45 protein-coding genes and 1 pseudogene (1 of these 46 only partly in view) are annotated in these 57,671 nt (G+C 37.7%); 30 read left to right on the top strand and 16 right to left on the bottom strand.

The genetic code is table 11. The features are described from left to right. The 7 genes and pseudogenes from ABD005_RS12860 to ABD005_RS12830 all read left to right on the top strand — a co-directional run. Nucleotides 1-498, top strand: partial view of a DUF1415 domain-containing protein gene (locus ABD005_RS12860; protein ID WP_343817882.1) — the 3' portion only. It extends 72 nt beyond the left edge of the window; only the last 498 of its 570 coding nucleotides appear in the window; its start codon lies off the left edge, out of view; the stop codon is at nucleotides 496-498. 116 nt (nucleotides 499-614) lie between these two features. Further along, nucleotides 615-857, top strand: a pseudogene (locus tag ABD005_RS12855) (hypothetical protein). Nucleotides 858-879: 22 nt separating this feature from the next. Then, nucleotides 880-1,896: an IS110 family RNA-guided transposase gene (locus tag ABD005_RS12850; protein WP_343817880.1), complete on the top strand. Its 1,017-nt coding sequence runs from the start codon at nucleotides 880-882 to the stop codon at nucleotides 1,894-1,896. Between the two features lie 301 nt (nucleotides 1,897-2,197). Then, nucleotides 2,198-2,350, top strand: a complete 153-nt coding sequence (locus ABD005_RS12845; RefSeq protein WP_343817878.1) for a hypothetical protein — start codon at nucleotides 2,198-2,200, stop codon at nucleotides 2,348-2,350. A 137-nt stretch (nucleotides 2,351-2,487) separates the two neighbouring features. Then, the gene (locus ABD005_RS12840) at nucleotides 2,488-3,150 is read left to right on the top strand and encodes a LysE family translocator (protein ID WP_343817877.1); all 663 of its coding nucleotides are present in this window, start codon (nucleotides 2,488-2,490) and stop codon (nucleotides 3,148-3,150) included. Between the two features lie 162 nt (nucleotides 3,151-3,312). Then, a complete protein-coding gene (locus tag ABD005_RS12835; protein WP_215979590.1) occupies nucleotides 3,313-4,167 on the top strand; it encodes a hypothetical protein in 855 nt (284 codons plus the stop codon). Nucleotides 4,168-4,188: 21 nt separating this feature from the next. Beyond that, nucleotides 4,189-5,094 (top strand): glucosaminidase domain-containing protein, encoded by a 906-nt coding sequence (locus tag ABD005_RS12830; RefSeq protein WP_252738841.1) that lies wholly within the window; start codon nucleotides 4,189-4,191, stop codon nucleotides 5,092-5,094. A 64-nt stretch (nucleotides 5,095-5,158) separates the two neighbouring features. On the opposite strand, the gene ttcA is transcribed toward ABD005_RS12830, so the two are convergent. The 13 genes from ttcA to gloB form a co-directional block, all read right to left on the bottom strand. Next, nucleotides 5,159-6,085, bottom strand: a complete 927-nt coding sequence (gene ttcA, locus ABD005_RS12825) for a tRNA 2-thiocytidine(32) synthetase TtcA (RefSeq protein ID WP_343817875.1) — start codon at nucleotides 6,083-6,085, stop codon at nucleotides 5,159-5,161. A gap of 343 nt (nucleotides 6,086-6,428) precedes the next feature. Then, nucleotides 6,429-7,373, bottom strand: a complete 945-nt coding sequence (uspE, locus tag ABD005_RS12820; RefSeq protein ID WP_343817874.1) for a universal stress protein UspE — start codon at nucleotides 7,371-7,373, stop codon at nucleotides 6,429-6,431. Nucleotides 7,374-7,526: 153 nt separating this feature from the next. Beyond that, the gene (fnr, locus tag ABD005_RS12815; protein WP_215979586.1) at nucleotides 7,527-8,246 is read right to left on the bottom strand and encodes a fumarate/nitrate reduction transcriptional regulator Fnr; all 720 of its coding nucleotides are present in this window, start codon (nucleotides 8,244-8,246) and stop codon (nucleotides 7,527-7,529) included. A gap of 56 nt (nucleotides 8,247-8,302) precedes the next feature. Next, complete coding sequence (locus ABD005_RS12810; RefSeq protein ID WP_343817873.1) at nucleotides 8,303-9,022, bottom strand: sulfite exporter TauE/SafE family protein; 720 nt, start codon at nucleotides 9,020-9,022, stop codon at nucleotides 8,303-8,305. Then, complete coding sequence (gene ccoS / locus ABD005_RS12805) at nucleotides 9,022-9,270, bottom strand: cbb3-type cytochrome oxidase assembly protein CcoS (RefSeq protein WP_343817871.1); 249 nt, start codon at nucleotides 9,268-9,270, stop codon at nucleotides 9,022-9,024. The genes ABD005_RS12810 and ccoS overlap by 1 nt, the downstream gene beginning before the upstream one ends. A 33-nt stretch (nucleotides 9,271-9,303) precedes the next feature. Further along, entirely contained in the window at nucleotides 9,304-11,733 is a 2,430-nt protein-coding gene (locus ABD005_RS12800; RefSeq protein WP_343817869.1) for a heavy metal translocating P-type ATPase, read from the bottom strand. A gap of 58 nt (nucleotides 11,734-11,791) precedes the next feature. Beyond that, nucleotides 11,792-12,286 carry a FixH family protein gene (locus ABD005_RS12795; RefSeq protein WP_343817868.1) on the bottom strand — a complete coding sequence of 165 codons (495 nt, stop codon included), beginning with the start codon at nucleotides 12,284-12,286 and terminating at the stop codon, nucleotides 11,792-11,794. 170 nt (nucleotides 12,287-12,456) lie between these two features. Beyond that, nucleotides 12,457-13,497, bottom strand: coding sequence for a c-type cytochrome (locus tag ABD005_RS12790; protein WP_215979581.1), 1,041 nt, complete (start codon nucleotides 13,495-13,497; stop codon nucleotides 12,457-12,459). Further along, nucleotides 13,490-13,696 carry a cbb3-type cytochrome oxidase subunit 3 gene (locus ABD005_RS12785; RefSeq protein ID WP_343817865.1) on the bottom strand — a complete coding sequence of 69 codons (207 nt, stop codon included), beginning with the start codon at nucleotides 13,694-13,696 and terminating at the stop codon, nucleotides 13,490-13,492. The genes ABD005_RS12790 and ABD005_RS12785 overlap by 8 nt, the downstream gene beginning before the upstream one ends. A gap of 33 nt (nucleotides 13,697-13,729) precedes the next feature. Beyond that, the gene (gene ccoO / locus ABD005_RS12780; protein WP_215979579.1) at nucleotides 13,730-14,374 is read right to left on the bottom strand and encodes a cytochrome-c oxidase, cbb3-type subunit II; all 645 of its coding nucleotides are present in this window, start codon (nucleotides 14,372-14,374) and stop codon (nucleotides 13,730-13,732) included. Nucleotides 14,375-14,383: 9 nt separating this feature from the next. Then, on the bottom strand, nucleotides 14,384-15,808 hold the full coding sequence (ccoN, locus tag ABD005_RS12775; RefSeq protein ID WP_215979578.1) for a cytochrome-c oxidase, cbb3-type subunit I: 1,425 nt from the start codon (nucleotides 15,806-15,808) through the stop codon (nucleotides 14,384-14,386). Nucleotides 15,809-16,317: 509 nt separating this feature from the next. Further along, nucleotides 16,318-17,946: a lytic transglycosylase gene (locus tag ABD005_RS12770; protein ID WP_343817863.1), complete on the bottom strand. Its 1,629-nt coding sequence runs from the start codon at nucleotides 17,944-17,946 to the stop codon at nucleotides 16,318-16,320. A 101-nt stretch (nucleotides 17,947-18,047) separates the two neighbouring features. Further along, nucleotides 18,048-18,845, bottom strand: a complete 798-nt coding sequence (gene gloB, locus ABD005_RS12765) for a hydroxyacylglutathione hydrolase (RefSeq protein WP_343817916.1) — start codon at nucleotides 18,843-18,845, stop codon at nucleotides 18,048-18,050. A gap of 148 nt (nucleotides 18,846-18,993) precedes the next feature. Between gloB and ABD005_RS12760 the strand changes: the two genes are divergently transcribed. Both ABD005_RS12760 and ABD005_RS12755 read left to right on the top strand, forming a co-directional pair. Beyond that, nucleotides 18,994-19,764: a class I SAM-dependent methyltransferase gene (locus ABD005_RS12760; protein ID WP_215979576.1), complete on the top strand. Its 771-nt coding sequence runs from the start codon at nucleotides 18,994-18,996 to the stop codon at nucleotides 19,762-19,764. 152 nt (nucleotides 19,765-19,916) lie between these two features. Next, nucleotides 19,917-20,678: a Nif3-like dinuclear metal center hexameric protein gene (locus ABD005_RS12755; protein WP_343817861.1), complete on the top strand. Its 762-nt coding sequence runs from the start codon at nucleotides 19,917-19,919 to the stop codon at nucleotides 20,676-20,678. Nucleotides 20,679-20,815: 137 nt separating this feature from the next. Here ABD005_RS12755 and ABD005_RS12750 read toward each other — a convergent pair whose 3' ends face one another. Continuing rightward, on the bottom strand, nucleotides 20,816-21,577 hold the full coding sequence (locus ABD005_RS12750; RefSeq protein ID WP_343817859.1) for an ElyC/SanA/YdcF family protein: 762 nt from the start codon (nucleotides 21,575-21,577) through the stop codon (nucleotides 20,816-20,818). Between the two features lie 470 nt (nucleotides 21,578-22,047). On the opposite strand from ABD005_RS12750, the gene ABD005_RS12745 reads away from it, so the two are divergent. The 18 genes from ABD005_RS12745 to ABD005_RS12660 all read left to right on the top strand — a co-directional run bounded on the left by ABD005_RS12745 (nucleotide 22,048) and on the right by ABD005_RS12660 (nucleotide 46,715). After that, complete coding sequence (locus ABD005_RS12745; RefSeq protein ID WP_343817858.1) at nucleotides 22,048-22,746, top strand: GntR family transcriptional regulator; 699 nt, start codon at nucleotides 22,048-22,050, stop codon at nucleotides 22,744-22,746. A gap of 45 nt (nucleotides 22,747-22,791) precedes the next feature. After that, a complete protein-coding gene (prpB, locus tag ABD005_RS12740; protein WP_343817856.1) occupies nucleotides 22,792-23,688 on the top strand; it encodes a methylisocitrate lyase in 897 nt (298 codons plus the stop codon). 176 nt (nucleotides 23,689-23,864) lie between these two features. After that, entirely contained in the window at nucleotides 23,865-25,010 is a 1,146-nt protein-coding gene (prpC, locus tag ABD005_RS12735; protein ID WP_343817854.1) for a bifunctional 2-methylcitrate synthase/citrate synthase, read from the top strand. Nucleotides 25,011-25,128: 118 nt separating this feature from the next. Continuing rightward, nucleotides 25,129-27,792: a Fe/S-dependent 2-methylisocitrate dehydratase AcnD gene (gene acnD, locus ABD005_RS12730; RefSeq protein ID WP_343817852.1), complete on the top strand. Its 2,664-nt coding sequence runs from the start codon at nucleotides 25,129-25,131 to the stop codon at nucleotides 27,790-27,792. 66 nt (nucleotides 27,793-27,858) lie between these two features. Beyond that, the gene (gene prpF, locus ABD005_RS12725; protein ID WP_343817850.1) at nucleotides 27,859-29,103 is read left to right on the top strand and encodes a 2-methylaconitate cis-trans isomerase PrpF; all 1,245 of its coding nucleotides are present in this window, start codon (nucleotides 27,859-27,861) and stop codon (nucleotides 29,101-29,103) included. Nucleotides 29,104-29,320: 217 nt separating this feature from the next. Beyond that, a complete protein-coding gene (locus tag ABD005_RS12720; protein ID WP_343817849.1) occupies nucleotides 29,321-29,992 on the top strand; it encodes a DUF2057 family protein in 672 nt (223 codons plus the stop codon). 25 nt (nucleotides 29,993-30,017) lie between these two features. Beyond that, nucleotides 30,018-30,794 (top strand): SIMPL domain-containing protein, encoded by a 777-nt coding sequence (locus ABD005_RS12715; RefSeq protein WP_343817848.1) that lies wholly within the window; start codon nucleotides 30,018-30,020, stop codon nucleotides 30,792-30,794. A 127-nt stretch (nucleotides 30,795-30,921) separates the two neighbouring features. Further along, nucleotides 30,922-31,389: a GAF domain-containing protein gene (locus ABD005_RS12710; RefSeq protein WP_215980727.1), complete on the top strand. Its 468-nt coding sequence runs from the start codon at nucleotides 30,922-30,924 to the stop codon at nucleotides 31,387-31,389. 49 nt (nucleotides 31,390-31,438) lie between these two features. After that, nucleotides 31,439-31,726, top strand: coding sequence for a hypothetical protein (locus ABD005_RS12705; protein WP_215980728.1), 288 nt, complete (start codon nucleotides 31,439-31,441; stop codon nucleotides 31,724-31,726). Nucleotides 31,727-31,795: 69 nt separating this feature from the next. Next, nucleotides 31,796-32,443 (top strand): RNA chaperone ProQ, encoded by a 648-nt coding sequence (proQ, locus tag ABD005_RS12700; RefSeq protein ID WP_215980729.1) that lies wholly within the window; start codon nucleotides 31,796-31,798, stop codon nucleotides 32,441-32,443. Nucleotides 32,444-32,556: 113 nt separating this feature from the next. Further along, nucleotides 32,557-34,608: a carboxy terminal-processing peptidase gene (prc, locus tag ABD005_RS12695; RefSeq protein ID WP_215980730.1), complete on the top strand. Its 2,052-nt coding sequence runs from the start codon at nucleotides 32,557-32,559 to the stop codon at nucleotides 34,606-34,608. A gap of 156 nt (nucleotides 34,609-34,764) precedes the next feature. Next, a complete protein-coding gene (gene nhaC / locus ABD005_RS12690) occupies nucleotides 34,765-36,222 on the top strand; it encodes a Na+/H+ antiporter NhaC (protein WP_343817845.1) in 1,458 nt (485 codons plus the stop codon). Between the two features lie 168 nt (nucleotides 36,223-36,390). Next, nucleotides 36,391-38,988, top strand: coding sequence for an aminopeptidase N (pepN, locus tag ABD005_RS12685; protein WP_343817844.1), 2,598 nt, complete (start codon nucleotides 36,391-36,393; stop codon nucleotides 38,986-38,988). 68 nt (nucleotides 38,989-39,056) lie between these two features. Then, on the top strand, nucleotides 39,057-39,272 hold the full coding sequence (locus tag ABD005_RS12680; protein WP_215980733.1) for a DUF2835 domain-containing protein: 216 nt from the start codon (nucleotides 39,057-39,059) through the stop codon (nucleotides 39,270-39,272). A 366-nt stretch (nucleotides 39,273-39,638) separates the two neighbouring features. Continuing rightward, the gene (locus tag ABD005_RS12675; protein ID WP_343817842.1) at nucleotides 39,639-41,732 is read left to right on the top strand and encodes a DUF1302 domain-containing protein; all 2,094 of its coding nucleotides are present in this window, start codon (nucleotides 39,639-39,641) and stop codon (nucleotides 41,730-41,732) included. Nucleotides 41,733-41,773: 41 nt separating this feature from the next. Continuing rightward, entirely contained in the window at nucleotides 41,774-43,135 is a 1,362-nt protein-coding gene (locus ABD005_RS12670; protein WP_215980737.1) for a DUF1329 domain-containing protein, read from the top strand. 110 nt (nucleotides 43,136-43,245) lie between these two features. Next, complete coding sequence (locus ABD005_RS12665) at nucleotides 43,246-44,286, top strand: WD40/YVTN/BNR-like repeat-containing protein (RefSeq protein ID WP_343817840.1); 1,041 nt, start codon at nucleotides 43,246-43,248, stop codon at nucleotides 44,284-44,286. A gap of 113 nt (nucleotides 44,287-44,399) precedes the next feature. Next, nucleotides 44,400-46,715, top strand: coding sequence for an efflux RND transporter permease subunit (locus ABD005_RS12660; RefSeq protein WP_343817838.1), 2,316 nt, complete (start codon nucleotides 44,400-44,402; stop codon nucleotides 46,713-46,715). A gap of 357 nt (nucleotides 46,716-47,072) precedes the next feature. On the opposite strand, the gene ABD005_RS12655 is transcribed toward ABD005_RS12660, so the two are convergent. Both ABD005_RS12655 and ABD005_RS12650 read right to left on the bottom strand, forming a co-directional pair. Further along, entirely contained in the window at nucleotides 47,073-49,109 is a 2,037-nt protein-coding gene (locus tag ABD005_RS12655) for a tetratricopeptide repeat-containing diguanylate cyclase (RefSeq protein ID WP_343817836.1), read from the bottom strand. Nucleotides 49,110-49,150: 41 nt separating this feature from the next. Next, nucleotides 49,151-50,074 carry a hypothetical protein gene (locus ABD005_RS12650; RefSeq protein ID WP_343817834.1) on the bottom strand — a complete coding sequence of 308 codons (924 nt, stop codon included), beginning with the start codon at nucleotides 50,072-50,074 and terminating at the stop codon, nucleotides 49,151-49,153. Between the two features lie 493 nt (nucleotides 50,075-50,567). Between ABD005_RS12650 and ABD005_RS12645 the strand changes: the two genes are divergently transcribed. From ABD005_RS12645 to ABD005_RS12635, 3 genes are all read left to right on the top strand, one after another. Then, complete coding sequence (locus ABD005_RS12645; RefSeq protein WP_343817833.1) at nucleotides 50,568-55,433, top strand: NAD-glutamate dehydrogenase; 4,866 nt, start codon at nucleotides 50,568-50,570, stop codon at nucleotides 55,431-55,433. A 140-nt stretch (nucleotides 55,434-55,573) separates the two neighbouring features. Further along, nucleotides 55,574-56,584 carry a quinone-dependent dihydroorotate dehydrogenase gene (gene pyrD / locus ABD005_RS12640; protein ID WP_343817831.1) on the top strand — a complete coding sequence of 337 codons (1,011 nt, stop codon included), beginning with the start codon at nucleotides 55,574-55,576 and terminating at the stop codon, nucleotides 56,582-56,584. A 422-nt stretch (nucleotides 56,585-57,006) separates the two neighbouring features. Beyond that, nucleotides 57,007-57,486, top strand: coding sequence for a c-type cytochrome (locus tag ABD005_RS12635; protein ID WP_215979006.1), 480 nt, complete (start codon nucleotides 57,007-57,009; stop codon nucleotides 57,484-57,486). The last annotated feature ends 185 nt before the right edge of the window (nucleotides 57,487-57,671 follow it).

The following is a 57,671-nucleotide window of genomic DNA, read 5'->3' as shown; positions in this document are numbered from 1 at the left end:
TTAAACTTTTGTCCCTTTGCTAAAAAAGAGTTTGTTAATAACACTATTTATTACCATCAATCAGCTACATCTCAAGTGAAACCAGCATTGCATGAGTTTATTGAACAGTGTCATTATTTACAAAAGCATGATGAAATTGAAACAACACTGATTATTTATAATGATGGTTTCAGACACTTTGAACGCTACTTAGACTTAGTTGACTATGCTAATGATTTATTGATTGAATCGGGTTTTGAAGGGATATTTCAGTTAGCCACTATGCACCCCGAGTATTGCTTTGCCGGTGAAGATTTTAATGAGCCGAGTAATTTCACTAACCGTTCACCTTATCCTATGCTGCATATTATTCGAGAAGCCAGTATGGAAAAAGTATTGTCGGTTTATAAGGAACCTGAAAAAATACCTGAAAATAATATTGCTTTAGCTGAGAAAAAAGGCAGCGATTATTTTGAGCAAGTCTTGCACACGATTCATCAAAAACACCCACAAAATTAGCACGAGCCTGCATATTATCGATAACGATTTTGCACATTCAAATAACACTTTAGGGGCTGTTGATCTTTCGCGGTTAACTTTTGTTCGAGATAAAAGCGTTTTAATCGCGGCGGACAGTGTGTTGCCTAGTCATTCTAAGCAAATACTGTTCAACAAAGAGTAAAACGCTTTTAGCCGAATCCTTCGGACAGCGTTTGTTGGTCATTTTTACTGCGTTATCACCTTTTTATGTGGAATAACCACACGACAAAGGCTCTGTCTTGTATAAATACCCAACAAAAAGCTGCAAAAACAATCTCGAAAGATCAGCAGATGTATGGACTCCCACCTCCCTCGGGAGTAACGTAATAAGTGACTAAACTTTTACTAAGGAGCCCATACATGTTTAATTGTAATGTGATTGCGATTGATTTAGCAAAAAATTTATTTCAGGTTTGTAAGACAGATAAAAACGGTAAGGTTATTTATAACAAAGCAATCTCCAGAGCTAAACTCAAAGAATTACTAATTAAAGAGAAAAAATCTTTAGTTGCTATGGAATCATGTAGCGGTACACATTATTGGGCACGCTTTGCCAAGCAAGCGGGTCATTATGTAAAAAGTATCAATGCGAGACAGGTTAAAGCGTTTAGGCAAGGCCAGAAGACAGACGCTAATGATGCACTCGCTATTTCTGTTGCGGCTCGCCAGTCTCATATAAAAGAAAGTCGTTTACTTTCAGTGCAAGAGCAATGTCTACAAGGAATGGAATGCATGCGGGATTTATTAGTTAAGCAAAAAGTCAGCTTAAGTAATCAACTTCGCGCTTTATTACTTGAATTAGGACATGCCATTGCCCAGGGTGATGCTAAGTTAATACAAGCTATTCCTGAGATACTTGAAGATGCTGAAAATGAATTAACACATACTTTTCGCTTTTCAATACAGGTCATTTTTCGACGTTTTATTGATACCATAGAAGAAGTTAAGCTGATTGAAGAGAAGCTACGAGAAATCGTTAAAGAAGACCAAATCTGCACTCGTTTACAAGCATTAGAAGGTGTGGGCCCTGTCTGTGCTATTTTAATGAAAATAGCTTTAGGTAACACCACACATTTCAAAAATGGTAGGGAAGCTGCGGCCTGTTTTGGCTTAACGCCAGTACAACATAGTAGCGGTGGTAAAGAAAAAGTAGGCTCAATATCGAAAGTGGTAGGAAGCAAGAAGCTGCGTAGTGCTTTGTATAAAGGTGCATTAGCTGTTGTTTGCCAATTAGAAAAAAGAGAAAGCCGTAGCCAAAAAGATATCTGGTTAAGAGAATTAACCGTTCGTCGAGGTAAAAAAGTAGCGGCGATAGCGTTGGCTAATAAAACGGTAAGAACAGCTTTTGCATTGCTAAAGCACAATAAAGAGTATTAGCCACAATTACTTGTGGCTTAGATTTGTCAAAAAGAGCGTTTAAAATAGGTAAGACCAACCTTCAAGAGACTGTTAGGGGCTGAAGTTTATAAAACTGCTCAACAGAAAAGTCATGAAGGTGCGAAAACATCAGAGGCCAGAGGTAGCACCTCAATTTGAGCCCGTATATAAGCTAGCATCTAATTTATTTTAAATATTCTCTGTTTGACATCAACGGGGAGTCCATATAAGCCCCTAGTTAAGTATGAATTTTTATTTTTCATACAATAGTTGCTCAAATCATGTTTGTAGAGGTGTTGAGATGAAAGCAAGCTATTGTGGGAAAACCTATCAATTTGATTCATTTGATGAAACGTGGCGTTTTTATCGTCAAATACTTAACGCGTTAAAGCAAGTAAATAATCCTAAAGTTATTCATGAAGAGAGTCGTGCATCTGACCCTGTTCATTTGTGATTTATTACTATTTTTATGATGCGCAAAAAGAGTTAAATAAAATGATAAGTTGTTATTTTAAAGATTAATTACGTCTTTATTGGCTTCTCAGGTAGAATACCCTTTTATTTTTAGCCTATTTTTGAGTGACGGGGTGTATGGGGTATTTTGAACAATTTTTAGTTATTGTTGTTGTGCATTTTCTTGCTGTAGCCAGCCCAGGTCCTGACTTTGCTATTGTGCTAAAACAAAGCATTCGTTATAACCGTAAAGTTGCCATGTATACCAGTTTAGGTATTGCTGCAGGTATTATTTTACATGTGACTTATTCATTAGTCGGTATTGGGTTACTTATTGCGAGTGATGAGCGCTTATTTACGGCATTAAAGTATATCGCTGCTGCTTATTTTTGTTATATCGCTTGGCATTGTATTCGTGCTGAAAAACCAGCAGAAGTAATGCAAGAAGATAAGTTAACTCAAAAAGAGCTAACGCATCCAGCGGATGTAGAGCAACCGCCATCCGCTAAAAAGGCTTTCTTTACTGGCTTTTTAATTAACGGTTTAAATGTTAAGGCAACGTTGTTTTTTGTTAGTTTATTCTCAGTGGTTATTGCGCCTGACACACCATTAGGTATCAAATTAATTTATGGGCTTTATTTGGTGATCGCTACGGGTAGCTGGTTTTGCTTTTTGTCGTATTTATTAACACAAGATAAAGTGAGAAAGTTACTTGCTCGTAAAGGCTATTTATTCGATAGACTGATGGGGGTAGTGCTTTTTATACTTGCCATACAGTTAGTGTTAAGTGATTTAAGTTAGTACAATGTACTTAGTGTGTATGTATGATAGATATTGATATTATTGAATAAAGCTTACGCGCATATACAATATGTTGCTGGTAAAATGTGTTTTATTAATCATAGGCACGTTACTAGCGCTGTTTTTGGTTAAGCTGTTTTGGGTTAAATAAGGTTAGTTACATTGTCAGAAAAAAATAGTAAAGAGTTAGAATGCTCCCTGTTGAAAAATGCATTAACGGGTAATTATATCGTTGATGTTAATGCGATATTTAAAGAAGCATGGCAGAAAACATTACAGAGTAGAATGTCAATTAATATCGGTCTATGTTTTATTTTATTACTTGGTACGTTAGTTTCGTTAACTGCTAGTAATTTGATGGGCGGCATTGAAGCGGTATTAAAAGATCAAAACGCGATGAGTATTCTAAATATCGTAGTTACCATTGTTATTTGGCCATTTCTTGCTGGTGTTGAAATGATGGGGGTTTTGCATGCTCGCGGACAAGAAACACGCGCTATTATGGTGTTTTCTTTCTTGCAACGTGGTAGCTGGGTTGCTTTATGCGCATTGTTAACATCGATATTAGTTGGCTTAGGTTTTCAATTATATATGGTGCCCGGTATCATTTTAGCCGTGCTTTTATCATTAACGATTCCATTGGTTGTTGATAAAAAACTCTCGCCATTAGCAGCAATAAAAGTGTCTGTTTTGTCATTGCGTTTCAAGTTCTTTCAAATATTTAGATTGTATTTATTTTTGTTTATAGCATTACTTGTTTTGGCTATGCCAGTGGCATTGTTGGCTGATTCGGCGATTGGACCTGTTGCTATTATGTTATTTTTGTTTGGTATGACGTTTTTAGCACCGTTGTATTATAACGTTAAAGGTATACTCTACCGTGAGATATTTGCGGTAAAGACTAAAGATAGAGAAGATAATGTTAACTCAAGGGAGTTAAACTCTTCTACACCAGAGTCAACTAAAGCTTCTGATTCGGATGACTCAAACGGCTCAAACGGTACGTTTTCAGCTTAAAAATATTTAAAGGAGTTTATATTGATTAAGTTATTTTTGTGGTTAAGCTTTTTGGCCTTTTTGGTGGTAACACTGTTAGCACCTTTCACTTTTTTAGTGCCGGATAATGCTGAAAGTAGTTTAGCAAAAAGGCTTATAGCAGAGCAGCAAAGTCAAGACAAAGAACGACAAAAAAGTCGTGAAAATAAAAAAACAGTTAAAAAAGTGGTAGAGCAACCGTTACATAATGTCGATTTACCAGACTTTGCTGCCATTGCAGATGTCTCAACTAAAAAGGCACAATTCTTTGACTTTATTACCCCTGCGATTGTTGCTCAAAATGAGCGTATTTTAGCAACCCGCACTAAGCTAGAGTATTGGCTTGAACAAATGACCTTAGAATTAGGGTTAACAGAGCAAGAAGAGGCTGAGTTACAAATATTAGCGAAGCGTTATCGATTAAAAAAGTCACGCTCAAATTTGCAAAAAGTAAATGAGTTATTAGTACGTGTTGATATTATTCCTTTACCACTGGTTTTGGTGCAAGCGGCAAATGAGTCGGCATGGGGCACTTCTCGTTTTTCTCGAATTGGATTAAACTTTTTTGGTATTTGGTGTTACGAGCCAGATTGTGGCATGGTGCCTAATGGGCGTAACAAAGGAGCAAAGCATGAGGTTGCAGCATTTGATAGTGTAGATGATGCAGTAAGAGGATATTTTAGAAATATAAATACCCACAATGCTTATCAAGTATTTAGAACGATTAGAGCGCAGTTAAGAGCGAATAACGAGCCTATTGCACCTGAAATATTAGCGACAGGGTTGTTACCTTACTCGGAGCGAGGTGCAGACTATGTGTTAGATATTACTGACATGTTGCGTCACAATCAGCGCTTTTTTGAAGATGAAACAACTTACTTTGATAATACAACGAGTTATAGTGAATAACAGATAAAAGTATGAGCTTAACCCAATATTGATTAAATAAAGGGTTAGGCTTTTTTTATAGCTGTTATTGCACTTCAATAATAGTTAATTGCTCGGTTTTATTCGTGGGCATTTTAGTCTCTTTAGCGCTTCCATTAAAGTTCAATTCAGGCTCGTCAAAAGCAGTATCACCACCATTAATTACTCCCGAATTACTGTTAATATCACTAAAGTTAAATAGCTCATTGTCACATAAATGTGATGGTACAACGTTTTGCATTGCGGTAAACATTGACTCAATACGGCCCGGAAACTCTTGGTGCCAATCGTTAAGCATTTTCTTAATATTCTGACGCTGCATATTCGGTTGCGACCCACATAAATTACAAGGAATGATAGGGAAGTGTTTTAATGCCGCATATTGAATTAGCTCACTTTCTTTACAAAAGGCTAATGGTCTAATAACAACATGCTCACCATTATCAGACACTAATTTAGCTGGCATCGCTTTCATTTTACCGCCGTAAAACATGTTAAGCATTAAGGTTTCAATCATGTCGTCACGATGATGCCCTAATGCAACCTTAGTCGCGCCAATATTTTTCGCTACTTTATATAATATTGCGCGTCGTAAACGAGAGCAAAGACTACAGGTTGTTTTCCCTTCAGGAACTTTCTCTTTAACAATACCGTAAGTGTCTTCTTCAACAATATGGTACTCAATACCTAGCTCGTTGAGATATTGAGGTAATATATGCTCAGGAAACCCAGGTTGCTTTTGATCAAGGTTAACCGCAACAATATCAAAGTGAATAGGCGCAGATTCTTTAAGTAACATCAGAATACTTAACATTGCATAGCTGTCTTTACCCCCAGATAAACACACCATGACCTTATCACCGTCTTCAATCATATTGTATTGGGATATGGCTTGACCCACATGGCGTCGAAGCTTTTTTTCTAGCTTCATTAATTGTGTTTTTTGCAAGGCAGATAAAGGCGTATTAGACATGGGGATCAGTATTAATTCTACAAGTTGTTAATTGTCGCGCATTATACGCTTTATCGTAAAAAAGTAAAAATTGATCGTTTAGCTTTACCTTAGTTACAGTAAACTTACCGAATAGTTAATAAGGTATTTTATTATTTTTATGATTATTGATTGTGTAGGACTACAAGTTATCACTAATAATACGACTGGTGTTCGGTATAACTTATTGATTATTAAATTGTTATGATAGGTGAAAGTAGATTTGTCAGTAAATAATATGCGTATAAGTTAGATAAGTAGACTTTTGTAGCTCAAAGTGAGTACTTGATGAGCTACGTATAGTATATGTGATTGGCTGTTTACTTTAGTTAGCCAGCGGAGAAATATAACCGTCAGGTTTTAACGCTAATACATCACAGTTTAACTGATCAATCACATGTTCAGCGGTATTACCAATCAACGCTGCCGATATGCCAGTACGACCAATGGTTCCTAAAACAACTAATTCAGCATCTAGTTTTCGGGCAAACTCTTCAATAACCGTTTCTGGTAAGCCTTCACCAATATGAGTGTTTGTTAATTCAACACCAAATTGTTCAGCATGTGTGTTCATGGCTTCTTGGTGATGCTTTAGCATGACTGCATTGTATTCGGTGGCATCAAACTCAGGAACTTCAATAGCGATATTAATTGGGGTGCCAGGGTAAGAGTTGACTAAGTGTAAATTACCGTCAACCACAGCTGTTAGTTGTTTAGCTTGCTTTGTTATTTTGCTATTGAGTGAGCTATGTTCGCTCTCATCACTACCAATATTAAGAGCTGCTAGAATATTACCATTTTTTGGCCACTCGTGATCTTTGACTAATAATACCGGGCATGGACATTTTCTCAGGATATGCCAATCAGTAGGTGTAAAGACTACTGATTTAAATTTATCATGTTGATGAGTTCCTTTAATAACCAGATCAAAGTTGTGCTCAATTACTTGATTGATAATGGCTTCGTAAGGCCTGTTATGCCATACGACTTTGCTAGTTACTTGCGTATTAGGCGCTATTTCGGCGATAATTTCATCTAACCATTTTTGTTTCTCATCGATAACCATTTGACGCATAGAGTCGCGTTCGTTATGAGATAGTATTGTTGTCATCTCATAGGAAAAATCAAAAATGCTGAAAAAAGCAGTAATATTAATGGCTGTATTGTTATTTTTATGAATACGTGAGGCTAGATCTACAGCTCGCTTTAAGGCTTTTTGCTCATCAGTTGTTGGGTCGATAATAACCAGTATATTTTGATACATTTCCATGGTAAACCTCTCGTTAATAAAAGTAATTCATAATTACTTTATAGCAAAATTGAGGAGTGAATGCTTGATTTAAATTAAGATATTATGAATTGATTTCATTAAACACCGAGATAAACGGAGCTATCTCGGTGGGGGAGGAAAAGCTATAACTAATTAAATTTCTGCGACGTCAGACAAGGCGTCAATATCTACAATAGTAATTAATTTACCGTCTACTTTGATTAAGTTACTTTTATGAAAACGATTAAGTAAACGACTAATCGTTTCAACAGTTAAGCCAATATAATTACCAATATCGCTACGAGTCATGGTTAACCTAAATTCAGTTGCTGATAATCCTCGCGAATGATAGCGCTCACTTAAGGTCACTAAAAAAGTAGCTACACGTTGCTCAGCGTTTTTTCTATTAAGTAAGGTTAACATTGCCTGATCGGTTTTAATTTCATTACTCATTAGACGTAATACCTGCTTTTTCAACTTAGGCATAGTGTTAGAGAGCTGATCAAGGTTATTATAAGGGATTTCACAGACCATCGAAGTTTCAAGCGCCTGAGCAAAGCTAGGGTGACAGCTTTCTGCAATGGCATCAAAACCCAGTAAATCTCCTGCTAAATGAAAACCTGTTATTTGTTCTTCGCCTTGCTCATTAACCGTAAATGTTTTGAAAGTCCCTGAACGAATAGCAAATAAGGCGTGTAATTGTTGTCCGTCATGAAAAATTTTATCGCCTTTATGAATAGGACGTTTTCTATCGATAATGTCATCAAGGCTATTTAACTCTTGCTCATTCAGTGAAAAAGGTAAACATAATTCACTAATACTGCAGTTTTGACACTTAATGTGTTGTATACCGGGGCAATTTTTACTTGGCATAATAGATAATAACTCTTAATTTAAAGGACTGTAATATCGACCGTGCTGATAGGGTATTAGAACATTAATTGATATGCAACAGTTAAACTATAACAGCCATATAATATTAGAGAAATTGCCATTGTTTTCTTGAAGTTAGCATTAAGCAAAAGGCTTTTAAAGCTATTAATACCTAGAGACAGTGCTATGAGCGCAGGCAAAGTACCTAAACCAAAAAATAACATTATTCCTGCTCCTGTTAGGCTACTTCCGCTAGCTAATGACCAGGTGAGGGTTGAATAAACTAGCCCACAAGGTAACCAACCCCATAAAGCCCCTAAACCTAAAGCTTGTTTGGTGCTATTGACGGGAATGACATACTTAGCTAATGGTGACAAATAACGCCATAAATACTTCCCAAGCGCTTCTACTCTGTTTAACCACATTAACCATTGACCTAAATATAAGCCGAGTAGAATTAAAAATATGGCGGCAACCATGCGCAACCCCCCAAGGGGAACACCGATACTTTTTGCAGCTAATGAGCCACTAAAGCCGACAATCGCGCCAATCAAGGTGTAGCTGGCAATACGGCCAATATGATATGAAAATATTAAAGACGTGTTATTGCTTGATTTTGTCGGGTAGGTCTGCTGTTCAGTGATAGCAATATCACCTTGTTGTTTAGGTTTTTCAGTAGCCGACGTTAGCATGGTAGTAATACCCCCACACATGGCTAAACAGTGACCTGAGCCTAGTAAACCAACAATAAAAGCTGATAGTAAATCGGTTAGCATTACTTCTTTACATCAGCGCTTGAATTATTGGTGGGGTTTGTAGCTAGAGGTGCAGCGTTAGCTTTTGCTGCTATATTGCTATCACTCGGCGCTGATTTTTCTTGATCTTTTTGCTGGCTATCATCATTAAACAAGATGCTCATACCTTGTTTTTCTAAATCATCAAATTGCTCTGTTTTAACTGCCCAGAAAAAAAGATAAATCCCTAATGCGGTTAGAATCGCCGCAACTGGAATTAAAATATACATTATACTCATCACTAAACCCTCGGTGTTTACTAATTACTTTTTCAACAAGCGAAGTGAATTAGTTATGACTAAAATAGAGCTGGTTGACATACCAATGACTGCCATGTAGGGCGTGATATAACCCGCTACGGCCAATGGTAGTACAATAGCATTATATCCAAACGCCCATAAGTAGTTTTGAATAATAATTCGACGGGTTTTATGACCCACCTTTATTAGCGTATTGATGCTACTTAACTTATTATTAAGTAAAATAACATCAGCACCACTTTTAGTAATATCGGCGCCACAACCCATCGCAATAGATACATGCGCTGCGCCAAATACAGGTGAGTCGTTAACGCCATCACCGGTCATGGCAACATTAAATTTTTCATTTTGCTGAGCTTGCTGAATTTTATGCATTTTATCTTGAGCACTAAGCGAGCCTTCAACAGAGCTTAGCGGTAACACCGTTGCTAACTTATCACAGGCTTGTTGACTATCACCAGATAGCAGCATAGTGCGGCCAGTTTTATTAAGCGCTTCAATAACAGCATTCGCATCGTCACGAATTTGATCGACCAAATAAAATGAGGCGATAACTTGGTTGTTTTTAATTAATGTACAATTTGCATCTTGATGATTGCTTATCGCTTGTTGTGCATTTTCATCTAATTGTGAAATAGCCCAACCACTTTTACCAATAGTGTAATGATCAGCATCAATATCACCGCTAACCCCTTTACCTGAGTGCACAGTAATATTTTGAGCTTGAATTGAGAAGTCACGATGGGCGGTAAATGGCTTCGCAATGGGATGCTCAGAGTGTGCCTCTAATGCCGCAGCAATAGCAAGCACATTCTCTTTAGTATATTCGCCATTAACTTCCACGCGGTTTATTTGAAACTCGCCTGTGGTTAAAGTCCCTGTTTTATCAAAAGCAAAGCAATTTAATTGTGGTACGGCTTCCATTACATGCCCACCTTTGATCATAATGCCGTCTTTATTAAGACGTGTTGTTGCACAAGTTAATCCTGTAGGTGTTGCTAAGGAAAGGGCGCAAGGGCAGGTTGCCACTAATACTGATAAGGTAATCCAAAACGCTTCTTCTGGTAGATGTTGATGCCAATATAGCGCGGTACAAATAGAGGTGATTAAAATCAGCGCAACAAAAAACTGAGCTATTTTATCTGACAGTTGCGCCAGTTTAGGTTTATGCGCTTGGGATTGCTCACTTAATCGAATCAATTGGCTTAAAAACGAATGGCTGGTAGGCTGTTTGACTTGCACGGTAATATTGCCATCACCATTAATGGTGCCGGCAAAAACGTTATCAGTGACGGATTTACTAATTGGTAATTGCTCACCGGAGAGCATGGCTTCATTAAGCTGGCTTGAGCCTGAAACAATAACGCCATCAGCAGGAACCACTTCGCCTGGTTTGATTAATACATGATCATCAACGACTAATTGTTTCGCTGCAATAAGTTCTTCTTCATAGGTGTTATGACCTGCTGGTGAAGTGATAGTCGTTAGTTTTGTCGCAGTCATTGGCATTAGTTTTAATAAGTTGGCAGATACTTGCGCTGCGCGTGATCGGGCTCTAAATTCGAGAAACTTACCAATGAGCAGTAAAAAGGTAAACATACTGACAGATTCAAAGTAAACTTCACCTTGTCTGGTAATAGTCGCCCATGCGCTGGCGGTAAAGGCGAGTATTATAGCAATGGAAACGGGGACATCCATTGAGAGCCGTTTCATTTTTATGGCGTTAAACGCACCCGTATAAAATGGAAAGGCGCCATAAATTATAATTGGTGTGGTTAATATAAAGCAAACCCAGCGGAAATAGTGTTTATGATCTTCTGACATGTCAGAAAATGCACCAAAATATAAACCCGTGGCAATCATCATCACCTGCATCATTAAAATGCCACTGATGCCTAAGCGTTTAATAAAGGCTTTGCTTTGTTTTTTATTACGTAACTCGGCTTCATTCGCTTTAAAAGGGAGAGCGTGGTAACCAATGTTTTCAATAGCGGTTAAAATATCGCTTAAGTTGAGTTCTGCATGACGCCATTTAACAGTAGCACGCTGTGTAGTCGCATTCACACTAATACTGACCAAGCCTGACAATTTATCAAGTTGCATTTCAATTAACCAAGCACAAGCTGCACAGCTAATACCATCAATGGTTAAAATAGCTTCTTTGGTGTCATTATCTTGATAAATAAACTCGTTTTGTAATGCCGCTTCATCAAGTAGTTTATTTTTTTGTAATTGTTCAGGAATGAGCGATTGTCCCTTATTGGCAGGCTCAGTTCGTACTGAATAATATTGAGTTAAGCCATTATCAACAATGGTTTGCGCTACTGCTTGGCAACCAATACAACACATTGGCTGTTCGGTGTTATTAATAGTAACCAAAAGGCTTATACCCGAAGGTACAGCCTCGTTACAATGAAAACATTTTAGAGTCATGGCTTAAAATCTATTAAAATAAAACACTAGCAGGATGTATAAATAATGGTAGTAATTGTTACTGCACTTTCGTTGGATCAGGAATCAATTCAATAAAGTCACTTTGTGGTAAGCCAATAGTGTCTTGAATTTTCCATTTATTCTCAAATGAACTGAGTGTGATTTTCCACTTACCATTAATAGGCTCTTCAAAATAGTGTCTGAAATTACCATTAGCATCAGGTGTTAATGTGAGTTTGAAATCATGTGCTTCTAATGTTGGGTGAACAAAGTCAATGTTTAATAGCGGGAAAGTTTTTTCAATACCCGTTGGTTTGATAATTAAATTATTACCCTCGGTTCTTAGCGCAAAACGCATACCAAGCTTTTGCGCAAGTTTAACTTTAGATACTTGAAAGTTAATCGCTTTACCTTTTTTATAATAATCACCGACAACTACCGTATCAGGATTACTATTTGCGATAATATAAAATGTTGTTCCTGAAATTAAAGAAACAAACGGTAGGCCAAAAACTAACCACGCCCAAGGCTCACGATACCAAGAAGTTTTCATTTGATTTGCTTATTTTAAGAGTGTGTAAAGTGGCGATATTATAACTTTTTTATTGCTGAACAGCTAGGATATGATAGATAAATACATATAAAAAAAGCCCTTGTTTACAATTAGTAACAAGGGCTTTTTATGTTAATTAATTACTGATTTATAAGAAATTAATTAAACAGTTAGTCTTGAGAAAGGCTATACACATATGCACTGATCACGTGAACTTTCTCTTCGCCAAGAATATCTTTCCATGGCGGCATTATACCAGCACGACCATTGCGAATTGATTCTTCAACGGCACGTTTAGAGCCACCATATAACCAAATGTTGTCAGATAAGTTTGGTGCGCCCATTGGTGTACCCATAGCTAAGCTACCTTCACCATTAGGGCCATGACATGCTGCACACATCGCAAACTTAGCTTTACCAGCTTTGGCTAATTCAGGGTCAATTGAGCGACCACTTAAACTAATGACATAAGCAGCAACTTCTTTAACGCCTTGGTCGCCACCTAGTGCGCTTTCCCAAGCCATCATGCCTGTTGCAATACGACCTTCCATTACCGTATGTTTGATCGCTTCTGGTGTTCCACCATATAACCAGTCTTTATCCGCTAAGTTAGGGAAACCAGTGGTACCGTGAGCATCAGAGCCGTGACATTGTGCACAGTTTTGAATAAATAAACGTTGACCTACTTTAAGGGCTTCTTTTGCTTGTAACAAATCACTTTGTTCAGCCGTTAATTCACCTTTAGTGTCAAAGTCTATTTCAACATTTTTAGCACTGGCTAAATCTTCAATACTACGTTGTGCGTAAGCGGCAAAGATAGGACCATATTTAGCTTCAGCAGCTGCCATTTCACGGTCATATTGTACTAATACGCCAGAGTCTTTTTCTAAATACTCTAATGTTTTTGCTTTTGATTCAGCAATATTTAAAATACCTTGGTTAGAGCTTTTCCAACCTAAAAGGCCAGTCCAGTTACCTAAACCGTATAGTGCAATATAGCCAAATGCCCAAACAATAGTGAGTAAGAAAAACGTACTCCACCACTTAGGTAGCGGGTTGTTTAACTCTTCAATGCCATCAAAGGTATGTCCCATAGACTCACCTTCTTCAACACCTGCAAAGTTCTTTAAGCACATACGTAGTAAGAAAAAACACCCTACTAATGTGCCAAGGCTAAGAACCCAAACCCATATATTCCAGAAGCTAGACATTATTATTAGTCTCCTGTTTGCTATCTTTATCAAGATGGCTTTGTTTAGTTACTTTTGTATTTTTATCTTCTTCAAAAATAGAATTCGCTATATCGTCAAACGATTCTTTACGTTTTTTTGAATAAGACCAAACCACAATAATAATAAATAACGCCAATATAAGGAGGGCAATTAACCCTCTAAGAGTACCGTAATCCATTGTTTTTTCCTTTTCTAAAGGCTTAACTCATGGCTACTTCAATGCATGACCTAGTGATTGCAAATAAGCAACCAAGGCTTCCATTTCAGTTTTACCCTTTACTGCTTCAGCAGCGCCATCAATTTCAGCTTGGCTGTATAATGGAATAGGGTTGCCATTTTCATCTTTATGACTACGGTTGCGTGTTAACCAGTTAAATGTTTCTAATTTTTTAGCGGTTAGCTCACCATCTAAGGTGTTTTCAGCTAGCCATTTGAAACCAGGCATGTTTGATTCTGGCACAACAGAACGCGGGTCAATTAAATGGGCAATATGCCAATCGTCACTATAACGACCACCAACACGTGCTAAGTCAGGACCCGTACGTTTTGAACCCCATAAGAATGGATGTTCCCATACGTGCTCACCTGCAACACTGTAGTGACCATAGCGCTCAGTTTCTGCACGTAATGGACGAATCATTTGGCTGTGACAATTGTTACAGCCTTCACGAATATAAATATCACGACCTTCCATTTGTAATGCAGTATAAGGTTTTAAGTTATCTACTGGCGTCGTGGTTTCTTTTTGAAAGAATAATGGCGTAATTTCAACTAATCCACCGATGCTGATCGCAAAAGCTGTGAATAGGAAGAACAAGCCAACATTTTTTTCTACTTTTTCATGTGAGTTTTTCATGTTGGTCTCCTAAGCTACTTCAACAGGCTTTAGACTGTTGTCTTTTGCGCCAATTGTTTTGAACATGTTGTAAGCCATTAATATGAAACCAGCTACAACTAATACACCACCTAAGAAGCGCATGAAGTAGAACGGGTAAGATGCAGTTAAGCTTTCAACGAAGCTGTACGTTAACGTACCGTCGCTGTTTACCGCACGCCACATTAAACCTTGCATTACACCTGAAATCCACATAGCAACTATGTATAAGACAATACCCGCAGTGTGCATCCAGAAGTGAATGTTGATAAGGCGAATGCTATACATACGACCTTGATTAAATAGCACTGGAATTAAGTGGTACATTGCACCAATTGAAACCATAGCAACCCAACCTAACGCACCTGAATGTACGTGACCTACGGTCCAGTCAGTGTAGTGTGATAATGCGTTTACAGACTTGATAGCCATCATTGGGCCTTCAAATGTAGACATACCGTAGAAAGAAAGAGAAACAATTAAGAAACGTAAAATTGGGTCATGGCGAAGTTTATGCCACGCACCAGAAAGCGTCATAATACCATTGATCATACCACCCCATGAAGGAAGGAATAACACAATAGACATAACCATACCAACTGATTGAGCCCAATCAGGAAGTGCTGTGTAATGTAAGTGATGCGGACCCGCCCAAATATATAGTGATACTAGTGCCCAAAAGTGAACAATAGATAAACGGTAAGAGTAAACAGGGCGTTCAGCTTGTTTTGGTACGAAGTAATACATCATACCTAAGAAGCCAGCTGTTAATAAGAAGCCAACGGCATTATGTCCATACCACCACTGCATCATTGCATCAATTGCACCAGGGTAAATAGAGTATGCTTTCATGCCGGATACAGGGATAGCCATACTGTTACCAAGGTGTAATACCGCAACGGTAACAATGAAACCACCAAAGAACCAGTTAGCAACGTAAATGTGAGAGACCTTACGTTTAATTAAGGTACCAAAGAATACGATAGCGTACGAAACCCAAACAATAGTAATAAGAATATCAATTGGCCACTCAAGCTCTGCATATTCTTTTGAGCTTGTGTAACCTAATGGAAGCGATATGATTGCAGCAACAATAACTGCTTGCCATCCCCAAAAAGTAAATGCAGCTAACTTACCGCCAAACAATCTCGCTTGACAGGTACGTTGCACAACGTAATAAGAGGTAGCAAATAAAGCACTAGTACCAAAGGCAAAAATCACCGCATTTGTATGTAGTGGGCGAAGACGGGAGTAGGTCAACCAAGGTGTATCAAAGTTTAACGCAGGCCAAATTAATTGAGCCGCGATAAGTACACCTACAAGTGTACCAACGATTCCCCAGATTACAGTCATCACAGTAAATTGACGTACAACATCGAAGTTGTAGTCTACTGCTGACGTATTACTTTGAGTCATGTTATGGATTCCGCAGTGTTATTATTAATCAGAGATAGTTAAATTGCTATTTACTTACTTTGACACATAAGTATTGGACACAATTCATACTATTTCTATGTATTCGCTCGAGGAGCATTGATATTTTTCATACCTGTGTAACTAAATATGTCAAATTCCAAGTAATTTTACCTCTTGGCTAGCGTATAAATCAACAGGAGTTAGGGTTTATATTTGATATAGATCAATTTAAAAACAAAATTGCCCTTAATAAACATAAGGATTAGCTAATCCGTTACAACTTTATACTTTTTCAGACTTAATTAGCTATTGAATGTATAAAAATAGTCACTCGCGCCATTATTTTCAAGTTGTATGTTTTTAGTACAAATGTTGCCTGGAATGATTGAAGGGAGAGAGGAGAGTAATTAATTTAGTGGAAGCTTTATGATGAAAATATATTAATGACTTGAAAAAAGAATACCAACGACAGCATTGTGTGTTGATATTCCTTTTATCAAACTAGGGGATTAAATATTATTAGTGACATCAACCGAAAGCTTTAGTCGTTGTCCAGGTTGTAAGTATTTATTCCTGTTAAGGTTATTCCAACGTTCAATATCTCTAATACTGACATTAAACTTATCGGCAATTCGCGCAAAAGAGTCACCTTGACGCACTTTATAGGTGATATTACGCATAACCGCGTTTTGGCTGTTGTTACTGCGAAGTGAAGCGGTGTTATTTGTCTTTTTTTGCCAGATAACGAGCTTTTGTCCTAGCTTTAAGGTGTCTCTTGGCGCAAAGCCATTCCATTTGGCAATACTCTTACTATTCACTTTATATTTTCGGCCCAAATCCCAAAGATTATCACCAGAAACAACCGTGTGAATAATTTTATGACCTTGTTGTGGTTTGTTTTGCTTTTTAACAATACGTTGTTGTTGTGAAAAAACATAATTATCAAGAGACGTTGCTGCGACAGGAATTAATAAGTGCTTTCCAGCACGAATTTTACCTTGCTTAATATTATTGACTTCTTCGATTAAACTGATACTTGTATTAAACTTTTTAGAAATAGCACCTAAATTATCGCCTTGTTTAATACGATAACGTTGCCAAGCTAACCGCTCTTTTTTGGTTAATTTCCCTAGGCCTTGCTCAAACTTATTGACGGTATGTATTGGTAATAATAATTGGTGTGGACCATCAGGGTCAGTTGCCCAACGGTTAAAGCCTGGGTTAAGTCGTTGTAATTCTGCTAACGATAAGCCCGAGAGCTCTGCTGCTTTGGCTAAGTCGATCTGCGATTTGATGTCAACTTGCGTTAATACTGCTTCATTAACAATAGGGTACAATGTTAAGTTGAAGTCTTGTGGACGTTTAATTATATCAGCCAGTGCTAGTAGTTTAGGTACGTAAGCTCTGGTTTCTTTGGGCAAGTCTAACGACCAAAAGTCAGTTGGTTTATTCTTGGCTTTATTATTTTTAACTGCACGTCTTACACGACCTTCACCAGAGTTATAAGCAGCAAGAGCAAGGAGCCAATCACCATCAAAATAACCATGTAAGTATTGTAAATATTTAATCGCGCCTTGAGTTGATGCAACGACATCACGTCTGCCGTCATACCACCAATTTTGCTTCATACCAAAGCGCTTGCCAGTACCAGGTACAAATTGCCACATGCCAGAAGCTCTACCGTGAGAGTATGCGAAGGGATCAAAAGCACTTTCTACAACCGGTAATAATGCCATTTCTATTGGCATATTATTTTTTTCTAATTCTTCTACAATGTAATAAAGAAATGGCTCGGCACGCTTGGCAACTCGCTTTAAATAAGCCGGGTGTCTAACATACCAATTACGCTGTGCAATTAAGCGTTTATTTTCAGGGATTGCAAAGCTTAATTGCTGCTGAATACGCGGCCAAATATTATCATGAGTAATGGCTACGTCTTCTTTAAGTGTAAACTCTACGTCAGCGACTGGGTGAATAACATCAATACTTTCATCGGCTAATAGTGCTTGATTAATATCAACAGAATCAGCGATATACTCATTGTCGATACTTGTTTTTTCGTTAGAAGAAATAGTGCTTTGGCAACCACTTAGTATAACAAGGGCAGGTAATAGCGCAGGAATTAAGAAATTTTTCATGTACAACCGTAAGTCTTTATTTCATTTTTAGCGGATTAGATTATCATACCTCCAAAGAGGCTTCACTGACTAATTTTTCACTAGTTGTAAGTAAATGTGCGTTAAAAATTATCTTTCCAAGCTCTTATTGCTGCGAATACACTAATTTCGTCACTCATGCATTGAGGGTTATAGTGTTTAGCTGATGCTATAACTTCATTACTGTTACTGCGTAAAAAAGGGTTTATGGCTTTTTCGATGCCGATGGTTGTTGGTATAGTTGCTTGGCTTTGTTGTCGTAATGCGAGCACTTTTTCGCGATATTGTTGCAGCATAATGTTATTTGGCTCAACCGTTGCCGCAAACTCTAAATTAGCCTGAGTATATTCATGAGCACAGTAAACCAAAGTGTGTTCAGGTAACGCAGTTAGCTTAGCAAGAGAATGATGCATTTGTGCTGGCGTACCTTCAAATAATCGACCGCAGCCTCCAGAAAATAAGGTGTCACCACAAAAAACCATGTCGTCATGAATATAAGCAATATGGTCTAAAGTATGTCCAGGTAATTCCTTAATTGAAAACTGGCATTGTAACTCTGGTAAAGTCACGATATCACCTTGGTTGACTTTATGAGTTAACCCAATAATTTTGCTATTATTTGGCCCATAAACATTAACTGTACTATTTTGAGTGTATTTCACTAACGCTTCAATACCGCCAGTATGATCATGATGATGATGAGTGATTAATATATGAGTTAGGTTTAAGTTATATTTTTCGATAAAGGTAATACAAACATTCGCATCACCAGGGTCGACCAGTGTTAAACTATTATTACGTGGTGAGGTTATCGCCCAAATATAATTATCGTTAAAAGCTTTGATAGCTGTCACTGTAAGAGCTGTTGAAGTATTTGTCATCGCCATAGAGGTTATTTCTTAAAGTTAACTATAAGTATATACTTCATTATAAACATTTTTATTCTACCCAAGCCAATAAGTTAAAGGTTATGTTTATATGAGTTGGCTTGTATTGATTTAACGCTAGCAAGCAAGTGATTAATATATTATGAAACCCGCATTAGCCTTTTCATTACCAGATAGTCCAAAGTCTTGGGATGACTTACCAAATGGTGACATTGTTTTGTCGGCAATAGAGCATGAGCTTGCTCCTTGGTGGCAACGTTTTTTTGGCTATCATCTACTTAAGTTAGGAACGTTAAGCGCTAAAATAACGACCAGTAACTGTACTATTCAAAATCAATTTAGTATTACGCCTAAAGATGAACTGGGTAATATAATTGCCGATATTGATGACTTACCACTGCTTGAGCATAGTATTGATGTTTGTTTACTTAGCCATGCGTTAGAGTTTTCACTTGATCCCCACCATATTATTCGAGAAGCTAATCGCGTATTAATCCCTAACGGTTACCTCGTTATTACGGGTTTTAATCCTATGAGTTTAGCGGGGCTTAATCGTTTAACACCATATCGACGTAAACAATCACCATGGACAGGGCATTTCTTTTCGCCTTTGAGAATTAAAGATTGGTTACAATTAATGGGCTATGAAATTTTGGCAGATCAACGTTGTTTACATACGAACTTAATGGGAAACATTAGCGCTAATCGCTTAACATCTACATGGCAACAATTTGCTCAGCAATATTTAAAACCTTTTGGCTCTGTATATGTTATTGTCGCTAAAAAAAGAGTATTGCCGTTAACACCAATTAAACCTAAATGGCAATTGAGAACAGGTTTTCAGCCGGTTAAAGTAAGTACTATGCATACACCAAAAAACCAAATAAAAAGCTATCACCAAAATAAAAAATAGTGTTAATAACTTACCTCGAATCGGTTTGATAAATTTTTAAAAAATTGAAAGTTAACACTTAATTTTCATATTTAACTATAGAATTATTTGTTAAGCCGAGCTGGGTTGACTAACTTATCCACCTAATTACCATCAGTTGATAAAATAAAATTATGATACTAACCAAAGATTTAGAAGCTTACTTAACAGAGCTTTTAGCACCAGAGAAAATTAAAGACTTCACGCCAAATGGTTTACAAATTCAGGGTAGTGAAACAATAACGAAAATTGTAACGGGCGTGACTGCATCACAAGCATTAATTGAACGTGCCATTGAAGAAAAGGCACAAGCTATTTTAGTACATCATGGCTACTTTTGGAAAAATGAGTCTTATGTAATCCGAGGTATGAAGCATAAACGTATTAAGTCACTATTAATGAATGATATTAACTTATTCGCTTATCACTTACCTTTAGATATTCACCCAACACTAGGAAATAACGCGCAATTAGCCGCCATGTTTAATATTGAGCAAGTTGCTCCGTTAGAGCTTGGTAACTCGATGAGCGTGGCAATGCAAGGCAGTTTTTCAAGTGCAATCAATGGTAGTGATTTTGCTACACAATTGAGTCAGCAGCTTAACCGACAGTGCTTACATATTACTCCGCCGAGTAATAAAAAAATTACAACCATTGCTTGGTGTTCGGGTGGCGGCCAAGGTTATATTGAAATGGCTGCAGAGCAGGGAATTGATGCTTTTCTTACTGGAGAAGTATCAGAGCAAACCACGCATATTGCGCACGAAATGGATATTCATTTTTTTGCTGCAGGACATCACGCTACTGAGCGCTATGGTATTAAAGCCCTAGGCGAACATATTGCTAAAACGCATAATGTTGAAGTGATTTTTATTGATATTGATAATCCGGTATAACAGCAGACTTAGCTTGATTTTAGACTAAACAAGCAAGGTTTTTTAACACGATCCTTGTTGGTTTAGTCATTAATATTTCCTCCCAAAGAGACTGCAATTATAGATGAATATTTTTAATAAGCAGTCATGCGAAATGTTTAAAAAATAGATTTAAACCACTGCACTAACTTGCCTAAACTTTCATACCAAGCAATAGTGGTTTGCTCTAGTTTTTTACTGTTAGGTACATAATAGCCCCAGTTTTTGTCGCCATCTAAATCTTTAACCCAATAGCCAGTGGGGGCTGCAATAGGTGAAACCCCTTGTGCTTCAAAATAGCCCATCGCTCTTGGCATGTGATCCGCGTTAGTAACTAAGACCACTTCCGTTCCTTGTATTCTTGGTGAAATAAGCTGAGCTTCTTCTTCGGTATCTTTAGGGAAGTTTTCGGTAATAATTTTTTGTGCCGGTACGCCTAATAAAACAAGTGCTTGTTTAACTTTTTGTGCGTTACTCTCTTTGTTTTTACCACCAAAGCCTGACGTGATAACTCTCGCTTCAGGATGCAAATTAAATATACGTAGCGCTTCAACCATGCGTTCTAATGAACAATCTCCTAGTTGACTAGTAACTGGCAGTGCTGGGTTGCTGGTATGGCGGCAACCTAAAACAACAATATAATCAATAGGTACACTGGCTTTAGTAAACGGTGGGTAATCGTCTTCAAGTTGCGTCATTAAGCGATCTGAAATGGGGGGGAAACTGCTAAGTAATAAAATAACGGTTGCAGCAATTAAACAACGAATACTTGTTTTTGGTTTTTTCCAGTGAAAAATTACGGCAATAATGAGTAATAGCAATACGACATTAATTGGCATTATTAATACCGTGGCAATTTTTTTAAGTAGAAATAAATCCATAATGAATAATTTAATTTAGTAGCAATTAATAATATTTTAGTCACTATATCAATTATTTCCGTAAAAGTATGAATATTCTAATTTTGCCATAAGTTTACTTAGTTATTTATTCTTATTGGCAGGTGAATGCCATGATTTTTTTCAGTGCTAAGTCATCTATAAAATAACTTTTGTCGACAATAATATTGTTCAGACAAGCCTTTTCTATAGCTCTGTTCAACTAATTTCCCCTATTACCAATAGAGTAAATATCATCAGGATGATGAGACTGTATTAGTTGAGTCTATTAAATAACACTTATTTTCTTTGTTGGTGAAATTGTCGACAATTTTTGTCTTGAGGCTTGTTATTTACTTATTTTAAGTTAGTATGGAGGGTAATTGTTTTTATTGTCGACAATTTAAGTGTGTGTGAATGGTTTATCGACATGCCTAAAGATTATCGCAATGTTTATTTAACGAATACGGATTATGCTTTTACAAAACCCAACAAAACAAACGGTTGTCACCACTGCCGATAAAATCTTTGAGCAAATGCAACAAGCCATTGTAGAAGGTGATATTGCTTCAGGTAGTAAAATTAGTGAGCCTGAGTTAGCAAAACGCTACCAAGTGAGTCGCTCAACGTTACGTGAGGCGCTGAACCGTTTAGAGAAATGTCATTTAGTTGAACGCAAAGCTAATGTTGGCTCACGAGTGGTTGATTGTACTATTGAAGGATTATTAGAGCTGTATATTACCCGAGAGGCGCTTGAAGGTATGGCTTGTCGTCAAGCGGCAATGAATATGAGCGATGATGAAATTAAGCACATGCAGAATATGCTAAGCGAGCATGCTAATAAAGAGCAGCTTAAAGCGGGCGTTGCTTATTATCAAGAAGAAGGCGACTTAGACTTTCATTACAAAGTTATTTTAGGTAGCCACAATCAACAATTAATTAATCTTATTTGCGGACAGCTTTATCATTTAGTGCGTATGTATCGTTGTCAATTTGGCATGCACAGTCCTAGAGCCAGTAAAGCGTTTTCTGAGCATGCTCATATTATTCAGGCTATTAGTGATAGAGACGGCGAACTTGCTGAATTGTTAATGCGTCGACACATTGCAGCCTCTAGAAAAAACATTGAGAACAAAATAGCGCAGCAGCAATTAGAAGCTGCCAGTAATTAGACATTAATCACGAATACCATCGAGTTTATTAACGAGGGAATATTTATGAAAACAGATAGCCATTTGCACCATTCTCCAGGAAAAAAGTTTCGTCAGGCACTAGTGGCTAATCAGCCATTACAAGTTGTCGGAACGATTAATGCGTACTGTGCCATGATGGCTGAGCAATTAGGGCATCAGGCTATTTACCTTTCAGGTGGCGGTGTCGCAAATGCTTCTTATGGATTACCTGATTTAGGAATGACCTCATTAAATGATGTTATTGCTGATGTTCAGCGTATTACTTCAGCGTCGAGCTTACCTTTATTGGTTGATATTGATACGGGCTGGGGCGGAGCATTTAATATTGCGAAAACAATTCAAGATATGGAAAAAGCAGGGGCTGCTGCGGTACATATTGAAGATCAGGTAGCGCAAAAACGTTGTGGACATCGCCCAAATAAAGCGATTGTTTCAACGCAGGAAATGGTTGACCGTATTAAATCTGCTGTTGATGCACGCTTTGATGAAGACTTTTTTATTATGGCAAGAACCGATGCTTTTGCTCAAGAAGGGTTAGAAGCTGCTATTGCTCGCGCACAAGCTTATGTTGATGCGGGAGCCGATGGTATTTTTGCAGAAGCCATTCAAACGGAGCAGCACTACCGTGCTTTTACTGAGGCATTAAATGTTCCTGTATTGGCTAATATTACAGAATTTGGCCAAACTGAGTTATGGAATAAAAAACAATTGGGCGAGTGGGGCTGTGCCATGGTGCTTTACCCTTTATCGGCATTTCGTGCGATGAATAAAGCGGCGGAGTCAGTGTACAAAACCTTGCTGGATGACGGCGATCAAAAAGCTGAAATAGACAATATGCAAACGCGTATGGAGCTTTATGATTACTTAGGCTACCACGAATATGAGCAAAAACTAGACGCACTTTTTAATAAAGAAAGTTAATGAGTCCTAGCTCATCAATAGTAAAAGATAAACAAAAAGAGCATTGGTGATGAAAATAACGTTGTAAAAGAGTGATTTTAATCACCAGTAGTAACGTTAAATAGTATTAAAGAACACTATTAATACTACATTAATACAACATCGCTATTAATTATTTTAATTATGAGGAAAGTAAAATGTCAGATAATTCAGGGAACACAGCCGATAAAAAACTCTCAGGTGCAGGGCTTCGCGGTCAAAGTGCTGGTGAAACAAAATTGTGTACTGTTGGAAAGTCAGGCTCAGGCTTAACATACTGCGGTTATGATGTTGCCGATTTAGCAGAAAATGCTACTTTTGAAGAAGTAGCTTATTTACTTTTTAATGGAGAATTACCTAATAGCGCACAACTAGCGCAGTATAAAGTTGAACTCAAAGCAATGCGTGATTTACCGCAAGCATTAAAAGAGGTGCTACAACGTATTCCTAAATCAGCGCATCCAATGGATGTTATGCGCACGGGGTGTTCATTTTTAGGTAACCTTGAGCCAGAAGCTGATTTTTCGCAGCAAAATACTGCAGCTAATCGCCTATTATCGGCATTTCCTGCCATCATGTGTTACTGGTATCGCTATAGTCATGAAGGCATTGAAATAGACTGCCATTCAGAAGAAGACTCACTGGCAGGGCATTTTTTACGATTACTAAAAGGCGAAACTGCCTCTGCTCAGCATCAGCGTGTGATGGATGTTTCACTCATTTTGTATGCCGAGCATGAATTTAATGCCTCAACATTTACGGCACGGGTTTGTGCTTCAACCTTATCAGATATGTTTTCTTGTGTAACAGGTGCTATTGGTACATTGCGTGGGCCATTACACGGTGGTGCTAATGAAGCGGCTATGGATATGATTGAACAATTTAGCTCACCCAGTGATGCTAAAATACAAATGGCAGGAATGCTTGAGCGTAAAGAGAAAATTATGGGCTTTGGTCATGCGGTCTACCGTACCTCAGATCCACGTAATGTTATTATCAAACAATGGTCTGAAAAACTGGCAAAAGAAAACGGTAATACGGCCTTGTATGATATCTCTGTAGCTTGTGAAGAGTATATGTGGGATACCAAGAAACTCTTTTGTAATGCCGATTTTTTCCATGCGTCTACGTATAACTATATGGGAATTCCTACTAAATTATTTACGCCAATATTTGTTTGTTCACGCTTAACGGGTTGGGCCGCACATGTTATGGAGCAGCGCAGTAATAACCGTATTATTCGCCCAAGTGCTGATTATATCGGTAGCGCGCCTCGCGTTGTAACTCCTATCAACGAACGATAACGAAAAATCTGATCGTAGTTATTAATGGTCTTTTCATTAATAACTACGGTTTGGCTATTTATCATTCTGATCGTCTTTTGTTATTGCACCTAAGCGCAGCTACTAACCGGATAACCTTATGAATTACCAACATCGAAAACCTTTACCTGGCTTTAATGTCGACTTTTTTGATACCCAAGAAGCGGTTAACGCGATTAAAGCTGGCGCGTATGAGCAGCTTCCTTATAGCTCAAAAGTATTTGCAGAAAACTTAGTACGTCGTTGTGACCCCAAAAGCTTAACCGCATCCCTTAGCCAGTTGATTGAGCGAAAACGTGATTTAGATTTTCCTTGGTTTCCTGCTCGCGTTGTTTGTCATGACATATTAGGCCAAACCGCATTGGTTGATTTGGCTGGCTTGCGTGACGCTATTAGTAAAGCTGGGGGCGATCCGGCAAAAGTTAATCCTGTCGTGCCAACTCAACTTATTGTTGATCACTCGTTAGCAGTAGAGCACGCTGGGTTTGAGCAAGGAGCGTTTGAGAAAAACCGCGCCATTGAAGATAGACGTAATGAAGATCGATTCCATTTTATTAATTGGACGAAAAAAGCTTTCAAAAATATTGATGTTATTCAGCCAGGTAACGGCATTATGCATCAAATTAATTTAGAAAAAATGTCACCGGTGGTGCAAGTCAGAGAAGGGGTTGCTTTTCCTGATACTTTAGTGGGAACAGACAGCCATACACCCCATGTTGACGCATTGGGCGTTATTGCCTTAGGTGTTGGCGGGTTAGAAGCTGAAAGTGTGATGTTAGGTCGCGCCTCATATATGCGTTTACCTGATATTATTGGCGTTGAACTCACAGGAAAACGTCAAGAAGGCATTACTGCAACCGATATTGTCTTGGCGTTGACTGAGTTTTTACGTAACGAAAAAGTTGTTTCTGCCTTTTTAGAGTTTTATGGTGAAGGTGCACGTGCTTTAACATTAGGTGACCGAGCAACAATAGCAAATATGACTCCTGAGTTTGGCGCCTCTGCCGGTATGTTTTATATTGATGAGAAAACAATCGACTATTTAACCTTAACTGGGCGAGCAGATAACCAAGTTAAATTAGTTGAAGCTTATGCAAAAGCAACCGGGTTATGGGCTGATAGTATGATAGCTGCTAAGTATGAACGTGTTTTACGCTTTGATATTTCAGCGGTTGGCCGTAATATTGCTGGCCCTTCAAATCCACATCGCCGTGTTGCTACCGCTGATTTAGTTTTAAATGGGATTGCTCATACGCAAGATACGGCCCAGGCGTCTGTCGAATCATCCCTAGAAAAAAGTGCTGAATATGGCGCTGAAACCATGCCAGATGGTGCTTGTATTATTGCCGCCATTACTAGTTGTACTAATACCAGTAATCCACGTAATGTTATTGCCGCAGCTCTACTGGCACGTAATGCCAACGCGAAAGGACTAACACGTAAGCCTTGGGTTAAAACGTCATTAGCACCAGGTTCAAAAGCTGTGCAACTTTATTTAGAGCAAGCCAATTTATTAACTGAACTTGAACAATTAGGCTTTGGTATTGTCGGTTTTGCTTGTACCACTTGTAATGGTATGAGTGGCGCTCTTGATCCTAAGATTCAACAACAAGTTATAGACCGTGATTTATACGCAACAGCTGTTCTATCGGGCAATCGTAATTTTGATGGTCGAATTCACCCTTACGCCAAACAAGCTTTTATTGCCTCGCCCCCCTTGGTTGTTGCTTATGCTATTGCTGGAACCATTCGTTTTGATATTGAACAAGATGCATTAGGATACGATGAACAAGGGACTAAAATTTGTTTAAAAGATATTTGGCCCACAGACGCTGAAATTGATGCGGTTATTGAACAAAGCGTTAAACCAGAACAATTTCGTCAAGTATACGAACCCATGTTTCCATTAGTTACCGATGCTAATAATGCGCTTTCAAGTACTACGCCACCTTTATATGATTGGCGAGAAAAAAGTACATATATTCGTCGTCCTCCATATTGGGAAGGAGCATTAGCAGGCGAGCGTACTATGCAAGGAATGCGCGCTTTAGCAGTGCTGGGCGATAATATCACGACTGATCATTTATCTCCTTCAAATGCCATTTTACTCGATAGCGCAGCAGGCGCCTATTTAGCGAAAATGGGTTTACCAGAGGTTGACTTTAACTCCTATGCCACGCACCGAGGCGATCATTTAACGGCACAACGAGCTACATTTGCCAACCCTAAACTCTTTAATGAGATGGTAAGAGTAGACAATAAAGCTGACGGAGATGTTATTCAAGGCTCGTTAGCACGTGTTGAGCCTGAAGGTAAAGTAATGCGTATGTGGGAAGCTATTGAAACCTATATGGAACGTAAACAGCCATTAATTATTATTGCGGGCGAAGATTACGGGCAAGGTTCATCGCGTGACTGGGCAGCAAAAGGTGTGCGTTTAGCAGGTGTTGAAGTGATAGTTGCTCAAGGGTTTGAACGTATTCATCGCACTAATTTAGTTGGTATGGGGGTATTACCCGTTGAATTTAGTATTGGTGACAATCGTAAAACGTACAGCATTGATGGCACTGAAACATTTGACATTATAGGCGATATTGCACCGAGCTCAGCATTAACACTCGTTATAACACGTGCTAATGGTGAAAGGGTCAATGTAAAAGTTAAATGCAGACTCGATACCGCAGAAGAATTATCAATTTATCAGGCTGGTGGCGTATTACAACGCTTCGCACAAGATTTTTTAGCATCACAAGCAACTCATTAGTATTGGTGTGTTAATCGTTATTTTAAGTATTAGCTATCAATAGCCAATACTGTAAGGAAAAGGTTTATGACTTATTTGCCTCAATTAAAAATTCCCGCAACCTATATGCGCGGTGGCACCAGTAAAGGGGTGTTTTTTAAATTAACAGACTTACCTTTGCCTTGCCAAGTTGCTGGGCCGCAACGCGATGCTTTATTGCTACGTGTTATTGGTAGTCCAGATCCTTATGCAAAACAAACTGATGGTATGGGCGGTGCAACTTCGAGTACCAGCAAAACTGTTATCTTGTCAAAAAGTAGCCAAGTAAACCATGATGTCGACTATTTATTTGGTCAAGTCGCTATTGATAAGCCTTTCGTTGATTGGAGCGGTAATTGTGGAAATTTAACGGCGGCGGTAGGGGCGTTTGCTATTTCATCAGGACTTATTTCTGCGGATAAGTTAGTGACAGATGGTATTGCTGTCGTGCGTATTTGGCAAAAAAACATAGGGAAAACTATCGTTGCTCATGTGCCTATGTGTAATGGTGAAGTACAAGAAACCGGAGGCTTTATGCTTGATGGGGTAACGTTTCCTGCCGCAGAGGTTCCCATTGAGTTTTTGAATCCTGCCGATGGTGAAGGTGCGCTATTTCCTACGGGTAAAGTTATTGAAAAATTAAAAGTGCCTGTTGAACTCATTCCTACAGGTGAGCTAACCGCCACTATGATTAGTGCTGGCATTCCTACGGTTTTTTTAAATGCTGAAGAACTCGGTCTTTGTGGTAATGAACTCCAAGAGCAAGTTAATAATGATGAAGCACTGCTCGAAAAGCTTGAAGCTATAAGAGCTTATGCTGCCCTTAAAATGGGGTTAATTGATAAGCTCGCACAAGCTAAAGAGCGCCAGCATACCCCTAAACTTGCTTTTGTTGCTCCTGCTAGTGATTATGAAAGTGCTAGTGGTGTTTTAATAAAACAGTCACAAATAGACTTACAAGTTAGAGCAATGTCTATGGGAAAACTGCATCATGCAATGATGGGCACTGCTGCAGTGGCTATTGCTAGTGCAGCTTCAGTGTTAGGGACTGTTGTAAATATTGCAGCAAGTCATACTCATAATGATACAGATATTGAACATAATAGTAGTAGCGCAAGTAAAACAATTAACTTTGGTCACCCCTCTGGTACCTTAAAAGTTTCTGCTACAGCAAGCTGTGCTGCTAAGGTAAATGAGCAAGCAAAGCTTCAATGGCAAATTGATAAAGTAATGATGAGTCGTAGCGCACGTGTGTTAATGGAAGGATGGGTTAGAGTACCCGATATATTTTAATACTATCAAAAGCGTATAATTAAACGCCCTGAGTTAAGGTTGTTTATGGTGAATAATTACGCTTTTGCTTTTAATTCACCTTAAGGCAGTTTATAACAGGATACTAATATTTATTTATAGGGATTTTGTTTTGGTAACTCACTTCTTTTGCCGCACGATGGCAACTTTAATCACAACGTTTTTTATCATAACGTGTAGCTTAAGCGGCTCATTAGCTATGCCATTAACTGTCTCGGCAGCCACATTAACAATCAGCGATAATTTAGTGCTTAAATCAGTGAACGATAAACCTTTAGATGTTGGTTTTTTTTCAACCCAAAGCCAGGTTGAACTCACCTCAGGCGAACAAGCAATATTAGTGAAATATAAAGATGTTTTTGAAGATTTAGACTTTGCAGAAGACCGTTTGGTTGAATCTGATTATTTCATTGCTAAATTTACGTTATCGCAGCAGAAATCCTTATTGTTAAGTACGCCTAAAGTGAAAAATTTAGCGGCAGCAGAGAAATTTTCACATAATCCCGAGCTTATTTTAAGCGATGAAAATAATCAAACACTCGTACTTGAGTTACTAACATATGATGACTATAAACTAGCGCAGCAAGTTAATCAGGCAGTTAAAACACTTGCTCAAGAGCCAGTTAGCCTGCCGGTAACACCAACAGCTAATACAGTAACCACTGCACATGATACACCTGATGTCGCAGCACAAATGGCAACAGTAAGTACAACTAACAACGAACTCAACAGAACAGAAAATGAAGTAAAGCAAACATTTAATAACAAAGTTGCTAACCACATTGAAACCTTGCCTATGTTAAAGTATTGGTGGAAAAAAGCGTCGGATGATGAAAAACAAGACTTCATCCGATATATCAAAACACAGTAATTATTCTCTATAAGAGGTATTATTTATGACGCGTTATTTTAATCAATTAATTCTTTTGACAGTATTGAGTGTTTGCTCATACAGTACCTATGCTGATACCGATGACAATGAGGGCATAGACGTTGTTGGTAACGGTAGCGTAATTGCAATACCAGATCAATTTAGCTTATCACTCACAATCACTGAGCGAGGACGTATACCAAGTAAGTTACATCCCCTTGTTGATAATAAAACGAATTTAGTGATTGATGCAGCAAAACAGCTTGGTATCACCACAAAAGACATTAAATCAGCGCAAGTTAATTTACGATTAATAAAAGAAAAGCCTTCAATAACTGTACAAGGTTTAGAGTTACAACAAGGTAAACAAGGGAGTGTTTTTGTTGACGGGAAAAATGTTAATAATACCCAAACGCCAATACAGCTTTTTGAGTTGAGTCGTTATATTACAGTTAACTTCGCTAATATTAATGATTATGACCAATTCTTAGCAAAAATAGTAAAATTAAATGTTAGCCATATTTCAGCTTTATCAATGACAGTAAAGCAGCGAGATGATTATTATCAACAAGCATTGATGAAAGCGATTGACCACGCTAAACAAAAAGCGACAAAAATGATAGCGCAAACAGGTGGCTCTCTTGGTAAGTTGGTTTATTTGAAAGAGGTTTCTTCAGGACATTACCAACCTCGCTACGCACAGGCAATGATGAGTGATTCCATGTCAGTTAATCATTCTTCGTTAGTGGGCAGCCAAGAAATAAGTGCGAGTGTTTTAGTGAAATTTGCGATAAAACCTTAAATTATTGCTTATCTGTGTGAATAGTTGGTGAATTAAGTGAGAAAAGCTTTAATTATGTCGCCTTTTTAGGTATGTTAGCGCCTTTTCAATGGCGCTAACATTGCTTTAAAGGCGAATTGTAATTTATATGACAAATATAACAGACTTTTATCAAACACTATTGGCGCAAACTAAAGCGCTTATTAGTGATGAATCTGATATCATTGCGAATATGGCAAACATAAGTGCATTACTTTTTGAGCACTTAGAGGAAGTGAATTGGGCTGGCTTTTATCGTGTTATTAACGAAGAGCTTGTTTTAGGTCCATTTCAAGGCAAAGTGGCTTGTATTCGTATTCCCTTTGCTAAAGGCGTTTGTGGTACCTGTGCAGCCACAGGGCTAGTACAACGTATTAGCGATGTTCATCAATTTGATGGTCATATTGCTTGTGATGCAAGTAGTAATGCTGAGATTGTTTTACCCGTTAAAGTGGATGGTTGTATTATTGCCGTGCTAGATATTGATAGCACTGCTTTTAATCGCTTTGATGAGCACGATGAAATAGGTTTAACGGCAATTGTTGAAGCATTTGCACAACACCATAGTAATACCTAAACGCGGTTATGCCGTTCGTGAATATTGTTAACCATTAAGCGACATTTGAATGAAAGAGTTTGTAGTAATTCACGATTACCTAGTTACCCAAGAAATTGTAGGTGACTGGGATGGTCAGGAAGAAGAAGTAGCTGAACGTATTAATGAAATTTATCATACGTTATACGATTTGGCAGAAGAAGATATTGAAAGCGAAGTACTCATGCAAATACTTGAATTAGTATGGGATGCTTGGATTGGCCAAGAGTCATTACCGGAGCTCGAAACAGATGATATTTACGATTGGTGTCGACATGTCATCGAGAATCGTGAACAATATCTACAAGAGTCAAATTAGCCTGTACTAACATAAATATGATTTATGTGGGTATCAATAAAATAAATTAAAATTGTAAAAAGTGTAATTATGGAAACTGAAATTAAACGTACAAGTACTAAAGATATTATCACCTATTTAACTGAAAAATTCCCTGAGTGTTTTTCAATCAAAGGGCCGGTAAAACCACTTAAAATAGGGATCTTTCAAGATTTAGCTGAAAAGTTAAGTGAAGATGATACCGTAAGTAAAACGCGTTTACGTCAAGCGTTACGTCATTACACAAGTAGCTGGCGTTATTTGAAAGCAGTTAAAGTGGGTGTTTTTCGTGTAGATATTGACGGCAAAGAAGTTGCAGAAATTGATGAAGAGCAAGCTAATTATGCCAGCAAAACATTAAAAGAAAGCCAGGAAAAATTTGGTAACAAAAAAAATGTTGATAAAAAATCAGCAAAACCAACAAACGATACCGCGCGTCCAAAGACCGATAAACCACAATCTGACGCTAAATCAGCTAAGTTTAAATCAGTAAAAACTAAACGCCCAGTAGCAAAAAAAGAAGCGGCACCATTGAAACCTGTTGAATCAGCTACAATTAAAGTAGGTAGTCAAGTAAAAGTACAGCTTGGTAACTCGCCTATGAATGCCAGTATTACTGAAATTTCAGGTCAGGATATTAGCGTACAACTTGACTCTGGTATGATAATTAAAACGAAATTAGAAAATATCTACTCATAATTTACTAACTTTTATTTTTTTATTTAGCTAAGCTAATTATAAATGTCAGGTTAATTTTCTTCGTTTCTTATCGTTTCTTATCGTGTTTTAGAAGTTATTTTGGAGCTTAATGCATGCAAAAATTTTGTCGTATAGCAGTTGCGGTATCTATCTCGTTAAGTTTATCGGTGAGTGTCTTTGCTTTTGAAAAGACACCAGTACCCGATGAACTCCCAACTTTATCTCCTGAGAGTCAGCATGCTACTGCGAGTAAGCGTATAACGGCACAATTTACTCGAGCGCATTATAAAAAAATCGCCATTGATGAAGCCCTTTCAGCAGAAATCTTTGATCGATTTATAAAGCAACTTGACTATGCACGTAATATTTTCTTGTTAAGTGATATTAATAGCATCCAAAAATACCGCTCTAACTTCGATAATGTTTTTTCTCGCGGTAAACTTAGTGCTGCTTATGATATTTATAACTTAAACATGCAAAGACGTTTAGAACGCTATGAATATGCAATCAGTTTATTAGGTGAAGAAAGCGAAAAAAGCCCTTTTGACTTTACAAAAGATGAAGTTTATTCATTTGATAGAGAAGATGCACCATGGCCTGCTGATAAAGCTGAACTTAATGAGTTATGGCGCTTAAAGGTAAAGTCTGACGCTTTAAATTTAACATTAACCGATAAAGAGTGGCCAAAAGTTAGAGAAGTTTTAACTAAACGTTATAACTATGCGATAAAGCGATTAAAGCAAAGTGAAAGTGAAGATGCATTTCAGTTAGTCATGAATAGTTTTTCGCGCGTTGTTGAGCCACATACTTCATATTTATCGCCACGTAATGCCGAACGTTTTCAAGTTGATATGAATTTACAGCTTGAAGGTATTGGTGCAGAGTTACGCGCTGTTGAAGATTACACTGTGATCCAACGTGTTGTTACTGGCGGTCCGGCTGATAAATCTAAACAACTTAAATCAAAAGATCGTATTGTTGGCGTTGCTCAAGGCAATGATGAATTTGAAGATGTTATTGGTTGGCGTTTAGATGATGTTGTTGAGCTTATCAAAGGCTCAAAAGGTACAACAGTACGTTTACAAATTTTACCCGCTGACTCTGATGATGAAGCGAATATAAAAATCGTTTCTATTGTTCGTGATATTATTAAACTAGAAGACCGTGCGGCTAAATCAAAAGTGTATTTAGAAAACCCAAATGAGCCTGATAGTAAAAAATTAGGGGTTATTACTATTCCTAGTTTTTATAATCACTTATCACGTGATGTTAATGCAGAATTAACTAAGCTCAAAGCGCAAAATGTTGAAGGCATTATTGTCGATTTACGGGGTAACGGTGGTGGCTCCTTAACGGAAGCGACGTTATTAACAGGGTTATTTATTGATAAAGGCCCTGTGGTACAAATTAGAGATGGCGCCAATCGCATTGTAGTAAATCGTGACAGAGATGGAGTTAGCTATTTTGATGGCCCGTTAACGGTTATGGTTGATCGCTACAGTGCTTCTGCTTCAGAAATATTCTCAGCGGCAATTCAAGATTATGGTCGTGGTGTTATCGTTGGTGAGCATACCTTTGGTAAAGGCACTGTTCAACAGCACCGTGGTTTAGGTCGCGTTTATGACTTATACGAAAAACCGTTTGGCAGTATTCAATATACCATTGCCAAGTTTTATCGTATTAATGGCGGTAGTACGCAACACCGTGGCGTTCTACCTGATATCGCTTTCCCTACGGCAGTAGACCCTGAAGATTGGGGTGAGAGTAAAGAAGAAAACGCATTGCCTTGGGATCAGATTAAAAAAGCACAATACACGCCATTGCATGAATTATCGCAAGATATTGCTTATTTAACCGCTCAATACCAAGAGCGTATTAAGAGTAATCGAGAGTTTAAATATCTGCTTGATGATATTAGCGAGTACAAAGCAGAAAAAGATGATAAAACAGTTTCCTTAAATTTAGAGCAGCGAAAAACAGAGCGTGAAGAGCGTAAAGTTAAACGTTTAATACGTGTGAACGAGCAGCTAGTGAGTTTAGGTAAAGAAAAAATTGCTAAGCTTGATGATTTAGATGATGAACTAGAAGATCTAGATCCATTTTTAGATGAAACCGCTCGAATCACTTTCGATTTTATTTCTTTGGGAAAAGTTGCCAAAAAATAGTCGTATCATATTAAATAAAGCCGCCCAAGAGGCGGCTTTATTGATGCAGTAACAAAGTATATTACAACAATTAGATTGAAACTTATGCGAAGTAGTTATTGCTCCCCATAGTCAAATCTATTGTCTTAAAATTATAATAATTAGGTTATACACTTTATGTCTGAGTTAACCCCCCCTAAATCACCAAGCATGCTTGATGCTTCTATCCCTGTTATCACTATGATAGGGCTGCTGACACTCGCGGTATTTTATTTTGGTGACAATTCATCTTACGGCCCCAACCAAATAGCTCTATTAATTGCTATGGGCGTAGCGGTAGTTATTGGCATAAAAAATGGGCATACATGGGCCGCGATAGAGCAAGCCATTATCAAGGGGGTTTCATTATCTCTTGGCGCGGTTCTTATTTTACTGGCGGTTGGTGCATTAATAGGTACTTGGTTATTGTCAGGCACTGTACCCACCATGATCTATTATGGATTACAGATACTTGATCCTAGTTGGTTCTATGCCGCGGCATGTATTATTTGTGGCATAGTATCAATGAGTATAGGCAGTTCTTGGACAACCGCTGCGACTATAGGTGTAGCGTTGATCGGTATTGCACAAGGCTTAGGGCTATCACCAGAAATTACTGCGGGTGCTGTTATTTCTGGTGCTTACTTTGGTGATAAAATATCCCCTTTATCAGAAACAACTAACTTAGCCCCAGCAATAGCAGGTAGTGAGTTGTTTGCTCATATTCGTTATATGTTTTGGACTACCATCCCATCAATTGGTACCGCGATTGTTTTGTTTTTAATTCTCGGCTTAACTGAGACCTCAAGCGCAAATAACGATAGTATTGAGTTGTTAAGTAAACAACTAGCGCAACAGTTTGATATTTCATTTTTCAATTTAATTCCACTTATTGTACTTTTAACGTTAGCGATTAAAAAAATGCCTGCTTTCCCTGCTGTGTCTATTGGGGCGTTAATTGGTGGGTTATGGGCGATATTATTTCAACAAGAGTTGATTATGCGTTTAGCTGCTAACGGTAGCGATGAATTGGCGGCTAATATTGTGGTTGTTTGGAGTACCTTGTTTGATGGTGTTAGTATTGAAACAGGTAATGATGAGTTAAATAAGTTATTAAGCGGTGGTGGTATGTCTAGCATGCTTAACACTGTTTGGTTAATTATGTGTGCCTTAAGCTTTGGTGCTGTGCTTGAGCATTTAGGTATGTTGAAAAAATTCGTTGAAGCGATATTATCAGCCGCTAAATCTACCGGCAGTTTAATTGCTAGTACTGTAGCTACTTGTATTGGCACTAACTTAATTACAGCGGATCAATATATGGCAATCGTTATGCCTGGCCGTATGTATAAAGAAGAGTATAAACGTCGTGGTTTAGATCCCCTCGTACTAAGTAGAACATTAGAAGACTCTGCAACGATTACCTCACCGTTAATTCCATGGAATACCTGCGCGGTTTATATGTCAGGTGTGTTATTAGTTAACCCACTTGATTACCTCTTTTATTGTTTCTTTAACTGGCTAAACCCTATTTTAGCGGTAATTTATGGCTTTATTGGCTTTAATATTAAAAAGCTTGCGGTAAAAACTGCATCTTAAACCACAGCGTTAATGGTCAATAAGTTTTAAATACTAAACTTCCGTATTATAATTCAAACATTAATATTGCTAAGCTATTTATTGTAGCTTAGCAATAAATGGCTTATCGTACATTATTGATATACAAGCTATTATACTCTCACATTCTTCACTTATTAAGGTACTTTAATGACTGATACATCACCACGTTTTTTAGCCGATTACGCTGCGCCTGTTTTTACTATTAACACGGTTAATTTAACCGTTAACCTTGATGACACTTGTAGTCAAGTACACAGTGAGTTAGATATTGAACGCCAAGAGCAAGAACCAGCGGATCTTGCTCTTAACGGTGAACACTTAATTTTAACTGCTGTTGTAGTGAATAATCAGGCTCTTACTCGTGAGCAGTATCAGTTAACAGACACGTTATTAATTATTCCTGCCAGCTCATTACCGCAAGCTAAACACTTTACTTTGCAAATAACGACTGAAATTAATCCATTAGAAAATACTGCCTTAGAAGGGCTGTTTAAGTCGGGTAATGCTTTTTGTACTCAATGTGAAGCTGAAGGTTTTCGCCGTATTAGTTACTACTTAGATAGACCTGATGTCATGGCAACGTTTACAACAAAAGTTATTGCGGATAAAAATTTATATCCACAATTGTTATCTAACGGTAATAAGGTTGATAGCGGTGATTTAGCCGATGGTAAACACTTTGTCACTTGGCATGATCCGTACCCAAAACCGTGTTACTTATTTGCGTTAGTGGCAGGTGATTTTGATGTATTGAATGATAGCTATAAGACAATGTCAGGTCGAGATGTTGCTTTAGAGATTTTTGTTGATAAAGGCAATTTATCTAAAGCGCAACATGCAATGATATCACTAAAAAAATCAATGCAGTGGGATGAAGAAACCTTTGGTTTAGAGTATGACTTAGATATTTATATGATAGTTGCCGTTGATTTTTTCAATATGGGGGCAATGGAAAATAAAGGCTTAAATGTTTTCAACTCTAAGTTTGTACTTGCCGATCATCATTGTGCTACCGATAATGATTACTTTAATATTGAAGCGGTTATTGCCCATGAATATTTTCATAACTGGACGGGAAATCGAGTTACTTGTAGAGATTGGTTCCAATTAAGCCTGAAAGAGGGGTTGACGGTATTTCGTGATCAACAATTTAGTGCTGATATGCACTCAAGTGCTGTTACCCGTATTCAAAACGTTAGAGTTTTACGCTCACAGCAATTTGCTGAAGATGCAGGGCCAATGGCGCATCCTATTCGTCCTGAAAAAGTATTAGAGATGAATAATTTCTATACATTGACTGTGTATGAAAAAGGCTCTGAAGTTATCCGTATGTTACATACCTTACTTGGCGCCAATAACTTCAGAAAAGGAATGGACTTATACTTTGCACGTTATGATGGTATGGCGGTTACTTGTGACGATTTTATTAATGCGATGGCTGATGCTAGCGAAAAAGATTTAACACAGTTTAAGCGTTGGTACTCTCAGTCCGGCACGCCTATTGTTGGTGTTAATGAGTCGTATGATAACGTTACCAAAAAATATACATTAACGTTAACACAGAAGTCACCTACAAGCGTCAACCAACCACATCCTCAAGCATTACACATTCCAATGAAAATAGAACTAGTAAGTGATGCACCGAATGAAACACAAAGTTACTTACTCGAATTAACGCAAACAGAGCAAAGCTGGGTATTTGATAATGTAGACAGTAAACCAACATTAGCCTTATTAGCTGATTTTTCTGCGCCAGTTAAATTAGATTATAGTCAAAGTGAAAGTGATCTATTAAAACTGATTAGTCATGCGAATAATAGCTTCTGTCGCTGGGACGCAGGGCAGCGCTTATTAATGTCGTATGTTCAGCAACTAACGTTAGATAAAAGCTTTACTTTACCTAATGATTTATTAGTTGCCTTTAAAAATATTTTACATAGTGATAGTGATCATGCCTTCATTGCAGAACAATTGGTCTTGCCAAGTTTTGATGAAGCCGCTGGCTTAATTGCCGAAGTTGACCCTATTGCATTAGTTAAAGCGCTGAAAAAGTTAACTGCCTTTATTGCTCACGGCCTACAAGATGAGTTATTTGCGTGTTATCAGGCCCGTTTACTTAATAAAGAGCTGGTCGATGATGTTGCAAATCGCGCTTTAAAGAATATTTGTTTGCAATATTTAGGTACTCTAGAAAAGTATCAATATTTAGCTAAAGAGCAATATATACAAGCAACGGAAAGTATTGATAATGCTAATATGACAGACACATTAGCAGCGCTAAATTGCAGTGCTAAATATAGCTTGAATAACTTTAGCTCACAAATGAGTGACTTTGAAAGTCGCTGGCAATCAACGACTTTAGTGATGGATAAATGGTTTGCGTTAATGGCAAGTCAAGTAAGTAGCGATATATTTGAACAGCTTAATCAATTGCTTTCACACACATTATTTACGCTCAAAAACCCCAACAGAGCACGGTCTTTAATTGGTGCATTTGCGATGAATAACCCAGAAAACTTTCATTGTAAAACGGGTCGAGGCTATCAATTCTTAACTGAACAAGTTATGGCGTTAAACGCTATAAACCCACAAGTCGCATCGCGTTTAATTACACCGTTAATACAGTTTAAAAACTTTGCACCTGCGCATCAAAATATGATGAGAGATAATTTATTGAAGATTCAAGGCTTGAGTAACTTATCAAATGATCTTAAAGAAAAGCTTGATGCAGCATTATGTGAATAAGCCAGGCAATGTAGTTAACTTACTGCCTTAGCGGATTTGGACTAATCTATAGAATAGAAAATTACCTAATGAAGTATTACTTTACAATTAATATGTCGGCATATGATTTTTTACCTTACTATCAAGGACATGTTGAATCAATTGTAGCAACTACAACCACAGGCGTTAGGGTGCAGTTTCCAGCTATGCACTTACGACAACATGTAACAAGTATCGGCATTAAAGGTTATTTTTGTTTAGAAACACAAAACAATAAATTTTTAGCGTTAACGAAAATTTCTTAAGCTATTTGAAATAAACTTAGAGTAATAGCTTAAAACAGTGGTCTGACCATGGAAATGCGATGATATTGTTAATAGAGTAAGTAAATAAGTGTTATTTCATGAACTTACTCTATTATTAATTGGTACGTGAAAAAAATAATAAAACAAGAGTTTAAAACATTTGCAGGAAATTATGCTTAAATTGAACGCAATTCATTTAAATACAGCGAGTTAGTTGCTATTTTTACGCTTGCTACCATAGTTAAATGATGCAATTATTGCGTAAACCACCTTGATGGTTACCATAAATAAAAAGTTAACTAGTATTAAAACAATAACGACTTAGAGTGCTTAAGCACAAATAAATTGGGATAGGGGAGACATTACATGACACACAACCCTCGTAATAGGTTTATAAAAAAACCTTTAGCTGTTGGCATTGCTGCAGCTTTTTCTTTAACGTCACTAGCAACAGTAAGTACCGTAAATGCTGCATTATTTGAGGTCGGTGATGTAGAAATTAGTTTCGACTCTACTTTTAGTGTTGGCTCAAGTTGGCGTGTAGAAGATAGAAACTGGAACGATAACGTAGGTAAATCGAATAATGCACAAAACGGTTTAGACTTCTCTAATTACTCCCTGGTAAACCCTGCTTTTGAACCATCAAAAAACACTGTTTGGGCTCAAGGTGCCGGTGGCTACTCAACTAACGGTGATAATGGTAATTTAAATTACAACGCTGGTGAGAGCTTTTCGAAAATGCTTAAAGGTAGCCATGATTTAGATATTCACTATCAAGGCTTTGGTATTTTTGTTCGTGGTATGTATTACTATGATATGGCAATGATGGATGATGATCGTGCTTGGTCTAACCCTATTACGGGTAATGTTTATGACCCTTGTCGTGATGGTGAAGCTAAAGAGCAAGTTTGTCGCGACATCCGTTTGTTAGATGCTTATGCTTATGGTGACTTTGATATAGGTGAAATGCCACTTTCTGTTCGTGTGGGTAATCAAGTTATTAGCTGGGGGGAAAGCACACTTATTTCTCACGGTATTAGTGAAATTAACCCAGTAGATATTGCGCGTTTACGTGCCCCTGGCGCAGAGCTAAAAGAAGCATTTATTCCTTTTGGTGCCTTATGGGGATCTTTGGGCGTTACTGAAAACTTTAACGTTGAAATTTTTTATCAATACACTTGGGAAAAAACAGTATTACCACCACCGGGTAGCTATTTCTCAACCAATGATTTTGCTGGTGACGGTGGTCAATATAACAATGTTCAGTTAGGTTTCGGTGGTAATCCTGACATGGACTTAGACTTTCTTATTTCAGGTTTAAATGATTTAGGTGCTGCGGTAAGATCTGGGGCAGTAACACCTCAACAAGCTGGGGCTATGTATCTTGCATACTCAGGTAACTTAACGTTAAGGGCTCCGGGCAGTAAAGCTGAAAAGAAACCTGAAGATGGTGGGCAATACGGTGTGCGTTTATCTTGGTTTTTACCTGAGCTAAACGATACAGAAATTAGCTTGTACCATGTAAATTATCACAGTCGCAGACCAATATTTTCTGGTGTTACAGCCGATTATAATGGTGCCACTATTGCCAGTGATTTAGGTTATTTGGCAACGAATGAAATTACTGAAGGTAATTATGACGATTTAAAGAGCTTCTCACGCGTAGAGCTGGTTTATCCTGAAGACATTAAAATGTATGCGATGAGCTTTAATACTACGGTTGGTACAACAGCTGTTGCCGGTGAAGTAAGTTATCGACAAGATGAGCCGTTTCAAATTGACGATGTAGAGTTGCTTTTTGCCGCGACGGCACAACAACTTTATAATGCCGAGCCAAATATTTCCAAAGGTGATGCATTAAATGGCGTTTCACAAATGGTTGACCCTGCTACAGGACAGCCTTTTGGCTCAGGTGTTTCAGCGAATGGCTTTGTATTGTCTGATACGGTACAAGCACAAATGACGTTAACTCACCTTTTTGGTCCTACGTTAGGCGCTAGCCAGTTTGTTGGTGTTGTTGAAGTTGGCGGTATTAATATTAATGATATGCCTTCAGAAGAGACATTACGCTTAAATGGTCCTGGCACAGCAAGAAGTGGTGGCATTGCTAGTAGCCCAGGTTTAAACCTAGCTCTGCAAGATGGCGTAGAAACTAACCCATTCCCAACAGAATTTGCCTGGGGTTATCGTGCTGTTGCTAAACTTGACTATACCAACGTGATTGCTGGTATTAATATGTCACCAAAAATTATTTTTTCTCACGATGTTAAAGGTATAACACCTGATCCACTGTTTATGTTTATTGAAGATAGAAAATCAGTATCGCTAGGTGTAACGTTTGATTATCAGAGTCGTTGGTCTGCCGACTTATCTTATAACGGCTTCTTTGGTGGTGTGGGAACAACCAACCAAATGGAAGATCGCGACTACGTTTCTTTCAACATCAAATACTCTATATAAGACTAGGAGCTTATTAAATGAAAACTATAATTAAATCTACTATGGCTAGGCTCCCTTTACTGTCGGTTGCTATTTCTGTTGCCTTAAGTGGCAATGCTTTTGCTAAAATTACTCCGGAGCAAGCTCAGCAGTTATCTAAAGAGCTTACACCAATGGGCGCTGTTCGTGCGGGTAATGCTGATGGCTCTATTCCTGCGTGGCAAGGTGGTATTACTGAACTTCCTACGGGATATACGGCTGGCGATCATCATCTTGACCCTTATCCAGATGATAAAATCGCTTATACCATTACAGCAAGTAACCTTGCTGAACATAAAGCGTTATTAACGCCAGGACAAATCAAGTTATTTGAAACTTATCCAGAAACATTCAAGATGAATGTTTACCAAACACGCCGTAGTGCTTCTTATCCTGAGCATGTTTATCAAGCGGTTGAAACGAATGCCACAAAAGCTGAACTGGTTGAAGGTGGTAATGGTATTAAAAATGCGGCTGTGGGAATTCCGTTTCCTGTTCCAGCGAATGGCTTAGAAGCTATTTGGAACCACACTCTGCGTTACCGTGGTGAAAGTGTAGTACGTCAAGGGGGGCAAGCAGCACCGACCGCCTCAGGTGATTATACTTATGTTGGTTTAAGTGAGACCCTATTATTACCTTATAATGTTAAAGGCGCTTCACCTGAGCAGCTTCAAGAAACAAATATTTTGTTTAAGTTTAAGCAAACTATTTCAGAGCCAGCCCGCCTAGCAGGTACCGCTTTGCTTGTTCATGAAACGATGGATCAAATTAAAACACCACGCCAAGCTTGGACTTATAATACTGGCCAACGTCGTGTACGTCGTGCTCCAAACGTAGCGTATGATTCTCCAGGTACAGCATCAGATGGCTTAAGAACGAATGACGATCTTGATATGTTTAATGGTGCGCCGAATCGTTATAACTGGACGCTAAAGGGTAAGCAAGAGTTATTAATTCCTTATAATGATTACCGTTTACACAGTGATAAAGTTAAATATGATGACATTTTACAACCAGGTCATATTAACCAAGACTTAGTACGCTATGAAAAGCACCGTGTATGGGTTGTTGAAGCTAACTTAAAAGAAAATACGCGTCATACTTATAAAAAGCGTGTTTTCTATATTGATGAAGATAGCTGGCAAGTGGCTGTTACCGATATATACGATAATCGTGATGAGCTTTACCGTGTAGGTATTTCTCATACAATTAACTACTATGAAGTGCCAACGCATTGGTCAACATTAGATGTATATCATGATATCCAGTCACGCCGTTATATTGCCTTAGGCTTAGATAATGAAGCTAAAATGTATGACTTCTCGCAAGAGTTAAATGAACGAGACTTCACACCAGCTGCATTAAGACGTGAAGGTCGCAGGTAAGCACTCTTTAAAACGGCTGACAACTATCAGCCGTTTTTAGTTACCCACTAAAGCTGCTGAACTTTTATTAACGTTCGGCAGTGCATTGTTTAAATTAATCGAGTTATTATATGAAGCGTTTCCTTGTTGCTCTCATTAGCCTATGTTTTATACCATTGTGCGCTTATGCAACACCCACCGTATTTATTAGCACAAACCTCTCAGGCAATGCCTCAGTTAAATCAGCACTGGCAAGCCAATCATTATTGCTCGATATTGAAAAAGTATCTGATGATAAAGTTGTTGCAGTAGGCGAATACGGACATATTTTAACATCTAGTGACGGTGAACAATGGCAACAAGCTAATGTCCCCGTGCAAACAACACTAACTAGTGTTACTTTTTATAATGAACAGCTTGGTTGGGCAGTTGGCCACGATGCTACTATATTGCACACTACTGATGGCGGTAATAATTGGCAAGTACAACACTTTCAACCCGAGCTAGAAAAACCATTATTGGATGTGTTATTTAAAAGCCCACTAGAAGGGGTTGCTATTGGCGCATATGGCTTAGTATTAAGAACACTTGATGGTGGTCAAAGCTGGCAAAATGAGTTTCATCAAGAGTTTTTATCTCCTGATGATAAAGATTATTTAAATGAGCTTAAAGTTGAAGATGAAACCGCTTACCTTGATGAGATTTCTTATATTTTACCGCACTTCAATCGTCTGGTTGCTGATGGACGCACATTATTCTTATTAGGTGAAGTAGGGCTGTTAGCCAAGAGTAATGATTTTGGTTTAACTTGGCAGCGTTTTGATGAAATTTACCGAGGTTCTTTTTTTGATTTAGGGCGCACTAAAGCGGGAAATTTATTGGTGGTTGGTTTACGGGGCAATATTTTTCGGGGGATTCAAAATGGTGCTCAATGGCAACAAGTTACTTCAGGCACCACCGCGTTACTTAATGATATTGTTTTTGGTGATAACGCCGATATGTTTATTTTAGGTAATAACGGTACAGTACTTATGAGCCTTGATGACGGTGAAAATTTCAGCTCTCGTATTCAAAGTGACGGGAAAGCATTAATTGCTGGCGTTTGGTTTAAAAATAAACTCATCGCCGTATCCGAAGTGGGTGTAAAAACACTCAAGTTACCGTCAAAGTAAGTCACACTAAGTACGCATTTAGTTACTTACTTAGCTCTTCGATATTTGATTTCATCGACTAGATAAAGACGATTAATCGTCATCAGTCATGATTTTGTTTGGAAAATAATAATATGAAAAAATCGCTCTCATCTTTACTTGAAATTAACTTATTCCGTCACCGAATTTTTGTGTTGATGTTATTTATCATCATGAGTACTTTTCTATTTTTTCAGGCGACACAAATAAGACTCGATGCCTCTTTTACTAAAAACATACCGTTAAACCATAGTTATATGAAAACGTATATGAAGCACAGTGCCAATTTTGGCGGTGCTAATAATATCCTTATTTCAGTCTGTGATAGTGAAGGAGACATTTTTAATGAGCGCTTTTTTGATACGCTAAAAGGCGTACACGATAAATTGTTTTTTATTCCTGGTGTTGATCGTATTCAAGTTAAATCCGTTTTTTCTCCAAGCACTCGCTTTGTTGAAATCGTGGAAGACGGTTTTGCTGGCGGACCTGTTATTCCTGCTGATTTTCAAGCAACTAAACAAGGTTTAGCTACGGTTAAAGGGAATATTGAAAAAGCGGGTATTGTTGGCAGTATTGTTTCTGATGATTACAGTTGTGCCATGGTTAAAGCGGCATTACTTGAAATTAACCCCGATACTGGTGAAAAATTAGATATTTTAAAAATATCAGAGCAACTTGAGCAAGATGTTAGACAAACCTTTGAAAATGAAAATATTAGTGTTCATATTATCGGTTTTGCTAAAATGGTTGGTGATGTGGCAAATGGTGCTAAAGGTGTAGTGCTATTCTTTGCTATAGCTATCGCCATTACAGCGGTGATGGTTTACCTTTTCTCTCATTCAATAAGGTTAACGCTACTTCCTATTACTTGTTCACTCATTGCCGTTATTTGGCAAATGGGTATGTTATCAAGTTTAGGGTTTGGTTTAGACCCTATGTCTATTTTAATTCCATTTCTTGTTTTTGCTATTGGTGTTAGCCATGGCGTACAAATGATCAATGCAGTGGTGAAAAAAATTGGCAAAGGGCTAACAACTAAAGCGGCGGCTCAAGCGAGTTTTAGGGCCTTATTAATACCAGGTGGTATAGCATTATTATCCGACACTGTTGGCTTTTTAACCTTACTTTCAATCGATATTGGCATTATTCGTGAGTTAGCTATTACCGCCTCTATTGGCGTGGCCATGATTATTTTAACCAACCTTATTTTACTGCCTATATTAGTGTCTTACATGAACATATCGCCTAAGGCTAAAGTAGGGCAGTTATCTGAAGAAAGTGTTTTTTGGCAAGTCGTTGCTTCTTTTTCAACAAGAAAGATTGCCTCGGTTATTCTTTTGTTTACCGCTATCCTTTATGTTATTGGTTTTTATCAAGGTAATAATTTAAAAATTGGTGAGCTACATGCTGGGGCTCCTGCATTGCATGAAAGCTCTCGCTATAACCAAGATACATTTTTAATTACCGATAAATACGCGATTAGCGTTGATTATATGTCCGTTATTGTTGAAACAACACCCGATGCGTGTACAAGTTATAACACCATGACGACGATTGATAAGTTTCAATGGCAAATGCAAAACATTGCAGGAGTGCAATCTGCGGTAAGCTTGGCATCAATTTCAAAATTAGTGAATGCGGGTTACAACGAGGGCAATCCTAAGTGGCGTGTAATACCGCGTAATCAGCAAACCTTAGTACAATCAATTGCACGTATTCCTTCATCAAGTGGCTTGTTAAATAATAACTGTAGTGTTATGCCGGTTATTCTTTTTTTAGAAGATCATAAAGCTGAAACGATTGACCGTGTTGTTGATGCGGTAAAACTTGCAGCAAGTGAATTAGATAATGAGGCTATAGAGTTTAAATTAGCGTCTGGCCCTGTTGGAGTCATGGCTGCAACAAACGAAGCTGTAGCGCAAGCTCAAATACCTATGATGTTATATGTATATGGCGCGGTTATTCTTTTATGTTTGATTAGCTTTAGAAGTGTCAGAGCTACCATTGTTGTGGTACTACCGCTTTATGTTGTTTCCACGCTTGCACAATGGTTAATGACAGTGCTTGATATTGGTTTAACGGTTTCTACATTACCCGTTATTGCTTTGGGGGTTGGTATTGGTGTCGATTATGGTATTTATATTTTATCAACGATGAGCGCCCAACTCAAAGCCGGTGCCAGTGTCCATAGTGCGTACTTATCGGCTTTAAAAGAGCGAGGTAGCGCAGTATTAATTACGGGAATAACCTTAGCTATAGGCGTATCCACGTGGTTCTTCTCGGATTTGAAATTCCAAGTTGATATGGGAATACTGTTAACCTTTATGTTCTTAGTGAATATGCTGGCCGCAATTATTGTTTTACCTGCGTTAGCGGCCTTCTTGTGGCCGGCTAATAAAGCTAATAAATGATTTAGCTTATTACTTGTTACTGAAGGTATTTAAAAAGCCCTATTTACACGTAAATAGGGCTTTTTAAATCCGTACAAGGAAATATTTTGTGTTCACTCTATTTGAGCTAGGGGTTGTTGAACTTTCGAGATTTTTTTGCCGATTTTTGTTGGGTGTTTATACAAGACAGAGCCTTTGTCGTGTGGTTATTCAGGACAATAAGCTCCTGCATTGTCTAATAAGCTACATCCATGTAGCGTCACATAAAAAGGTGATAACGCAGTAAAAATGACCAAAAAACGTTGTCCGCCGCGATTAAAACGCTTTTATCTCTAACAAAATTTAACCGTGAAAGTTCAACAGCCCATAGCTTATAAGTTATTGATTAAATAAATTTTTGGCATGTGTGATATTAATGCTAGATACACAAGCGATCTTCTGTTCGTTTAACATCGCGCTTGTTTCATTTTTTATTCTCGTTATCGCGTACTTTTCAGCATTATCTTTTACTGCTACTTTCGTTAATTTACTTACGTTCTCTAATTGCTCTCCTGCTAATAAACCTACCCACGCATCGCGCTGATTTTCTTTCGCGCTATAAAGTGCGATATCGGCAATATCGATAACTTGCTCCCAAGTAAACAGTTTAGGGTGGTGCTGAGAGAATGGGTATGAAGCAAAACCAATAGAGCAGCTACAATGGATACTTTTGGTGTTATTCAAAACAAAAGTATGGGTAGCAACAGCTTTTCTGAAGCGCTCAATGACTGCGTTAATTTTATAACGGTTAACATAGCGAGCTACAATAAGAAATTCTTCACCTCCCCAGCGAATTAAAAAATCCGACTCTCGAAAGGTTTGCTTGATTAATGTTTTCATTTGCACTAAAACATTATCACCTGCAGAGTGGCCATAGTTATCATTTACTTGTTTAAAATGATCGAGGTCGATAAGAATAAAAGTGAGATCATGCTCTAGGTTATTATCAATGTGATGGTTGACTGTATTTTCTGGAGCTGCCTGCTCAAGGCTAGCATTCATTTCATGATAATAACGATCTACGCGACTAATATCTTTGTCGATGGATTGATAAAGAAAACGCCTATTATGTAAACCTGTGAGTTGGTCAAGTACGCTTATCTCTTTCAACTCTTGATTTTTATATGCAAGCTCTTTAGTGCGTTCTTTAACATTATGCTCTAATCGTTTTGTATATTTCCGGACCTGAAGTTGCCTAAAAGCAAATAACAAAATAATAAAACCAACAATCAACGCAATAATTGATAATTGTTGATGATAACGCTCTTTTTGGTGCTTTTGTTCTTGTGCTATTTTTTGGTTTTCATATAAACTTTTCTGTAACGCACTGTCTTGCTCTAATAATTTTATTTTTGACTCTTGTTGTTCTTTGCTAAATTGTGCTTCAAGTTGTAATACTTTACTGTCTCTAACTTTCTCATGCACTGCTTGTTGCACTAAATTATAGCGCTGTAAAAAGGTATAGGCGTTTTCATAATCTAACTGTTGGAAATAAGCTTGAGCAACTATTTTTTGTAAATTTGCTTGGTGCGATAAAAAGCGCGTATTGTAATTTTTGAGTAATTGCTGTTTGGCGATGGTAATTGCTTTAGTAAAGTTACCCTGTTGTAGGTAAGCCCTTGCTAAATATTCAAAATAGTTACGTCTAGTTTGTGCGGGCAGGTTTTCTAAGGTTGCTGAGGTTAATGACTCGAGATAAAGCAGTGCCTTGGAGTAATCTCCTAAAATGACGTAAAGCTGACCTAAATATACTTTTAAAGAGTAAGCATTGGTACTTGTTTTGTTAACGGTATGTAGTGCTTGATTAAGTAACGCCTTAGCTTGGAAGTAATTACCTAACACAAGGTAAACTAAGCCCTTTTCAATAAGTATTTCATTGCTTATGTCTTGATTGACCTGATTACTTAATAGTAACGCACGATCATAAAATTCAAGTGACTCTTTATAGCGCTCAAGCTCAGAGTAGAGCTGCGCTAAATTTTGTAAAACACGTGTTTTTATCTCTGGGTTATGTAGTTTTTCGCTTAATTTAAACGCCTGAAAATTATATTTTAAGGCGTCAGAGTAATGCTCGTTACGTCTTGCGATCATGGCTTGAAAAATAAGTGTTTCTACTAATATATCGTTACGTTTAAGGTCTATAGCCAATTGCTTTAATATGGCTATTTTAGGAATTGAACGCATGTCTAAATCATTAGCGACATAGGCTTGCAGTTGTAAAAAACGTAACGAAAGACTTTTCTCTTTCGGAGAGTCATTTATCAATGACTCTGTTTTATCAATAACACTTTGAGGGTCTAATTTAATTTCATTAGCTAAGGCGCTTAAAGCCTCATCGTTTTGTGCATAGCATTTATTGTTGGGTATTGTGAACATTAATAAAGTGCTGACTATAAGTGATTTATAAATAACACTAATCATTTGGCGTCAACCGTTAACATAGTACTGTTTGCTATAGACCAGCCTTTAACCTTTGAATTAATGAAACCTGCTTGACGATATAGTTTTTCTATTTCTCCACTTTCACGCATGATTTTAATTCCTTTATTTAAGGCATTAAACACTTGCGCTCCATTAGGGTGTTTTTTACTGACCACAAAATGACGACTACCAGGCAGCATTATTTTAATATTAGGAATAGGAATATAGGTTTTATCATCGAACATTAAACTTAGATCTTCTTGTAAACTGAAATTGATCAGCATAGCGTCAACAACCTGGTACTCTACCATCGATAGCATGTCAATCCATGACCCCATAAAGTTGATCGTTTGTACTGGGCTATTATGTAACGCTCGCCAATCAGCGCCCCATTGGCTACTGGTAATAACTTTTAAATCTTTAAGGGTCTCCATCGTGGTCGACAATGCTTTTTTATTACTTCGGCTTGTATAAAATCCAGCTTCATATTCACCGTACCTAATTAGTGGGTCACTAATATATAAAGAGCCTTGATAATCCTTAATCATCTCAAACCATAATGTATTACCATAAAGTAAGCTGTCACCTTTAACTAAAGACGTTACTTCTCTTAGTGTTAAGGAGTCTTTTGGGTTAAAAGCGATAGTAGACTTTTCACCACCGAGGTATAGTGCTTTTTGTAAAATAATCATTTCGACTATTTCACGTTGAGAGCCTACTTTAGTAGGAGTGTAATCTTTAATGTCTATTGCTTTTTGTCCTCCAAGAGCTAGGTTATAACGTAACCTATAATCTTCAGCTTTGAGTATATCAGCATATATAACCGAATCAGCTAAAGTTGCAGGACAATAAAGAAGACATAGGGTCAACAAAATACGACAAAAGTAATTAAGGGAAATATTAGAGAAAGTAAATTTCATTTAGACAACTGTATTATTTTTTAGATATTCAAAAAATTTAATGAAAAATTAAAAAGGGAACCTCTCACTAAGTTATTACACTAAGCTTATTAAACTATAGATGTGAAGTACTTATGAAGCAAATTATGTATCGGTACACCTGATTGAAAAAGCGAATAAAACATTATTTATAGTATTTTGTTTTTTTGCATAAATAAACACAAATATCGCCTTTAAAGCATTATATATTTAGCTTAGTTGCATAAACATAATCAAGTGTACAAGAAAGTGTTCATCTACTGATTTTTATCTAATTATTTAGCCCGAGTTAATGAAAATATTACTCGCAATCGCCTAAATTTATTCATAAAATTCATTTCATAGTCTATCCTGATAGACACTATTAAAAAAATAAATAGTAAATTCATTTATTGAGCCTTTTTATCGACTAAATAATGACTTTATTAATACAACAACCAATTATTTCAAGCTTTCTTTTTAAAAGGAAACACTCATGGCGTTAGTGAACAGTTCTTCCTCGGTTATACTTAACAATGTAGCGAAACTTATCCAACAAAAAGTTGATAGTAAAACTGCTCCATTAGTTGAGCAGTTTGCCAATTTATTGTACGGGAAAATATCGTCTTTAGATTTATTAGATCGTAATGACAGTGATATGTATGGCGCGGCATTAAGCTTATGGAGTTCATTAAATGAACACAAAGATGAAACGCCGGTTATTCATGTATTTAACCCATCAGTAGATAAAAACGGTTGGAAGTCGAGTCACACCATTATCGAAGTTATCGTTAAAGACATGCCTTTTTTAGTGGACTCTATTCGTATTGCACTAAACCGTCTAGGGCTTTCACCACATTTAATGTTAAATGCGCCATTGAAAGTTGTACGTAATGAAAAATTAGATGTGACGGCACTATCACCTATTGTTGACACAAAATTAAAAGCAACGTCAGAAGAAACTATCTTCTTAATTGAAATAGATCGACAGTCAGAGCAGAGTGAGCTTGATAATATTAAGTCTGAATTATTATCAGTGGTTGAAGATATCAGCTTAACCGTAAGTGATTGGCAACCTATGCTAGCTCGCTTAAAAACCGTGATTAGTGAAGTGAGCAAAGCTAAGTTACCGGGCGGTAAGCAAGAAAAACAAGACTCATTAGACTTTCTTAACTGGATGGCTGATAACAACTTCACGTTAATGGGTTACCGCGATTACGAAGTACAAGCCGTTAAAGGCGATATTTCGTTAAATGCCAATATTGGGTCGAGCTTAGGCTTAATGAAAAACTCAAAAGGTACCGCGACTCGACTAGTTTCAAGTTTAAGCGAACGAGGCCGAGAAGTTGCGCTAGGCAATAGTCACTTAATTTTAACGAAAACTAATTCGTGTTCACGGGTTCATCGTCCAGCTCAGCTTGACTATATTGGTGTTAAACGCTTCGATAATAAAGGTAATGTGATTGGCGAAGAGCGCTTTATTGGTTTATTCGGCTCAGCCTATTACACCAATAGCGTACAGAACTTGCCGTTTATTAGCTCAAAAGTTATGGCGGTATGTGACGCGTCAGGTTACGCCAAGGGTACTCACGACTATAAAACCCTAATCAATATTTTAGAAACTTACCCACGTGATGAAATATTGCAATCGTCAGTTGATGAATTATTACGAACGGTTACAGGCATTTTACAAATGCAAGAACGCGATTACTGTGGCTTATTTGTTCGTCGCGACGCGTTTGATCGTTTCTATTCTTGTATGGTTTATGTACCAAGAGAACGCTATAACACCAAATTACGTATTGATACGCAAGAATTATTACAACAGGCATTTAATAGTAAAGAAGAAGTTGAATTTACTACCTTCTTCTCAGAGTCTGTTCATGCAAGAACACATTACATTGTGAAAGTTAACTCGACTAAAGCAGATATTAACGTGAAAGAAATTGAAAAGAATCTAAATGAAGCTGCCCGCAACTGGGATGATAAATTAGTATCAGCACTAGCGGCTAATTACGGTGAAGCTGACGCTAAAGCACTTGGTCGTAAATATACCCACTTCCCACAATCGTATAAAGATGAAGTATTACCAGGTTCAGCTATTGTTGATATTGAAAAGCTAGAAAAGGTGAGTGCAGATAACAGCTTAGAAATGTTATTTTATCAACCGCTTGAAGAGAAAGCAGATAGTCGCTTTGTTAAATTAAAGCTATTTCATATTGGTGAGCCAATCCACTTAAGTGACGTATTACCAATGTTAGAAAACTTTGGTTTACGTGTTATTGGTGAAAGCCCTTACGCAATAAAAACAATTAACGGTGAAGTGAACTGGATTTTAGACTTTTCAATGCTCGTTAATGGCAATGGTAAGTTTGATTTATATAAAGTAAGAACATTATTCCAAGATGCGTTTGCTAAAGTATGGAGTGGTGATTTAGAAGATGATGGCTTTAACCGCTTAATTTTAGGTGCTGGTATTGAAGGTAGGGCAGTATCAATATTACGTGCTTTTGCTAAATATGAGCGTCAAATCGGTGGTCGTTTTAGCCAAAGCTATATCGAAGATACCTTCTCTAATTACCCGAGTATCGCTGAGTTATTAATTAACCTATTTAATTTACGCTTTGACCCGCAAAGTAAGTTATCAGCAACGGCGAAAGAAAAAGCTATTACCAAGGTATTAGCTGAAGTAGAAAGCTCTTTAGATAATGTTGCTAACTTAGATGACGATCGCATTATTAGACGTTTTGTTGAAATGATTAATGCGACGATTAGAACGAACTACTTTCAAAAAGATGCCCAAGGTAATACTAAGTCTTATATTTCATTTAAAATATTACCAGAGCAAATTAGCGAAGTTCCTTTACCTATCCCTAAATTCGAAATATTTGTCTACTCTCCTCAAGTAGAGGGTGTGCATTTACGAGGCGGTAAAGTTGCTCGTGGTGGTTTACGTTGGTCTGACCGTCGTGAAGATTTCCGCACAGAAGTATTAGGCTTAGTTAAAGCACAGCAAGTGAAAAATACCGTTATTGTACCTGTTGGTGCAAAAGGTGGTTTTGTTTGTAAACAATTACCAAGTGGCTCTCGCGAAGAAATATTTGAAGCAGGTAAAGAGTGCTACCGTACCTTTATTCGAGCATTGTTAGATATTACTGACAATATAGTTGATGGTGAAATTGTGCCACCCAAAGATGTTATTCGCCTTGACGAAGATGATGCGTATTTAGTAGTAGCAGCAGATAAAGGTACTGCGACTTTCTCTGATATTGCTAACAGTATTTCGGATGAGTATAACTTCTGGTTAGGGGACGCATTCGCATCAGGTGGTAGCGTTGGTTATGATCACAAAGCTATGGGCATTACCGCAAAAGGTGCATGGGAATCTGTGAAGCGTCATTTCCGAGAAATGGATATTGATTGTCAAACAACCGATTTCACCTGTATTGCTATAGGTGACATGGCGGGCGATGTTTTTGGTAATGGTATGTTGTTATCAAAACATATTCGTTTACAGTCTGCGTTTAACCACATGCATATTTTTATTGACCCAAATCCAGATGCAGCAAGCTCTTACGTTGAACGCGAGCGTTTATTTAATACGCCAGGTTGTACTTGGGAAGATTATAACGCGAAATTAATTTCTCAAGGCGGTGGTATTTTTAGTCGTCATGTGAAATCAATTAAGTTAACGCCTGAAATTAAAAAAATGTTGGGTACGCAAAAGCAAAGCTTAGCACCAACCGATTTAATTCAAGCTATTTTAACCATGAAAGTTGATCTACTTTGGAATGGCGGTATTGGTACCTATGTTAAAGGTAGCAAAGAAACGCATTTAGAAGTGGGCGATCGCGCCAATGATGTTTTACGCATTAATGGTAAAGAGTTAAAAGCAAAAGTTGTCGGTGAAGGTGGTAACTTAGGTTTTACTCAACTAGGTCGTATTGAATATGCAGCTAAAGGTGGTCGCATTAATACTGATGCGGTAGATAACGCGGGTGGTGTAGACTGTTCAGATAACGAAGTTAATATTAAAATTTTACTTAACACGCTAGTACAAAATGGTGATTTAACCATCAAACAGCGTAATAAAGTGCTTTACGATATGACTGATGAAGTAGGTGAATTAGTTATTGAAGATTGTTACCGCCAAACGCATTCATTGTCTATTACCGCTATGCGTGGTGTTAACCAACTTAAAGAGCAAGTGCGCTTTATTCATGAATTAGAAAGAACGGGTAAACTAGATCGTACCTTAGAGTTTATCCCTGATGATGAAGAAATTGCTGACCGTTTAGCGCAAGGCAAAGGTTTAACGCGCCCAGAGCTATCGGTGTTACTTGCTTACAGCAAAATGGTGTTAAAAGAAGACTTAGTGCATGATGAAATCACAACAAACGATTATCATGACAGATTGTTAATAACCGCTTTCCCTGAGCAACTACGTAATAAGTATCAAAATGAGATGCAAAACCATCCATTACGTGCAGAAATTATTGCCACTAAACTTGCTAACAAAATTGGCAATGATATGGGCTTTAACTTTGTTAATCGCATGCAAGAAGAGACTGGTGCAAGTGTTGCTGAAATAGCGAACTGTTATACTATTGCTAGTGCGGTGTTTGAACTTGAAAGCTTTTGGGAACAAATTGAAGTGCTAGATAATAAAATATCTACAGCTATTCAAACTGAAATGTTATTTCAATATCGTCGTACGGTACGCCGTGTTACACGCTGGTTCTTACGTCATCGTAATAAGTCGTTACCTATTGCTGAGTCAATTGCTCTTTATCAACCAACGTTTGCAACGTTGTCTGAAAAGCTAGCCGACTTTATGATCAGTGATGAAATTGAAGCGCTAGAGCGTGTTGCTAATGACTTAGTTGAAGCAGGTATTCCGAAAGTTATTGCGCAACGTATTTCACAGTTAAGTACACTGTTCTCTACTATGGATATTGCTGAAGTTGCCCAAGAAAACGGTTGTACTATTGAGCAAGCAGCTAACCTTTACTTTAAACTGGGTGCACGCTTAGAGCTACACTGGTTCTTAGACCAAATTACTCGTCAAGCGGTTGCAAACCATTGGCAAGCATTGGCAAGAGCGTCATTTAGGGAAGAGCTCGATTGGCAACAACGCTCACTAACTTCAGTTGTATTACGTTGTCAGTGCGATAAAGAGTTCTCTGCACTAGACCAACTACTTGATAAATGGATTGCAACTAACGAACAACCACTTGATCGCTGGAAGCATATTTTAACTGACTTTAAAGTAGGGCAAACGCACGATTTTGCTAAGTTCTCAGTGGCATTACGTGAATTAATGCTATTAAGCCTAAACTGCCAACCGGTTAGCATTAATTAATTATGGCTATTTAAGCACCAATAGCGTGAATAAATAAAGCTTGTTTTATTGATCAAATCCTCGCCTAGCGGGGATTTTTTTATGCTATTATGCAGCCATAATTTTTAGCGCGTATTATTTATCTATTGAGTAGGAACATTATGTTTTATCCAGCTATTCGCAAAGTACTTTTTCAGTTTGATGCGGAAACTATTCACGAACTGACGATTAAAGGTTTAAAAAGTACCGGTAAATCACCAGTTAATGTACTTTATAAACAATCGGTGCCAAACAAGCCGGTAACGGTTATGGGCATTAAATTTCCTAACCCTGTTGGTTTAGCTGCCGGTTTGGATAAAAACGGCGAATGTATTAATGCTTTTGCAGCGATGGGGTTTGGTTTTGTTGAAGTGGGTACCGTAACACCACGACCACAGCCAGGTAATGATAAACCGCGTATTTTTAGATTACCTAAAGCTAACGCAGTTATTAACCGTATGGGCTTTAATAATAAAGGTGTTGATTACTTAGTTTCACAAGTACAAGCGGCTAACTTCAAAGGCGTGCTTGGTATTAATATTGGTAAAAATAAAGATACGCCTGAAGAAAATGCCAAAGACGATTACATTCATTGTATGCGTAAAGTGTATAACTTTGCTTCTTATATTACCGTGAATATATCATCGCCAAACACTCCAGGTTTACGCTCATTACAATACGGTGAAGCATTAAATGAATTATTGTCAGCCCTAAAAGCAGAGCAAACAGCGTTAGCCGAGCAATACGATAAATATGTTCCAGTTGCGGTAAAAATTGCCCCAGACTTATCTGCAGAAGAAGTTAACTCTATTGCACAGTCACTGATTGATAATAACATTGACGGTGTTATTGCCACTAACACTACGCTTTCTCGCGAAGGAGTAGAAGGATTAGAGTTTGGCGATGAGCAAGGTGGCTTAAGTGGCGCGCCAGTAAAAGATAAAAGCACACAAGTTATTAAGCTACTTTCTCAAGCACTAAATAATAAACTACCTATTATTGGCGTTGGCGGTATAGCATCGAGTGAAGATGCGAATGAAAAGCTTCAAGCTGGTGCGAGTTTAGTACAAGTTTATACTGGTTTTATTTACCAAGGACCACCATTGGTTAAAGAAATAGTTAACGGCTTATAACACTCTTCGTATTACTTTATACCCGTTATTAGTAAATAATAACGGGTATAAAGCACCTCTGAACTCCTTTCTAAATAATAAAACGCTCGCTTACATAATAGAGATAATGCTTTGTAACTACTATTATGAGCAATGTCTTTAACGCTTGTTATATACCATTACGACAATATATTAATAAACCAGCATTACATAGCTTACGCGCATCAGAGTAAAAAAAGTTGTCATGTGCAACTTAGATATTAATATCAATAAGCGGTGGAATGATTGTTTAAGTTTATGAGAAGCTTTAAAATTTAATGATGTGTACTTTATAAACGTATTAATTGTTTTTGTTACAAGTTGTTGCTTTTTGTGATGTGTTTTTACGTTACACTAAGCAAAGTAGAATCATCAAATAATAATTACTAAGAGAGAGGTTAGCGATGAGTGTCCTGAAAAAAAGTGTTTTAGTTTTAGCCGTAGCAACAAGTTTAGTTGCAGCAACCGTTAGTGTGGCTCAAGAAGCAACTTCACTAAAGCATGCTAATTATTCAACTGAATTACGTCAGTCGGTTTTTAGTCTTTTAGGTAGCAACATGGGACCATTAGGTGCTATGGCGAAAGGTAAAGCTCCTTTTGATGCCCAAAAAGCTGAAAAACATGCGCTGCGTATTAACCAGTTATCATTAATGATTGCCGATTACAGCCGTACTGATACCAGCAAGTTTGATGTTGAAACCGAAGCACTCGCTAAAATTTGGCAAGAAACAGACAACTATAGTCACCGTATTGAAGATTTAACTAAAGCATCTGCTGCGTTAATGGCAGCGGCTAAAACCAAAGATGAAGCGGCAACTAAAAAAGCTATTGGCGGTGTAGGTAAAACTTGTGGCGGCTGCCATGATGACTTTAAAAAAGATTAATGATTAGTAACCTTTTGGAATGCTAATTTCAAAAATGAAAACTCATTAATGAAGCACACACTTTGTGTATTTTGGATGTGCTGAGTAAAAAACCGATATGTTAATTTTAACGTATCGGTTTTTTTATGAGACGATGAACCTGAAGGGCATTAAATAACCTAACCTCAGGTTATTTAGAACATTAG

The sequence above is a fragment of the Colwellia asteriadis genome, assembly GCF_039523295.1.
In the GTDB taxonomy this organism is placed as follows: domain Bacteria; phylum Pseudomonadota; class Gammaproteobacteria; order Enterobacterales; family Alteromonadaceae; genus Colwellia; species Colwellia asteriadis.
The sequence above is the reverse complement of the archived record's forward strand: the minus strand, read 5'-3'. Positions and strand labels throughout refer to the sequence as shown.

Bases quoted from the DNA above. Each gene is read 5' to 3' on its own strand.
- ABD005_RS12850 (WP_343817880.1), top strand. From the start codon at position 880: ATGTTTAATTGTAATGTGATTGCGATTGATTTAGCAAAAAATTTATTT.
- ABD005_RS12845 (WP_343817878.1), top strand. From the start codon at position 2,198: ATGAAAGCAAGCTATTGTGGGAAAACCTATCAATTTGATTCATTTGAT.
- ABD005_RS12840 (WP_343817877.1), top strand. From the start codon at position 2,488: ATGGGGTATTTTGAACAATTTTTAGTTATTGTTGTTGTGCATTTTCTT.
- ttcA (WP_343817875.1), bottom strand. From the start codon at position 6,085: ATGTCTAATACGCCTTTATCTGCCTTGCAAAAAACACAATTAATGAAG.
- uspE (WP_343817874.1), bottom strand. From the start codon at position 7,373: ATGGAAATGTATCAAAATATACTGGTTATTATCGACCCAACAACTGAT.
- fnr (WP_215979586.1), bottom strand. From the start codon at position 8,246: ATGCCAAGTAAAAATTGCCCCGGTATACAACACATTAAGTGTCAAAAC.
- ABD005_RS12810 (WP_343817873.1), bottom strand. From the start codon at position 9,022: ATGCTAACCGATTTACTATCAGCTTTTATTGTTGGTTTACTAGGCTCA.
- ccoS (WP_343817871.1), bottom strand. From the start codon at position 9,270: ATGTATATTTTAATTCCAGTTGCGGCGATTCTAACCGCATTAGGGATT.
- ABD005_RS12800 (WP_343817869.1), bottom strand. From the start codon at position 11,733: ATGACTCTAAAATGTTTTCATTGTAACGAGGCTGTACCTTCGGGTATA.
- ABD005_RS12795 (WP_343817868.1), bottom strand. From the start codon at position 12,286: ATGAAAACTTCTTGGTATCGTGAGCCTTGGGCGTGGTTAGTTTTTGGC.
- ABD005_RS12790 (WP_215979581.1), bottom strand. From the start codon at position 13,497: ATGTCTAGCTTCTGGAATATATGGGTTTGGGTTCTTAGCCTTGGCACA.
- ABD005_RS12785 (WP_343817865.1), bottom strand. From the start codon at position 13,696: ATGGATTACGGTACTCTTAGAGGGTTAATTGCCCTCCTTATATTGGCG.
- ccoO (WP_215979579.1), bottom strand. From the start codon at position 14,374: ATGAAAAACTCACATGAAAAAGTAGAAAAAAATGTTGGCTTGTTCTTC.
- ccoN (WP_215979578.1), bottom strand. From the start codon at position 15,808: ATGACTCAAAGTAATACGTCAGCAGTAGACTACAACTTCGATGTTGTA.
- ABD005_RS12770 (WP_343817863.1), bottom strand. From the start codon at position 17,946: ATGAAAAATTTCTTAATTCCTGCGCTATTACCTGCCCTTGTTATACTA.
- gloB (WP_343817916.1), bottom strand. From the start codon at position 18,845: ATGACAAATACTTCAACAGCTCTTACAGTGACAGCTATCAAAGCTTTT.
- ABD005_RS12760 (WP_215979576.1), top strand. From the start codon at position 18,994: ATGAAACCCGCATTAGCCTTTTCATTACCAGATAGTCCAAAGTCTTGG.
- ABD005_RS12755 (WP_343817861.1), top strand. From the start codon at position 19,917: ATGATACTAACCAAAGATTTAGAAGCTTACTTAACAGAGCTTTTAGCA.
- ABD005_RS12750 (WP_343817859.1), bottom strand. From the start codon at position 21,577: ATGGATTTATTTCTACTTAAAAAAATTGCCACGGTATTAATAATGCCA.
- ABD005_RS12745 (WP_343817858.1), top strand. From the start codon at position 22,048: ATGCTTTTACAAAACCCAACAAAACAAACGGTTGTCACCACTGCCGAT.
- prpB (WP_343817856.1), top strand. From the start codon at position 22,792: ATGAAAACAGATAGCCATTTGCACCATTCTCCAGGAAAAAAGTTTCGT.
- prpC (WP_343817854.1), top strand. From the start codon at position 23,865: ATGTCAGATAATTCAGGGAACACAGCCGATAAAAAACTCTCAGGTGCA.
- acnD (WP_343817852.1), top strand. From the start codon at position 25,129: ATGAATTACCAACATCGAAAACCTTTACCTGGCTTTAATGTCGACTTT.
- prpF (WP_343817850.1), top strand. From the start codon at position 27,859: ATGACTTATTTGCCTCAATTAAAAATTCCCGCAACCTATATGCGCGGT.
- ABD005_RS12720 (WP_343817849.1), top strand. From the start codon at position 29,321: ATGCCATTAACTGTCTCGGCAGCCACATTAACAATCAGCGATAATTTA.
- ABD005_RS12715 (WP_343817848.1), top strand. From the start codon at position 30,018: ATGACGCGTTATTTTAATCAATTAATTCTTTTGACAGTATTGAGTGTT.
- ABD005_RS12710 (WP_215980727.1), top strand. From the start codon at position 30,922: ATGACAAATATAACAGACTTTTATCAAACACTATTGGCGCAAACTAAA.
- ABD005_RS12705 (WP_215980728.1), top strand. From the start codon at position 31,439: ATGAAAGAGTTTGTAGTAATTCACGATTACCTAGTTACCCAAGAAATT.
- proQ (WP_215980729.1), top strand. From the start codon at position 31,796: ATGGAAACTGAAATTAAACGTACAAGTACTAAAGATATTATCACCTAT.
- prc (WP_215980730.1), top strand. From the start codon at position 32,557: ATGCAAAAATTTTGTCGTATAGCAGTTGCGGTATCTATCTCGTTAAGT.
- nhaC (WP_343817845.1), top strand. From the start codon at position 34,765: ATGTCTGAGTTAACCCCCCCTAAATCACCAAGCATGCTTGATGCTTCT.
- pepN (WP_343817844.1), top strand. From the start codon at position 36,391: ATGACTGATACATCACCACGTTTTTTAGCCGATTACGCTGCGCCTGTT.
- ABD005_RS12680 (WP_215980733.1), top strand. From the start codon at position 39,057: ATGAAGTATTACTTTACAATTAATATGTCGGCATATGATTTTTTACCT.
- ABD005_RS12675 (WP_343817842.1), top strand. From the start codon at position 39,639: ATGACACACAACCCTCGTAATAGGTTTATAAAAAAACCTTTAGCTGTT.
- ABD005_RS12670 (WP_215980737.1), top strand. From the start codon at position 41,774: ATGGCTAGGCTCCCTTTACTGTCGGTTGCTATTTCTGTTGCCTTAAGT.
- ABD005_RS12665 (WP_343817840.1), top strand. From the start codon at position 43,246: ATGAAGCGTTTCCTTGTTGCTCTCATTAGCCTATGTTTTATACCATTG.
- ABD005_RS12660 (WP_343817838.1), top strand. From the start codon at position 44,400: ATGAAAAAATCGCTCTCATCTTTACTTGAAATTAACTTATTCCGTCAC.
- ABD005_RS12655 (WP_343817836.1), bottom strand. From the start codon at position 49,109: ATGTTCACAATACCCAACAATAAATGCTATGCACAAAACGATGAGGCT.
- ABD005_RS12650 (WP_343817834.1), bottom strand. From the start codon at position 50,074: ATGAAATTTACTTTCTCTAATATTTCCCTTAATTACTTTTGTCGTATT.
- ABD005_RS12645 (WP_343817833.1), top strand. From the start codon at position 50,568: ATGGCGTTAGTGAACAGTTCTTCCTCGGTTATACTTAACAATGTAGCG.
- pyrD (WP_343817831.1), top strand. From the start codon at position 55,574: ATGTTTTATCCAGCTATTCGCAAAGTACTTTTTCAGTTTGATGCGGAA.
- ABD005_RS12635 (WP_215979006.1), top strand. From the start codon at position 57,007: ATGAGTGTCCTGAAAAAAAGTGTTTTAGTTTTAGCCGTAGCAACAAGT.